We start from the raw sequence: 55,083 nt of genomic DNA on the forward strand, positions 1-55,083 counted from the left end.
GATACCTTCGCGGAACATTCGAGCGATGACTTTTTCCTGGCGCTCGTTGAACTGATCCCGATGGCGCTCGTAGAATTTGGCCTTGGCGACGGAGAATTCGACACGAGCAAGCGTTACGCGCTGCGCTTCGAGGATCGTGTCGGCGAAATATAGCAGCCAGTCGGTAATCGCGTTGCTTTTGTTGCTGGCTTCCAGCCGGTCGTAATAAGCCTTGCGATGACGTTCGATCGTATAGGCCAACGCGATGAGACTCGGCTCGCCCAGATTTTGCGCCATCGCCTTTTCGCAAAGCGCGCGTCCTATGCGGCCGTTGCCGTCTTCGAACGGATGTATGCTCTCGAAATAAAGATGCGCGATACCGGCGCGCGTCAGCGCGGGAAGCGGAGTCTTACCCTTGGGCGCGGTATCGTTGAACCAGATGGTAAAGGCGTCCATCTCGGCTTTCACGCGCGATGAGGGCGGCGCCTCGAAATGCACTTTGGGTTTGTCCAGCCGGTTAGAGACGATCTGCATGGCATCGGCGTGCTGGCGATAGTTGCCGATCGTCTCGATGCGTCGCTCTCCGGACATCACCATCTTGTGCCAGGCATAGAGCGTGCGATGCGAGAGCGGCTTGGCAAAATGCAGATACACGTCGGCCATCATTTCGGCGATGCCCCGCTCGGCGGGCGGTATGCGCCTATTCTCGCCTCCGAGCCCAAGCTGCTGCCGCAAGGATGATTGCAGGCTTTCCCGGTTGAGATACTCACCCTCGATCTCGGATGTCTTCAAGGCCTCTTCGCTGATTAGATCGATGCGGATCTGGTCGCGGTCATCGGGGCCGACATGGCGAAACACGCCCAGGAACTCGCCCGATCGCAATAGGAACTCGCTTTCCAGCGGGTCCAATGCCATCTTGTCGTAGGTAAAATGCGGCCAGTCGGCCTGCTCCCAATTCCATGCCATGAGCTATAGAGCCCCTTTCTATAACTCATGATATCGAAAAAGGTGAGCTATAGCAATCTGATCTATGCCTCAGCCAGCACCCGTTAGACAGTCTCCGGCCGCCCCCGCAGAAAATTCGACATATTGACCGTGAAGAAACCACAGTCCCATGAGTAGAGTTGGGCCTTAGCCGGAGCCACAAGCTGCACCCGGCCGCGACCAGTGGTAAGTTGGCGCGGAATGGGCGTCTGACTCCACAGTGATCGGTCAAAGCCTAGCCCGAATACATGTCCGACTGCTTCCGTGGTGCTTCCGCGACGCACTTCCCGACCTCGTCTCGCGGGAAAAATACCTTGCTAACCACCTGTTTTGACAGTATAAAAATGGCGCACCCGGCAGGATTCGAACCTGCGACCTCTGCCTTCGGAGGGCAGCGCTCTATCCAGCTGAGCTACGGGTGCTTCCCGGAACCGGAAAACGAACCGGCCGGTGAGCCGGCCAGCCACGGCTTCTTAGCGGAAGCCGCTGCGGGCTTCAACCGGCAATTGGCGATTGGCGGGCTGGCGGGGTGATTGGCTGAGCGACGGGCTGTTGGATAGGGCGCTCCCCTCTCCGTCTCGGCTTCGCCGAGCCACCTCTCCCCCGCCTCTGGCGGGGGCGAGGAACCCAAGCTCCTCACCCCTCCGTCTGCACCTTCGCCGTCTTGCGCCGCACCGCCCGCGCGGTGTGCTTCTGCTTCTTCGCGCTGGCCAGCTCATGCATGGCATCCAGCTGCATCTGCTGCATCTCGGCCAGCCGCTGCCATTGGCGCGAGATGAGGTAGTCGAGCTTTTCGTGCAGGTGCCGCACTTCGAGCTCGGCCTTCAGGTTCACCCGGTAGTCGTTGAAGGAGCGCAGCCGGTCTTTGGCTTCCTGGCGCTTCTGGCTCATCATGATCACCGGCGCCTGGATGGCGGCGATGCAGGAGAGCAGAAGGTTGAGCAGGATGAACGGATAGGGATCGAAGGCCTTGGATTCGCCCTGGACGAGGTTGAGGCCGATCCAGATCAACAGCACCGCCGCGAACGAGATCAGGAACCACCAGCTGCCGCCGAACTCGGCCATGCCGTCGGAGACGCGGTCGGCGAAGGAGCGGTGCTCTTCGAACTCCTCTTCCGAGTTTTCCGAGATCGTGTCCTGCCTGGCGATCGATTCCACCACCTGGCGGTCGAGCTCGGAGAATTCGCCATGCTCCTGCTGCAGCAGCTCCTCCATGTAGCGCATGCGGTAGCGGCCGAGCTCCTCGCGGCTGATGCGGGCGCCGCGCGGCAGGTCGGGATGGTCGGAGCGGATGCGGTCGGCGAGGCTGGGCCTGAGGTCGTCGACGCGCACCAGGTCGCGCTTGCGGAATTTCCGCCCCGATATCGCCGAGGGCTTTTTCTTCGGCTTGACCCTGGCAGCGCCCGGAACATGCGGTTCGGCGTGCGGCTCGGAATCCGGCACTTCCGGCGCTTCGAGGATCTCGTCGGCGGCTGCTTGCGCATCCTCCGGCACGGTTTCCGCCTCGAGATACTCGCCGGCAATGTCGTTCTCGTCGTCGGGCTGCGCGGATGCCTTCGGGTCGCCTGCCATGCTCAGTGCTCCTGTTCGAGGCTTTGCGGGTACGATACGCCAAGCCGGCGCGGCATATCCATGGTCAGTATGAAAAGTGTGTGACGGAACAAGTTCTTGTGATTGGGCGGGCGTTGCTTTCTCCGCCGACCTTCGCGCTGCAATCGCACGTGGCGGCGCAGCCCCCTCTCCGTCTCGGGCTTCGCCCGATCCACCTCTCCCCCATTTCATGGGGGCGAGGAAACGCCAATCGACATTGCCGCGCCGTTCGCAATCCTGGGTTCCTCGTCCCAGCCGGAGGCGGGGGAGAGGTGGCTCGGGCGAAGCCGAGACGGAGAGGGGGAGCGCCGTCGGCAGTTTCTCACCACCCCTGGAGCAATCGTCTCCGCCGCCTGGCCTTGAGTGAGATCAACCTGGCCCCTGTGGCGGGCCTGATAGGCTGACTATATCGACATCAGGCCTGACCGTTCAGGCTCCCGCCACCTGGGGCGCGCAGCGCCCGCAAATGAGGGATCGCCGCCATGTACAAGAAAATCCTGATCGCCACCGACGGTTCGGAACTCGCCCAAAAGGGCGTCGTCCACGGGCTTGAGCTGGCCAAGGGACTCGGCGCCGCTGTCGCCTTCCTCACCGTCTCCGAGCCGTTCCCGACGCTGGCCTGGGGCGGCGCCATGGCCGGCTATGTCGCCGCCGACGAGCTCACCAATTACCAGGAAAGCGCGCGCAAATATGCCCGCGAGCTGCTCGACAAATGCAAGGCCGAGGCGGATGCGAAAGGCATCGGTGCGAAAACCCTGCACATCGAGAACCAGACGCCTGCCGAGGCGATCCTCGAGGTGGCTGCCGCGGAGGCCTGCGACCTGATAGTCATGGCCTCGCATGGCCGCCGCGGGCTGGGGCGCCTTGTGCTCGGCAGCCAGACGGCGGAGGTGGTGTCGCTGACGCAAATCCCGGTGCTGGTGGTCCGGTAGGCTCCGCCGATATTCAGGTGATGCCGGCCTACGAACGATGGTTTCCTGCGCTTCCGGTGCTCACGTACTTCAAGTACGCTCCGCTCCGGCCTTCGCCGGCCGAAGCCCTCATAAATGTCCCGTCCTATACAGGCTACGGCCGGCGTAGGCCGGTTCTCGGAAACCATCATTCTCCGCGCGGCCTGACCTGAATCTCGACAGACCCCGGGCCGTCGTCGCCATTTTGCCACTTGCCAAAAGGGGCCGTCCATACATGACGAAGTCGAAAGGCGCCGCTCTACTGCGCCGGCGGCAGCAGCGGTGAGCTGGGCGAGGCCAGGTCCGGCGACGGCAGATCGGACGCCGGCTGGCCCGGCAGCGTCGAGGCTGGCGTCGCTTGATTCGGCGTCGACAGTCCCGGCAAACCCGAGTCCGGCGGCGTCATGCCGGGCAGCGGCGAGGCCGGCTGTTGCCCGGAATACATCAGCCTGGGCTGGCCGGCATCGGCTATCGTCGGCCCGAGACTCCGCTGGATCAGCGCCTCGACATGGTTGTTGCGCTGGCGCGCGCTGTCGGCGCCCATCACCACCACGATCAGATGCCGCCCATCGGCATTGTAGGAGGTGACGATGTTGTAGCCGGAAGCTCTTATGTAGCCGGTCTTGATGCCGTCGACGCCGCGCACGCGGCCCAGCATGTCGTTATGGCCGCGCACCAGCCGGCCGCGGAACATGAAGTCGCTTTCGGAAAAATAGTGGAAGTGCTGCGGGAAGCGCTTTTCCAGCGCCATGCCCAGCACCGCCATGTCGCGCGCTGTCGTCACCTGACCGTCGTCGGGCAGGCCGCAGGCGTTGCGGAAATTGGTGCCGGTCATGCCGAGCGAGCGCGCCTTGGCGGTCATCATGGCGGCGAACTGGTCCTCTGAGCCGCCGCCCAGATATTCGCCCACCGCCACCGCCACGTCGTTTGCCGACTTCACCACCATGGCGCGGATGGCGGAATCGACGTCGATTGTCTCGCCGCGCCGGAAGCGCAGCTTCGTCGGCGGCTGCGAGGCGGCGTGGTCGGAAACCGGGATCTGCGTCTGCTTGGTGACGCGGCCGCTCTCCAGCGCCTCGAACAGCATGTAGAGCGTCATCATCTTGGTCAGCGAGGCGGGATAGCGCTGCGCCGTGGAATTGACCTCGAACAAGGTCTTGCCGGTCGAGGCGTCGACCACGATCGCCGCATATTTCTGCGGCTTCGCCGGCACGGCAAGCACGCTTTCAGGCGGCGCGGCCGTGGTGCAGCCGGCGACCAGCAGGAGCAGGGCCATCGCGGCGATGAGTTTCTGGAGGATGAGGAAGGGACGGGGCAAGACGGTTCTAAAGCTGTTGCTGAGATGCGGCGAAGCTAACGTAACGCATGTGCCGCGTCCAACGGGTTAACGGCGATAACAAGGCATTTGCCCAGGTTTTGGGAGGCGGAGCAGGGTTCTTTGCCTTCGACGCTGGCGCCGCCCCCTCATCCGGCCGCTACGCGGCCACCTTCTCCCCGTGGGGAGAAGAGGCTGGCGCCGACGCCGACAGTCTCCTCTCCCCTTGGGGAGAGGTCAGCCGAGCGAAGCGGAGGCTGGGTGAGGGGCCGTCCACGCCTGGCTCGCACCCCCGCTTTGCCTTCCGCCCCACCTTTCCGTTAATATGCGCGCGGCTTGGTTTGGGGGGATCGGCAATGTCGGAAATCGCCACGGGTACGACCTCGCTTCTGCGGGCATCGCTCAGCCGCACCGGCAAATGGGCGGCGAGCTTCGCCTTTATCAGCGGCGCGGTCGGTGACGTGCTTAACCCGCTCGGGCCGTTTGCCGCCTATATCGCGCTCGGCGCCGCGGTCGCGGCGTTGATCATCGCCATCGCCATGGTGCTGCGCCTGGTGTTGGCGGCTAAAGCCATGCCGGCGCTGATCTTCGCCACCAGCGCCGCAGCAATCGCCGGCGGCGTCTACGGCATCCAGCAGCAAACGAGCTCGCAGAACGGCGTGATCGCCAATCTCGTGCCGGCGGTGGCCGAGCTGCAGCAGTCGCTGGGCATCGTCTCGCAAAAGGTGGCTAAGATCGAAAAGACCGTCACCGAAACCCAGAAAACCGTCGAAGCGGTCAAGAAATCCACCGACACGGTGGCGAAGACGACCGAGGAGATCGCGCAGACCCAGACCAAGCAGACCGCGCAAGGCGCCGAGACGCAGAAGACCGTGGAGGCGGTCAAGCAGACCACCGACAGCTTGGCCGTTGGCCAGCAACAGCAGCAGGCGCAGGCGGACAAGCTGCAGGCGACGACCGAGCAGATCTCCGCTTCCATCGACACGATCGCCAAGGGCTTTGCGCAGCTTGCGGCGCAGGGCGGCGCGATCGCCGACCCGAAGCGCCCGGACGAGTTTTATCACAATGCCCGCGTCTACGAGCTGGCCGGCGACATGCTCAACGCCCGCCGTTCCTACCTCGCCTTTGCCGGCTTCGATGTCGACGCGATCGACCCCTACACGCGCTTCGCCACGCTGCTGAGGGTCCAGGACGGCAAGGCCGGCGCCCGCGAAGTGTTCGGAACGTTGGCGGAAAAGGCCAAGGCGCCGTCGATCAAGCTCGTCCATCTTTTGCAGTTCGACGACGCCCAGCGGCTTGACAAGCTCAACGCCTTCATCGCCGCCAACCCGGATTACGCGCCGGCTTACTTTCTCCTGGCGCAGGAATTCTCCGAGGATCGTCTCGGCAGCCAGACGCTCGCCGACAAGCGCAGCGAAGCGCAGGCGCTGACCAAGTTCGTTTCCTATGAGAAGGATGGCGGCCTGCTCAAATATTTCGTCGATCAGACGCAACTGGCCGACTGGCTCGACCGCAGCCGCACGCGTCTCGCGGCATTGGGCGACGTGCTCGACCCGTCGCGCTTCGTACCGACGCTGACGCCGACGCGCTCCAACGCCGGCTGGTCGATGACGATTTCGCTGCCGGAGCCGGCGACGGCGATTTCCTGGCGGCTCGGCGACAGCGGCCCGTTCACCGACACCGGCCTGATGGCGATGAACGACCAGCGCACCGGCAAGCCGATGCCCAATCCGAGCTTCGAGCTGCCGGACAGCACCGCCGCCGCCACCATCGCCATCAAATATCTGGACATCCGCGGCCGCGAGACCGGCCCGTTCGACATCCGCTTCGATCCGGATTCGGCGCTCCAGCAAGGCAACAAGCAGATCCTCGACCAGTTCTGGACGTCATGGATCGCCTTCGACGCCGGCGGCAATCGCGGCCTGGTCTATTTCACCCAGATGCTCTCCTTCCGCTGCGCCATCAAGGCGGTGCATTACAGCCTGAACGGCACCGCGCTCGACAAGGAGATCAAGATGCCGCCCTGCGACGACAAGGACCCCTACGCCATTCCGTCCGACTACCAGCCTTACTTCAAGGTCAAGGACGACGTGAAATCGATGGCGGTGCAGGTGACCTATACCGACGGCACGAAGTCGCCGGTCAGGGAGTATAAGAGGCAGTAGGGTTCGTTTTCAGCGTGGCGCTGTTCCCCTCTCTTGCGATTTTTTATCGCGCGTGAAGCGGCGACCTATCCTTCGTCATTCTAGGGTCTGCGCGCGTCGCTTCGCTCCTTGCTCCGCCCTAGAATGACGAAGGATAGGTTGGCGGGGGCGAAAACGCCTGATGCAAATTGCCAGCCATCACGCTTGCGTATCCGGTGCTGGACAGGCTTTGCTGCCGCGAGAAAAGATTCGGGAAGCATTCATGGACACGCTCACCATTGTCGCAAAGGGCATTTCCGTCTCGCTCGATCTCGCCGTCGGTCACATCAATGCCATGGAGGTCGAGGCCGAAGGCCGCGTTCTGAAGCCTCTGCATCGTGCGCCCTGGGTCGGCTCGGCGCGCGAGACATTGCCCGCGAACCTCCCCGAAGGCACGGTGCGGCTCTCCGGCGACTTCCTCTGCGCGCCTTTCTCCGCCAGCGACGTCGAGGCCGCACCCCTGCATGGCTGGCCGGCCAACAGCGAATGGGATGTCGTCGAAAGCGCCGCCATTGCCGGCGGCTGGCGGGCCGTCTTCCGGCTGCGCCGCAAGGTCACGGGCGCCACGGTCGACAAGGTCTTCACGCTGCGCGACGGCCAGCCCTTCCTCTACCAGGAGCACATCTTTTCCGGCGGCTCGGGCGCGATCTCCGTCGCCCATCATCCGATGACGGTCATGCAAGGCGGCGGCCGGTTGGCCTTCTCGCCGAAGCGCGTGGCGGTGACGCCCGCCACGCCGCTCGAGCCCGATCCGGCGCGCGGCCGCTTCATGCTCGCCTATCCGGCCCGCGCCAGCGACCTTGCGCGGTTCCCGCTGGCCGCCGGCGGCACCACCGATCTCACCGACTACCACACCGAGGACAAGCGCGAGGATTTCATCACCCTGGTGGAGGCGGATCACGGCGGGCCGGGCTGGACGGCGATTGCCCGCCGCGCCGAGCGGGATCTGGTTCTCGTGCTGAAGAATCCGGCCGAACTGCCGGTCACCATGCTGTGGTTCTCGAATGGCGGCCGCGATTACGCGCCCTGGAGCGGCCGTCACGTCGGCGTGCTCGGCATCGAGGACGGCCGCACGGCCGTCGGCCATGCCGCTTCACTCGGCGACAACTGGCTGAAGCATGAAGGCGTGGCGACGGCCTTTGCGCTGAACGAGGGTCGGTCGGTGTCGTTCCGCCATGTCATCGGCGCGGTGCCGTTCGCGGACACCGAACCACCAAGCGCCCTGGAAACCGCGCCTGACCGCTTGCGTGTCCTCGCTGCCGGCGGGGCAGCACGGGAGGTGCCGTTCGACGGCGGGTTCCTGCGCATTGGGCGTACGGTTCCGGCCTGAGGTCACATGGCGAAGCTAAGGATGGGACGATTAAGAAAGTTACTGCGACGCCGCGTTCCGTCACACCCCCCTCTGTCCTGCCAGCATTTCGGATTCTGCACCGCAGCGGCGGCATGCGGCTGCCAACTCGCCGCCTGGGTTTGAAATTTCCATCCACACCCGCCAAAATGCCTGTCGAATCTTACCGAAGAGCCGCCGATGTCCGAGATCGCTCATATCACAGCCGCCATCTTCAAGCGCGCCGGCAAGGCCAAGCGCTTCGTCGTCGCCATCGCCGGCCCGCCCGGCGCCGGCAAGTCGACACTGTCCGCGTCATTGCATGAGCTTTTGCCGGAGGGCAGCTCGGAAATCGTGCCGATGGACGGCTTCCATTATGACGACATCATTCTCAACCGCCGCGGCCTGCGCCCGCGCAAGGGCGCGCCGGAAACCTTCGATTTCGCCGGCTTCGAGACGCTGCTGAAGCGCATCCGCTCGGGCGAGCCCGACATCGCCATTCCGGTGTTCGATCGCAGCATCGAACTGTCGCGCGCGGCGGCCGAGATCGTCAGCGCCGACACCAAGTTCATCCTGGTCGAAGGCAACTATCTGCTGCTCGACGAGGAGCCCTGGTCGCGGCTGGCGCCTTTGTTCGATTTCACCATCTTCGTCGACGTGCCGCGGGCTGAGCTCGAGCGCCGGCTGATGGAGCGCTGGCGCGAACACGGCAAATCCGACGAGGACGCCCGCGCCTGGATCGCCTCCAACGACATGCCCAACATCGAGCGTGTGCTGGCGCGGCGCCGGCCTGCCGATATGGTCGTTGGTTCCTTGGTTATTGGTTAACCTGCTCAATTTTCAATAGTTTTGGGCGGGAACCTTAAGGTTTTCGCGCCGTTATGACCCTATCCCGAATTGTCCGGCGCCGGAGCAATTCCAGGAAGGCGGGCGAACGCTTTCCCTCCGAAACTGCGAACCGAGAATGCAGGAGCCGTCAGATGGCAACGAACAGCAGAAAAACCGCGCCCAAGAAGGCCAGGACCAGCCAATCCAGAACGACGCAAGCCCAAGCCGGTGCCGGCCCCGCGGCGGCCGAGCGATCGAAGGACGCCAAGCCGGCCTTCGGTAAGGCAGCGCCGAAGAAAGTGACGCCCGGCGCGGCCCACAAGGTCGCAGCCAAAGCGCAGAAGCCGCACAAGCCAGCTGCAAGCAAATCGGGTCCGATACGCACGGTCGCAAGCGTTGCGACTGGCGCGGTGGTGGCGACTGCAAGATTGGCCGCATCCATGCTTGGCAGGGGAACCAGTGCCAAGTCGAAATAGGCGCCCTAGCCTTTTGCTGGAATGGCGAGGCCCCGCTTCACCGCCGGCCGCGCCAGGCCGCGCTCCAGCCATTCGGCAACGGTCGGGAAATCGTCGAAGCCGACCAGGTCGCGCGCTTCGTAGAAGCCGATCAGGTTGCGCACCCAGCCCAGCATCGAGACATCGGCGATTGTGTAGTCGTCGTCCATGATCCACTTGCGGCCTTTCAGGCGCGTTTCGAGCACGCCGATCAGCCGCCGCGACTCGTCGCGGTAGCGCTCCAGCGGCCGCTTGTCGGCAATTTCGCGTCCGGCGAATTTGTGGAAGAAGCCGACCTGCCCGAAGATCGGACCGATCGCCGCCATCTGGAAGAACACCCATTGGATCGCTTCGTAGCGGCGCGCCGGATCGGCGGGAATGAGCTTGCCGGTCTTGTCGGCCAGGTAGAGCAGGATGGCGCCGGACTCGAACAGGCCGATCGGCTTGCCGCCCGGACCGTCCGGGTCGATGATCGCCGGTATCTTGCCGTTCGGATTGAGCGACAGGAATTCCGGCGTCCAGCTCTCGTTCTTGCCGATATCGACATAATGCGGCTCATAGGCAAGGCCGATCTCCTCCAGCGCGATCGAGACCTTCACGCCGTTGGGCGTCGTGGCGGAATAGAGCTGCAGGCGCTCGGGCTGCTTGGCCGGCCAGCGCTTGGCGATCGGAAAGGCGGACAGATCGGTCATCGCAAACTCCGGACGAGGATTGGCGCCGCGCGGCGCTTATGGCGGGTCAGGGAGAATTAGGACCCCGGCCGGCCGGGATCAATACGCCGCCAGATCAGGATGACGTTTCGTTGAATCGCCATCCTGATCTAACTCTTTGTTGGAGCATGATCTTCTCCGAGAACCGGTTCCCACTTTCGGGATCATGCTCCCACCAGCTTGCGGTGCACACACAGTCAACCGGGCGGCTTCGGCCGGTCAGACCGCCTTGAAGGCCAGCACCGCATTGGTTCCGCCGAAGGCGAAACTGTTGCTGAGCGCCGCGCGCACCTTGCGCTCGCGTGCCGTGTTCGGCGTCACGTCGAGGTCGCATTCCGGGTCCGGCTGGCGGTAGTTGGCGGTCGGCGGCACGATGCCGTCGCGGATCGCCATCACGCAGGCGATCATCTCCAGTCCGCCCGAAGCGCCGAGGCAATGCGCATGCATCGACTTTGTCGACGACACCGAAAGCGAACGGGCATGGTCGCCGAAGACGCGCTTGATCGCCGCGGTCTCGATCTGGTCATTGGCCTTGGTGCCGGTGCCGTGCGCGTTGAGATAGTCGACATCTTCCGGATTGAGCCCGGCATCCGCCAGGCAGAAACGCATGGCCGCTTCCGGTCCCTCGACGGTCGGCGCGACGATGTCGGAGGCATCGGCCGAAAGCCCGACGCCGGCGATCTCGGCCAGGATCGTGGCGCCGCGCGCCATAGCGTGATCATGGCTTTCCAGCACCGCCATGCCGGCGCCTTCGCCGAGCACAAGGCCGGCACGGTCGGCCGAGAACGGCCGGCAGGTGTCGGGCGAAAGCACCCTGAGCGCCTCCCAGCCCTTCAGCACGCCCCACACCAGCGGCGCTTCGGTGCCGCCGGCGACCATCACATCGGCGCGGCCGAGCCTGATCTGGTCGACGGCCGAGGAAACCGCATGGTTGGCGGACGAGCAGGCCGAAGTGGCGCCGAAAACGGGACCGCGCAGCCCGAGATTCATGCTGACCTGGCCGGCGGCCGCGCCCGGCATCACTTTCGGCACGGTGAAGATGGCGGCGCGGTTGCGCCCTTCGACCAGGATCGCGCGGTAATTCTCCTCGATGGTCTCGAAGCCCGCGACGCCGACGCCGACGACTGCGCCCATCCGGTAGGTGTTGTCGGCATGGGCGGTCAAGCCCGATTGTCGCATCGCTTCCCGCGCCGCGATCACTGCCAGCAGGCTGAAGCGGTCCATCGACACCACCTGCTTGCGGTCGATGCCATGGTCCGGCAATTGCTTGATTTCGCAACCGGTCTTGACCTTGAGGTCATGCAGCGACGGATTGTCGATGGGGCCGATGGCCGAGCGGCCGGCGCGCATGGCGTCCCAGATCGCCGCCGCATCGTTGCCGAGCCCGCAAATCCCGCCGATACCGGTGATGACGACGCGTTTTTGCATGCAGTCAGGCTTTTTTCGCGATCAGTTCGCGAACCGCCTCGACCATGTCGCCGACGTTCTTGAGATTGCTCCAGGCATCGACCGTGTTCATTTCGATCTCGATGCCGTATTTTTCCTCGAGATCGAAGATGATCTCGGTCAACTCCAGCGAATGGATACCGAGCGTTCCGAGATCGGTGCTGGCGGTGATTTCCTCGCCGCCGGTATCGGCATGCGCTTTGATCTTTTCGATGATCTCGGTCGTCAGTTGGTCAGCCATTCGGTTCCTTCCCTGTCGTTTCCCGACGCCAACTGATCAGCGCCTTTTTTTATCCCCGGATCCAACAAACGCCGTTGCCCCTACCTCGCCAGACACCGCGCGGCCGCTCCAGGGTGGCTTCCCTCTATAGAAACCGAAACGATGTCAAGCAACAAGCGATATATCGACAAAGCCGCCGGAGTGCTTAACCTGGGATCGTGGACACGATCGAGAACACCCTGACGTCCCGGCCCGCCTTGCCGCCGGCCGCCGCTCCTTTGCCTGCCGCGCAGCGTGTTGCCGGGCGAGCCAGGCTTTTCTGCGGCAAGAGCGATGGCCGCACGCGCCTACAGCGCCTCTACCAGGACGGATCGGCCAAGATCCGCCTGCCGGCGGTGCAAGGCGATCCGCTCGAGGCGGTGCTCATCAACACGGCTGGCGGGCTGACCGGCGGCGACCGCCTCGGCTGGACGGTCGAGGTTGGCACCGATGCCTCGGCCTCCATCACCACCCAGGCCTGCGAGAAGGTCTATCGCGCCGCCGCCGACAGGGCCGAGATAAGCGTCGGCCTGCGGGTCGGTCCGGGCGGCCGCCTCGCCTGGCTGCCGCAGGAAACCATCGTCTTCGACCGCGCCGCCTTCGTCCGCACGCTGGATGTCGAGCTTGGCGACGATGCCGAGGCATTGATGCTCGAAGCCACGCTGTTCGGCCGGCTTGCGATGGGCGAGCGGATGGTTCAAGGCAGTTTCCATGACCGCTGGCGGGTTCGCCAGGGCGGTGCGCTCGTCCATGCGGAGGATTTCCGGCTCGGCCCGGACATCGCCGCAACGCTCCAGCGGCGGGCGGCGACCGGCGGCGCGCTTGCCGTCGCCACGGTGCTGCTCGTTTCGCCGCAAGCGGAAGATCTGCTGGACAAGGTCCGGGCCATCATCGGCGATCCCGGCATCGGCGGCTGGGGCGGCTGGGGCGGCGCCAGCTTCTGGAGCGTCGGCCGATCTGGCAAGCTTCTTGCGAGGCTCTGTGCCGGCGACGGCTACCAGCTCCGCAAGCGGCTGGTTCCGCTCGTCGAACTGCTCAATGGGCGGGCGGGCCTGCCCAAATTGTGGTCACTCTGATCTGAAATACCGGGACATTGCATGAATCTTACGCCGCGTGAAAAAGATAAGCTGCTTATCGCCATGGCGGCGATGGTGGCGCGCAAGCGCCTGGAGCGCGGCGTCAAGCTCAACCATCCCGAAGCCATCGCCCTGATCACGGACTTCGTCGTCGAAGGCGCGCGCGATGGCCGCCCGGTCGCGGAACTGATGGAGGCGGGCGCCCATGTCGTCACCCGCGCCCAGGTCATGGACGGCATCGCCGAGATGATCCACGACGTCCAGGTCGAAGCGACGTTCCCCGACGGCACCAAGCTGGTGACCGTGCACGAACCGATCCGGTGAGGAGGAAGACCGATGCTGGAGCTCAGGCCCAATTGCGAATGCTGCGACAAGGATCTGCCGCCGGAGGCGACCGATGCGCTGATCTGCACCTTCGAATGCACCTTCTGCGCCGACTGCGTGGACAATGTTCTGGGCGGCGTCTGCCCCAATTGCGGCGGCAATTTCGCGCCGCGGCCGATCCGGCCGGCCGGCAAGCTGACGAAATATCCGCCATCGACCAAACGCGTGCTCAAGGCCGAAGGCTGCGGCCCGCGCAAAGTCGCCTAACCGGGTCAATTGGAAGGGCAGAAAGATGATCCCCGCTTCGACGAAACGAACCACACTTGCCGCGATCCTTTTCCTGGCAGCGGCCATGCCGGCCTACGCCCATGTCGGCGCAGGCTCCACCTCGTCCTTCGCCGCCGGCTTCGCGCACCCGCTGTCCGGCCTCGACCATATGACCGTGATGATCGCCGTCGGCCTGTGGGCGGCGCTGAAGGGCGGCAAGGCGGTTCTTGCCTGGCCGCTCGCCTTTGTCGGCGTGATGCTGGTTGGCGCAGCACTTGGCATGCTGCATGTGCCGGTGCCCTTCGTCGAGCCGGGCATCCTCGCCTCCGTCGTGGCGCTCGGTCTGCTGGTGGCGCTGGCGATCGACCTGCCGGTCTCCGCCGGTGTCGCCATCATCGGCCTGTTCGCCTTGTTCCACGGCCACGCGCACGGCACGGAGGTGCCGGAAAATGCCGTCGGGCTGGAATACATGGCGGGTTTCGCGGTGGCCACGGCGCTGCTGCACGGCATCGGCATCGCCGCGGCTCTCGGCCTCGGCCTGCGTTTCCGCGGCCTGGTGCGCGCCGCCGGCGCCGCGTGTGCTGCGGTCGGCGTCGGCCTCGCCTTCGGCGTGCTGTGAGGGGCGCGATGATCCCCGGCGAAGTCATCACGGCCAGAGGCGACATCGAGCTCAACAAAGGGTTGCCGGCAGTGACGCTCAAGGTCGCCAACACCGGCGACCGGCCGATCCAGGTCGGCAGCCACTATCATTTCTACGAGACCAATGAGGGCCTGAAATTCGACCGCGAGCGTGCGCGCGGCATGCGGCTCGATATCGCCGCCGGCACGGCCATGCGCTTCGAGCCGGGACAGGAGCGCGACGTCACCCTGGTGCCGCTGGGCGGCAAGCGCGAGGTCTATGGTTTCCAGCAGAAGGTGATGGGAAAGCTGTGAGATCCGGCGCGCTCACATCACTTCGGCGGCTTGGCGGCGGCATAGATGACGACCTTCCCCGGATTGTCGAACTCCACGGCGAGCACGTCCTCGGCCTGCACGCGTCGCGAATCGATCGCGTTGAAGAGCAAGGCGTTCGCCTCGATCTCCTGGCGCAATTCGGCGACATCCTCCTGATGCTGCTTCACCTTGTTCTCGATAGCGGGCGGCGGCCCGCCTTCGCTGCGCGCCGCGTCGGTCAGGAAGACGATGTCGACCGTATCGAGCTTGGTGATCTTGCGCACCGCGCCGATATTCTCGCGGGTGCGGTCGATGGCAGTGATGACCTTTCCGGCCTCCGTCGTGGAGAGCGCCTCTTCCTGCCGGACATCGGAATCGACGATTGCCGCGGCAGGCCGGCCGTTGTCCAGCGGCTGCGCCGCGGACGCCGCATGGGCGGCGATCATGAAAAGCGTGGCGGCAGCCACGGGACTCCATTTTGCAAAAGGCGGGGCAATCGCCATCGCTCGCTCCTGACTGAACTCGTGGCGGGGCGAAAACAGCAAAACGGTCCTGTCTGGCCGCAGGTTCCCTTCAAAGGCCGGCAGGCGGACCGCAAGGCGGCCCGCCAAGGCACGCAATCAGCTCGCTTTCTTGGTGATCAGCGTCAGCGCGCCATTGGGCTGCATGCTGGCGGCGATCACCTGCGCCGAGCTCATGCCCTTGGCTTCGAGCGCGGATTTCACCTTGGGCGTGGCGTCGATCGACTTGCGCAATGTCTGCAGGCCGGCATCGCCGCGCTGCGCCACGATCTGATTGACCTGCGTCTGCGCGTCCTTGGGCAATTCAGTGATGTCGACGATGTTGACGCTCTGGATCGTCGGCGCAGCGGGCTGTCCCTTCGGCGCGGCCGGTGCGCTCGGCGCGGGGCTGGGCTGCGGCGTCGGCTGCTGCTGGGCGATCGCGGCACCCGCCATCATCAGGGTGGCGGTCGCGGCGAGAAGAATCGTGTTGCGCATGGATATTCCTTCCATCGATTGGGCAAACGGTCGTTTTGGGCTGACCGGGGCACCTCAACCGCCAAATGGGCGCGCAAAGTGTCGTCGAGCGGGTCATTGCGTGACCATTGGATGGCGACAATGTGGACCCCGCGCTCAATCAACCGGAATTTCGGGAGCAATCGCTGATGGCCAGGATAAGCCGCGCCGCCTATGCGCAGATGTACGGACCGACTGTCGGCGACAAGGTGCGGCTTGCCGACACCGAGCTCTTCGTCGAGGTGGAGAAGGACCTCACCGTTTACGGCGAGGAAGTGAAATTCGGCGGCGGCAAGGTCATCCGCGACGGCATGGGCCAAAGCCAGGTCACGCGGGCCGGCGGCGCTGTCGATACCGTCATCACCAATGCGCTGGTCGTCGACGCGCTCACCGGCATCGTCAAGGCCGATATCGGCCTGAAGGATGGCCGCATCGCCGCGATCGGCAAGGCCGGCAATCCGGACACGCAAGCTGGCGTCACCATCACCATCGGCCCCGGCACCGAGATCATCGCCGGCGAGGGCAAGATCCTCACGGCCGGCGGCTTCGACGCGCATATCCATTTCATCTGCCCGCAGCAGATCGAGGAAGCGCTGATGAGCGGCATCACGACGATGCTGGGCGGCGGCACGGGCCCCGCGCATGGCACCTTGGCCACCACCTGCACGCCCGGTCCCTGGCACATGGCGCGCATGATCCAGTCCTTCGACGCTTTCCCGATGAATATCGGCCTGTCGGGCAAGGGCAATGCCTCGAAGCCGGCGGCGCTGGAAGAGATGGTGCTGGCCGGCGCCTGTTCGCTGAAGCTGCACGAGGATTGGGGCACGACCCCGGCCGCCATCGATTGCTGCCTGTCGGTTGCCGACGCCCACGACGTGCAGGTGATGATCCATACCGATACGCTGAACGAATCCGGCTTTGTCGAGAACACGGTGGCGGCCATCAGGGGCCGCACCATCCATGCCTTCCATACCGAGGGCGCCGGCGGCGGCCATGCGCCCGACATCATCAAGGTCTGCGGCCTGCCCAACGTCATCCCGTCCTCGACCAATCCGACCAGGCCCTACACGGTCAACACCTTGGCCGAGCATCTCGACATGCTGATGGTCTGCCATCATCTGTCGCCGTCGATCCCCGAGGACATCGCGTTTGCCGAGAGCCGCATCCGCAAGGAGACGATCGCGGCGGAGGACATACTGCACGACATCGGCGCCTTCTCGATCATCTCCTCCGACAGCCAGGCCATGGGCCGTGTCGGCGAGGTGGCGATCCGCTGCTGGCAGACCGCCGACAAGATGAAGCGCCAGCGCGGCGCGTTGCCGGACGAAACCGGCGACAACGATAATTTCCGCGTCCGTCGCTACATCGCCAAATACACGATCAATCCGGCCATCGCGCACGGCCTGTCGAAGGAGATCGGCTCGGTCACGGTCGGCAAGCGGGCGGATCTCGTGCTGTGGAACCCGGCCTTCTTCGGCGTCAAGCCGGAGATGGTGCTGGTCGGCGGCTCGATCGCCGCTGCCCCGATGGGCGATCCGAACGCCTCGATACCGACGCCGCAGCCCATGCACTACCGGCCGATGTTCGGCGCCTATGGCAAGGCCCTGACCAACTCCTCGGTAACCTTCGTCTCGAAGGCGGCGTTCGAGGCCGGCCTACAGGGCAGGCTGGGCGTCGACAAGGCGATGATCGCGGTCGAGAACACCCGCGGCGGCATCGGCAAGCATTCCATGGTGCTCAACGACGCCACCCCGCATGTCGAGGTCGATCCCGAAACCTACGAAGTGCGCGCCGACGGCGAGCTTTTGACCTGCGAGCCGGCGACCGTGCTGCCGATGGCGCAACGGTATTTCCTGTTTTGATAGCGGCGGCTGATCGGCGAATGGGCAAATATCGTTGCGGCTCGCGCGCGCAGACCGCAATATGCGGCAAAGCAGCAGCCGCATTGTGATTACGCATGCCCACCGAAATCGCCTCCCCGCACGACATCTTCCCGCATATCCGCATCGTCATGGGCATGGTGATCGGCCTTGGCGTCACGCGGCTGCTTTCGGGAACGGCCCGCATCGTCCAGCATCCGGGCCAGTACCGGATCTACGCGGTGCATCTCGCCTGGGTCGCCTCGGTGCTGCTGATGCTGGTGCATTTCTGGTGGTGGGAGTTCGGGCTCTACGCCATCGAGAACTGGACCTTCGGAAAATACCTTTTCATCATCTTCTATGCCATCACGCTGTTCCTGCTCTGCGCGTTGCTGTTTCCGGATTCGATGCTCGACTACACCTCCTACGAGGACTATTTCTACTCGCGCCGCGCCTGGTTTTTCGGCCTGCTTGGCGCGACCTATCTGCTCGACGTTATCGACACGCTGCTCAAGGGTCCGGAGCATTTCGCCCGCTTCGGCAATGAATATCTGTTCCGCACACCGGTCTTCGTCGCGCTCTGCGTCGCCGCGATCCTGGTCCGCGACCGTCGCTTCCACATCGCTTTCGTCGCGGCGACGCTGATCTACCAGATATCGTTCATCCTGCGGCTGTTCGACACCATCGTCTGAGCGTTCGCGATGCGGTAGGGTTCTCTGAAAGGCAAGAGTTCAACCATGTACAAGGCCGTCGGATCGCGCGGCTCCCGGGTCAGCCGGGTGCTCTGGATGCTCGAGGAGCTCGGGCAGCCCTATGAATTCGTCGAGGTCAAATTGCGCTCGCCGGAAGCCTATGCGCTCAACCCTTCCGGCAAGGTGCCGATCCTCATCGACGGCGACCTGAAAATCACAGATTCGGCGGCGATCTGCGTCTATCTGGCGGACAAGCATGCCGACAAAGGCATGGGCGCCAATCCGGGTGTCGCCGGGCGCGCCGAGATGGACTCCTGGATGCATTTCGCCCAGAGCGAATTGGAAGCGCCGCTGTGGAACAAGCTGCGTCACCGGTTCCTGTTGCCCAAGGACGTCCGCGTCGATGTTGGTCCGGCCGCGGCTTATGATTTCGCATCCGAAATAAAAGCGCTGGATCGCCGGCTTGGCGACAAGCCCTTCGCTTTGGGCGACCGCTTCTCGGCCGTTGACGTATTGCTGGGCGATATGGGGGGCTGGGCCCGTGCAGGCCGTTTCCCGATCGGGTCGGACCGGGTAAACGCCTATTTCGATCGTGTCCTTCAGCGCCCCGCCCGTGCAAGGGCGCAAGCCAATGGCGGAGCCATGAAATGAAGCTCAACATTAACACCGATTTCACCAAATTCCCGCGTGCCGTTTCGATGCTTGCCGCCGGCGACCCGGCTTTGACCGCACCCTACGACAAAGCCGTGCTGCCGCATGACGAGCGGCATCTGCGCCGCCGCGCCATCGAGACCGCGGCCGGCGAAAAGGTGCTGGTCGATCTGCCCGAGCCGGTGGCGCTGAACAATGGCGACCGGCTGGTGCTAGAAGACGGCCGCCAGCTCGAAATCGTCGCGGCACCCGAGGAGGTCTACGACATCCGCGCCCGCGACGCGGTTCATCTCACCGAGCTTGCTTGGCACATCGGCAACCGTCATCTTGCCGCGGCGATCGAGGCGGACCGCATCCTCATCCTGCGCGATCACGTCATCAAGGCGATGCTCGAAGGTCTCGGCGCCACGGTGAGCGAGGTCTCGCAGCCGTTCAGCCCGGTGCGTGGGGCCTATTCCGGACATGGCCGCGACCACGGCCATTCGAATGATCACGATCATGACCACCACGGCCATGATCACGATCACCACGATCATGGGCACGACCATCACCACGGCCACCACCATCATCATGACTGAGGAGCTTTCCAGCGTCGCGCTGCTGCGGCTGATGGCCTGGCTGTCGCCGTCCTTTCCGGTCGGTGGCTTCTCTTACAGCCACGGCCTCGAACGCGCCGTGCAGGACGGGCTGATCGCCGATCGCGACGATCTTGCGGGCTGGCTCGAAACGCTGGTCGAGATCGGCTCGGGCTGGAACGATGCCGTGCTCTTCGCCGAAAGCTGGCGCCGCGGACGGGACGGTGGCGATCTCAGCGAGGTTGCCGCGCTGGCCGAGGCGCTCGCCGGGTCGCGGGAGCGTCATCTCGAAACCATGCTGCAGGGCACGGCTTTTCTCCAGGCGGCGTCCGCCTGGTCGTCTCCGGTGCTGCAGCGCCTGCCGGCCGATTGCCCCTATTGCGTTGCAGTCGGTGCCGTTGCAGGCAGCAGCGGCATCGGCCTTTCGGATGCGCTTTCCGCCTTCCTGCAGGCTTTCTTCTCCAATCTCGTGCAGGCGGCAATCAGGTTGGGCGTCGTCGGCCAGGTCGATGCCGTCGCATTGTTAGCCGGCTTCGAATCACTGGCGCTGGCGACTGCGTCGCGCGCCGCCGCTTCCAGCCTGAACGATCTGGGCGGCGCGGCCTTCATGTCCGACATAGCGGCGATGCAGCACGAAACCCAATATTCGCGGCTGTTCCGCTCATGATCGTGCTTGCCGTCATCCTCTCCTTCGTCCTGCTCCTGGTCACCACGCTGCATGTCTACTGGGGTATAGGCGGCATCTGGCCGGGCATGGACCAGGCATCCTGCGCCCGCGCCGTCGTCGGCTTCCGCGGCGTCGATGAGATGCCGTCGTCATTCGCGAGTTTTGCTGTCGCGGCCTGCCTGGCATTGGCGACGCTCTGGCCGCTGGCGCTCGCTGGCGTGTTCGCAACGCCCTTTCCGCGGGGAGGGTTGGCCGCCACGGCGTTGATGATCGGCTTCGTCTTCTTCGGCCGCGGTATTGCCGGCTTCACGCCCTGGTGGCGCCGGCTTGCGCCCGAACAGCCTTTCGCGCGGCTTGACCAAAGCCTTTATTCGCCGCTTTGCCTCTTGATCGGGGCAGGCTTCGCAATCCTTGCCATCACGGAGTTTCCGGCATGACATCGAAAAACGGTCCTCTTCGCATCGGCATCGGCGGCCCGGTCGGCTCCGGCAAGACGACGCTCACCGAAAAGCTCTGCAAGGCGCTGCGCGACGATTTCTCGATCGCCGTCGTCACCAACGACATCTACACCAAGGAAGATGCGATGATGCTCGCGCGGCTACAGGCATTGCCCGAGGAGCGTATCGTTGGCGTCGAGACCGGCGGCTGCCCGCATACGGCCATTCGCGAGGATGCCTCGATCAATTTGCGCGCCATTGCCGAGCTGAACAAGAAATTCCCCGACCTCGACATCATCTTCATCGAATCCGGCGGCGACAACCTCGCCGCCACCTTCTCGCCGGACCTTGCCGACTTGACGCTTTACGTCATCTCGGTCTGCCAGGGCGAGGAGATCCCGCGCAAGGGCGGCCCGGCCATCACCCGCTCGGATTTCCTGATCATCAACAAGAGCGATCTGGCGCCCTATGTGAACGTCAATCTCGACGTTATGGAGAGCGACGCCGGCCGCATGCGCGGCAAAAGGCCGTTCGGCTTCACCGACCTGTCGCGTGGCAAGGGTTTGCAGGAAGTGATCGACTTCATCGTCGAGCAGGGCGGGCTGCAGTCGGCGCGCCCGGCGGCTTGATCCGCTGAGCCAGCGTTTATCGGTTGCTGGCAGCCGCCATGCGCGGCATTCTCGGAACACAAACCCGAGCGGAGGATTTTCGATGAGCCTTGCCCGCCTGCACAAGGAACCGCTGAGCAACCTGCCTTACTATGAGGAGCGGGTCGATCTTGCCGCCGCCTTCCGCTGGACGGCGCGGCTCAACATGCATGAGGCGGTGGCAAACCACTTCTCGCTGTCCGTCAACGAGGATGGCACGAAGTTCCTTATGAACCCCAACCAGGTGCATTTCTCGCGCATCAAGGCGAGCGACCTGCTCCTGATCGACGCCAACGATCCCGACACGCTGTCCGGCCCCAACGCGCCTGACCCGACCGCGTGGGGTCTGCATGGCGCCATCCACCGCAACGTTCCGCATGCGCGCTGCGTCATGCATGTCCATTCGATCCACGCCACCGTGCTTGCCTCACTGGCCGATTCGACGTTGCCGCCGGTCGACCAGAACTCGGCCATGTTCTTCAACCGCCATGTCGTCGACGCCAATTATGGCGGGCTGGCCTTCGAGGAAGAGGGCGAGCGCTGCTCGCAGCTTCTGACCGACCCGAAGGTCAAGGTGATGGTCATGGGCAATCACGGCGTGATGGTCATCGGCGACACCGTCGCCGACACCTTCAACCGCATGTTCTATTTCGAGCGCGCCGCCGAGACCTACATCAAGGCGCTGTGGACCGGCCGCCCGCTGCGCACGCTCTCCGACGAGATCGCCGAGAAGACCGCGCGCGAAATGGACGATTACCCGGGCCAGGCCGAGCGCCATCTGGCCGAGCTGAAGGCGATCCTCGACGAGGAAGAGCCGGTCTACCGGAATTGATCTTCCTTCTCCCCGTTCACGGGGAGAAGGTGCCGGCAGGCGGATGAGGGGCAGCGCTGACGCGGGGGCTCAGCCCCAATTGCGCTCGCAATTCCTCGGCGCTGTTGATGATGATCGCTCCGGCCGGACCTTCCATCGGCGCTTCCGGCCAGAAGATCGTCCTCATGCCGGCCGCCAGTCCGGCCATGGCGCCCGTGAGACTATCGTCGACGGCGAATGCGTCTGTCGGCTCGACCCCGGCCAGATAGGCGGCGCGCAGGAAGGGCTCGGGCAGCGGCTTGCCGTCGATCACATCGTTGCGGCTGACCGTCAGCATACCGGGATAGGTCAGGCCGACAGCGCGAAGATTGGCATCGACGATCAACCGGTCGGAGTTGGACACCACCGCCTGCTCGACGCCGAGTGCGCGCAATTCGTTGAACACTTCGATCGCGCCGGGACGTGGCTTCAGCGTTGCCGCCAGCGGCAGATAGTGATCGTATTTGCGCACGATCCAGTCGTCGAAGGGCAGGGCGAGGCCGAACTCGTCGCGCAGCATCTCGTAGACCGGCCATGCCGCGATGCCCAGCAGGCGCTCATGCAGGTCGGGCGGCGGAGCGATGCCGACGCTGCGCAGGGCCGCCGCGAGTGCCGCCTCGTGCAGCGGCTCGCTGTCGACCAGCGTTCCGTCCATATCCCAGAAAACGGCTTTCGGCGTCATGCGTGGCTCCTTTCGTCGATCCCCTTAGTCGGTTTCCCGGTGGAGATAAACCTCCCGCAGGCAAATGGTCGGAAGCACGACGAGTTGATCCTTCGACAGCCTACGAGGCGCCCAAGCAATTGCTCTTTCGATAGACAATTGCGCGCTGAAATATTCGCGGTAAGCTATGGCGCCCGTTTCAGCATTCTTGCGGGCGGGGAGGCGAGACGTGAATTCGCGACAGGAAACCGGCAGCACCAGGTTGGACGACGCCGCACGCGCCGGCTGGCTCTATTATGTTGCCGGCAACACGCAGGACCAGATCGCCGCCAAGCTCGGCATCTCCAGGCAAACGGCGCAGCGGCTGGTATCGCTCGCCATGTCGGAGGGCCTGATCAAGGTGCGGGTCGATCATCCGATCGCCAACTGCCTGGACCTAGCCGCGCGGCTGAAGTCGCGCTTCGCGCTCGACCTTGTCGAAGTGGTGCCGAGCGACCCGACCTCGAGCTCGACGACGATCGGCATCGCCGAGGCGGCCGCGGCCGAGATCGAACGCCGGCTGCGCTCGGAGAGCCCCATCGTCATGGCGATCGGCACCGGGCGCACGCTGAAGGCGGCGATCGAGCAGCTGCCGCCGATGGACTGCTCGCAGCACAAGGTCGTGTCCTTGACCGGCAACATCTCGCCGGACGGCTCGGCCGCCTTCTACAACGTCATCTTCACCATGGCCGACCGCGTCAAGGCGCGCTCCTTCCCGATGCCGCTGCCGGTCATCGCCTCCTCGCCGGAAGAGCGCGAGATGCTGCTCAACCAACCGATGATCCAGCCGACGCTGGCGCTGGCCGCGGAAGCCGACGTCACCTTCGTCGGCATCGGCGATCTCGGGCCCAAGGCGCCGCTCTACGAGGACGGCTTCATTTCCGAAAGCGAGCTGAAGGCGCTGCAGAAGGCCGGCGGCATCGCCGAGATCGTCGGCTGGGTCTTCGACCGCGAAGGCCGCATGATCGAGGGCATCACCAACGACCGCGTGTCCTCCGCCGCGCTGCCGTCGCGGGAGAGGTCCCTGGTCATCGCCTTGGCCATGGGCGAGCGCAAGCTGCCTGGCATCCTCGCCGCCGTCAACCGTCGGCTGGTCAATGGCCTCATCACCGACGAACGGACGGCCGAAGCTCTGCTTGCCGGCTGACTGCCCATAAAAAGAGCCGGCTATTGTGAGCGGCCTCGCGGGTCGTTGCCGTCGAGAAATCCCATGTCCCGCTGAAGATGCTCGGAAAATTCCCGGACATCGAGATAACCGCGCCTGCGGCCCGCAAATCTTGCAAATCCCCGCACAAGCGTGAAAAACAAGCCCCGCGCCGGGATCGAAACGAGTTTTTCCTGAACCGTGACCATGATCGTCAGCCTTCGCAATGCTTGAACTGGATTGATCGTCGACCCCAAATATCGGTCTGGCCGGTTCGTGCTTCCAATTAAACCTCGATCATGACCCATAAGGAGGCCTTATGCCCGATCTGAGCTCTCCGCAGCTTGCGCCGCTGCCGCCGCTGCAGGCGATCCGGGTGTTCGAAGCGGTGGCAAGGCACCTGTCCTTCACCAAGGCGGCGCAGGAGCTGGGCATGACCCAGGCGGCTGCGAGCTACCAGATCAAGCTGCTGGAGGAACGCATCGGCGGGCCGCTGTTCCTGCGCCGTCCACGGCAGATCGAGTTGACCGAGGCCGGCCAGCGCCTGGCGCCCGCCGTCAGCGAGGCCTTTTCCATCTTGGGCCAGGCCTATGCGGCGGCGCGCGGCGGCGCCGACGGCCTGCTTTGCGTCACCACCGTGCTGACCTTCGCGTCGAACTGGCTGGCGCAGCATCTGGGCTCGTTCCAGCTTGCCCATCCCGCACTTGCCGTGCGGCTCGACACGTCCAGCCGCTTGACCGATTTCGCGCGCGAGGATGTCGATCTCGCCATCCGCTCCGGCGGCGGCAAATGGCCGGGCCTCGAGGCGCACAAGCTGCTCGACGCCGATTTCACGCCGATGCTGAGCCCCAAGCTCGCGGCGAGCATAGGCGGCGTGAAGGAGCCGGCAGACCTGTTGCGCCTGCCGATCCTCGATCCCGGCGACATCTGGTGGTCGCAATGGTTCGAGGCCGCCGGCGTGACCGGGCATGATCTCGCCAAGCGGCCGGGCTCCAGCATGGGCGCGCAGGCCTATGAGGCGAACGCGGCGATGGCCGGCCATGGCGTGGCCATCCTGACCAGAGCCCTGTTCAAGAACGAGATCGCCGACGGCCGCCTGATCCAGCCCTTCGACCTCGTCGGCGATGACGGCCATGCCTATTGGCTGGTTTATCCGACGGCGCGCCGCAACGTGCCGAAGATCCGCGCCTTCCGCGACTGGATCCTGGCCGAGATCGCCTGCCCGTAAGCCGACCGCCGTAGCGCCCTTCGCCAAGAGGCCGGCGCGTAGCCGGATCGGGTCACGTTGCGTCAGTTCTGCTGCGCTGCAGCATAGATTCCGGCTTGACATAAATCACAGCAAGTGAGTAATTGCTCATAACCAAGGCAAATGCTCATCTTGGTTTATGGGAGGAATTTGATGAAACTTCGCACGCTCACCCTGGGCCTGTTGTCGGCCAGCGCCCTCGCTTTCGCCGCGCATGCCGAATCCATCACCATCGCCACTGTCAACAATGGCGACATGGTCCGCATGCAGAAGCTGACGGACGACTTCACCAAGGCCAACCCCGACATCCAGCTCAACTGGGTCACGCTTGAAGAGAACGTGCTGCGCGAGCGCGTCACCACCGACATCGCCACCAAGGGCGGCCAGTACGACGTCATGACCATCGGCACCTACGAGGTTCCGATCTGGGCGAAGCAGAGCTGGCTCCTGCCGCTCGACAAGCTCGGCGACGACTACGACGTCAAGGACATCATCCCGGCCATCGCCGGCGGCCTTTCCGTCGACGGCAAGCTCTATGCTGCGCCCTTCTACGGCGAGAGCTCCTTCGTCATGTACCGCAAGGACCTGATGGAGAAGGCGGGCCTGAAGATGCCCGACGCGCCGACCTGGGACTTCATCAAGCAGGCCGCCGACAAGATGACGGACCGCGCCAATGGCGTGAACGGCGTGTGCCTGCGCGGCAAGGCCGGCTGGGGCGAGAACATGGCTTTCCTCACCGCCATGTCGAATTCCTTCGGCGCCCGCTGGTTCGACGAGAACTGGAAGCCGCAATTCGATCAGCCCGAGTGGAAGAAGACGCTGCAGTTTTACGTCGACCTGATGAAAGCCGACGGTCCGGAAGGCGCTTCCTCCAATGGCTTCAACGAGAACCTGGCGCTCTTCCAGCAGGGCAAGTGCGGCATGTGGATCGACGCCACCGTCGCGGCGTCCTTCGTCTCCGATCCGAAGGCCTCGAAGGTCGCGGACAAAGTCGGCTATGCGCTGGCGCCCGACAACGGCCTCGGCAAGCGCGGCAACTGGCTGTGGGCATGGTCGCTCGCCATCCCCGCCGGCACCCAGAAGGCCGACGCCGCCGAGAAATTCGTCTCATGGGCGACCTCGAAGCACTATCTCGAGCTCGTCGCCTCGAAGGAAGGCTGGGCCAACGTTCCTCCTGGAACGCGCTCCTCGCTCTACGCCAATCCGGAGTACCAGAAGGCGGCGCCCTTCGCGAAGATGACGCTGGACTCCATCAATGCCGCCGACCCAACGCATCCGACCGTCAAGCCGGTGCCCTATGTCGGCGTGCAGTTCGTCGCCATCCCTGAATTCCAGGGCCTCGGCACCACCGTCGGCCAGCTCTTCTCGGCAGCCCTTGCCGGCCAGTCGAGCGTCGATGACGCGCTGAAGCAGGCTCAGGACGCTGCCACCGCGGCGATGACCGAAGGCGGCTACATCAAGTAAGGCTCCTCCCGGTGCCGAACGCCGGTAGCGCATCATGACCGGCAAGGGGCCGCCCGAAACCCAGTTCGGGCGGCCACCCTTCAAAATCGGGAAAATTCTGGCACGACTCTGAAAATCCGGCTGACCTTGGGAGGGTGACCGTCATGGCTACTCAGCAAACCCGTTCGCTTGCCCGTTTCATGATGGCGCCATCGGTGATCCTGCTGTTCGTCTGGATGATCGTGCCGCTGCTGTTCACGCTGTGGTTCTCGTTCCAGCAATACAATCCGCTGAACCCGATCCGTAACGGCTTTGTCGGCTTCTCGAACTACGCGCTGTTCTATTCCAACCCGGCCTTCCTCTCCTCGATCCTCAACACGCTCATCATCGTCGTCAGCGTGCTGGTCATCACGGTCGTCGGGGGCATCCTTTTGGCGTTGTTGCTCGACCAGCCGATCTGGGGCCAGGGCATCGTGCGCATCCTGGTCATCTCGCCGTTCTTCGTCATGCCGCCGGTGGCAGCGCTGGTCTGGAAGAACATGATCATGCATCCGCAATACGGCGTCTTTGCCGATATAGCGCGCTTCTTCGGCGCCGAGCCGATCGACTGGTTCGGCCAGCATCCGCTGATCGCCATCATCCTCATCGTCGCCTGGCAGTGGCTGCCCTTTGCCACGCTGATCCTGCTGACTTCCCTCCAATCGCTCGACGGCGAGCAGAAGGAAGCGGCCGAGATGGACGGCGCCGGCTTCCTCAGCCGGTTCATCTATCTGACGCTGCCGCATATGTCGCGCGCCATCACCGTCGTCATCCTGATCCAGACGATCTTCCTGCTGTCGGTCTATGCCGAGATCCTGGTCACCACCAATGGCGGCCCGGGCTATGCCTCCACCAACCTGCCCTTCCTCGTCTACCAGAAGGCGCTCCTGGAGTTCAAAATCGGTCAGGCGTCCGCCGGCGGTGTGATCGCCGTCATTCTCGCCAACATCGTTGCCTTCTTCGCCATGCGCGCCGTCGGCAAGAACCTGGACAAATAAGGGAGGATAAGATGGCACGCGCAGTCACCACCCAGCACAAGACCATCGCCACGGCCGCGGCCTGGGTCGTCGCCTTGCTGATCTTCTTTCCGATCCTCTACACGATCATCACCTCGTTCAAGTCCGAGCAGGAGGCGATCCAGGGCTTTGCACTGATCCCATCCGGCACCATGGAGAGCTATGCCGAGGTGCAGGCGCAGAGCGGCTATTTCAAGTTCTTCCTGAACTCGGTGATCCTGTCGGTCGGCTCGACGCTGCTTGCGATCCTGATTGCGGTTCCGGCAGCCTGGTCGATGGCGTTCTCACCGACCAAGCGCACCAAGGACGTCCTGATGTGGATGCTGTCCACCAAGATGATGCCGGCCGTCGCGGTGCTGTTCCCGATCTACCTGATCTTCCGCGACACCGGCCTGCTCGACAGCCGCATCGGCCTAACCGTCATGCTGATGCTGATCAACCTGCCGATCGTGGTCTGGATGCTCTACACCTATTTCCGCGAGATTCCGGGCGAGATCCTGGAAGCGGCGCGCATGGACGGCGCCTCGCTGTGGAACGAGATCATCTATGTGCTGACGCCGATGGCGGTTCCCGGCATCGCCTCGACCATGCTCTTGAATATCATCTTGGCCTGGAACGAGGCATTCTGGACCATCCGGCTCACCACCACCAACGCGGCGCCGCTGACGGCCTTCATCAGCTCTTTCTCCAGTCCGCAAGGCCTGTTCTGGGCAAAGCTGTCGGCTGCCTCGACGCTGGCGATCGCGCCGATCCTCATCATGGGCTGGTTCAGCCAGAAGCAGCTGGTGCGCGGCCTCACCTTTGGCGCCGTGAAGTAACAACGCCCAGGCGGCGGACGACGAAGACCATCCCCGGGGAGGAAACCATGGGAAACATCGCGCTCAAGAACGTCTCCAAGTCCTTCGGGTCGACGACGATCATTCCGAACATCGACCTCAACATCGAGGACGGCGAGTTCGTGGTTTTCGTCGGCCCCTCGGGTTGCGGCAAGTCCACGCTGCTCAGGCTGATCGCCGGGCTAGAGGACACCAGCGGCGGCACCATCAGCATCGATGGCCGCGACGTCACTCGCGAGGCGCCGGCCAAGCGCAAGCTTGCCATGGTGTTCCAGTCCTACGCGCTCTATCCGCACATGACGGTCGCCAAGAACATCGCCTTCCCGCTGAAGATGGCCGGCGAGGACCAGGCGACCATCGACAAGAAGGTGAAGGACGCCGCACGCGTCTTGAACCTCACCAATTATCTCGAGCGCCGCCCGGGCCAACTGTCCGGCGGCCAGCGCCAGCGCGTCGCCATCGGCCGCGCCATCGTGCGCCAGCCCTCGGCCTTCCTGTTCGACGAGCCGCTGTCCAACCTCGACGCCGCGCTTCGCGGCACCATGCGGCTCGAGATCAGCGAGCTGCATCATCAGCTCAAGACGACGATGGTCTATGTCACCCACGACCAGGTCGAAGCCATGACCATGGCCGACAAGATCGTCGTGCTCAATGCCGGCAACATCGAGCAGGTCGGCTCGCCGATGGAACTCTACAAGACGCCGAAGAACCTCTTCGTCGCCGGCTTCATCGGCTCGCCCAAGATGAACATGATCGAAGGCGCGCCGGCCGAGAAATACGGCGCCAAGACCATCGGCATAAGGCCCGAGCATCTCAACATCTCGACCTCGGCCGGCGACTGGAAGGCGACGGTCGGCGTTGCCGAGCATCTCGGCTCCGACACCTTCCTGCACGTCCAGGCGGACGGCATCGGCACCGTCAATGTCCGCGCCGACGGCGAGGTCGCGGTCAAGCATGGCGACACCGTCTATCTGACCCCCGACAAGACCAAGCTCCACCGCTTCGGCACCGACGGCAAGGCGCTGGTGCAGTGAGGTTGAAAGGCAAATCGGCGCTGATCACCGGATCGGCGCGCGGCATCGGCAGGGCCTTCGCCGAGGCCTATGCGCGCGAAGGCGCGACAGTCGCGATTGCCGATATCGACCTGGAAGCGGCGGAAGCGACGGCGAAAGCGATCGGTTCCGCCGCCTACGCAGTCAGGCTCGACGTCACGGACCAGTCCTCGATCGAGGCTGCGGTGAAAGCGGTCGAGGTCAGGACCGGTGGGCTCGACGTGCTGATCAACAACGCGGCGATCTTCGACCTCGCGCCGATTGTCGAGATAACGAGGGCGAGCTACGAAAAACTGTTCTCGGTCAATGTCGCCGGCACGCTGTTCATGCTGCAGGCGGCGGCCCGCTCGATGATCGCGCGTGGCAAGGGCGGCAGGATCATCAACATGGCAAGCCAGGCCGGTCGCCGCGGCGAGCCGCTGGTCGCGGTCTATTGCGCCACCAAGGCCGCCGTCATCTCGCTGACGCAGTCGGCCGGGCTCGACCTCATCAAGCACCGCATCAACGTCAACGGTATCGCGCCGGGCGTTGTCGACAGCGACATGTGGGACCAGGTCGATGCGCTCTTCGCCAAGTACGAGAACCGGCCCAAGGGCGAGAAGAAGCGGCTGGTCGGCGAAGGCGTGCCTTACGGCCGCATGGGCAAGCCTGAGGATCTCGCCGGCATGGCCGTTTTCCTCGCCAGCGACGAGGCCGAATACATTGTCGCCCAGACCTACAATGTCGATGGCGGTCAATGGATGAGCTGACGGGATGAGTTGAGGGGGAAGGCGCTTCTCTCTTTCCTCCGGAGAGGGCGCCGCGGGGCAGGTGAGGGGCAGCATACTGGAACACAGGATGTTGCCCCTCATCCTCGCTCCTCCCGAAGGAGGGGTAATCAGTCGGGCTGCAGATCGGCCAAAGGGTAAATGAGATGACCGTGAAACTCTCTTCCTCGAACCTCGCCAGGCTGCCGGCCAAGGTCGCCGGCCCTAAATACGACCGCTCCGCTCTGAAGGCCGGTATCGTCCATTTCGGCGTCGGCAATTTCCACCGCTCGCATCAGGCGGTCTATCTCGACGATCTGTTCGCCACCGGCGAGGGCCATGACTGGGCACTGATCGGCGCCGGCGTGTTCGAAGGCGAGAAGATCGGCCGCTCCAAGCTCGAGGAGCAGGATTGGCTGACCACGGTGGTCGAGCAGGATCAGGGCCATATGAGCGCCCGCGTCACCGGCGCGATGATCGATTTCCTGACGCCCGGCGATGCGGCCGCCACCATCGAGCGGCTTGCCGATCCGGCGATCAAGATCGTCTCGCTGACCATCACCGAAGGCGGCTATTTCATCGACCCGGCCTCCGGCAAGTTCAACCCGGCCCATCCCGACATCGTCGCCGACGCGCAGCCGGGTGCTGTGCCCAAGACCGTGTTCGGCATCATCCTGGCCGGCCTGCTGCGCCGGCGCGCCGACGGCATCGTGCCGTTCACCGTCATGTCCTGCGACAACATCCCTCATAACGGCCACGTCAGCTCCGACGGCGTCATCGGCCTTGCCCGGTTGATCGACGAGGACCTCGCCAAATGGGTCGGCGATCATGTCGCCTTCCCGAATGGCATGGTTGATCGCATCACGCCGGCCACGACCGATCGCGAGCGCAAGATCCTCGCCGACGATTTTGACCTGGAGGACAATTGGCCGGTGTTCTGCGAGCCGTTCAAGCAATGGGTGCTGGAGGACCATTTCACCGCCGGCCGCCCGGCGCTGGAAAAGATCGGCGTGCAATTCGTCAAGGATGTCTCGCCTTACGAGCTGATGAAGATCCGCATCCTCAATGGCGGCCACGCCACCATCGCTTATCCGGCCGGCCTGATGGACATCCATTTCGTGCATGAAGGCATGCAGGAGCCGCTGGTGCGCGCCTTCCTGTCGAAGCTCGAGCATGACGAGATCATCCCGACCGTGCCGCCGGTACCGGATACGGATCTGGAGGACTACTACCAGCTCATCGAGCGGCGCTTCTCCAATCCCAAGATCGGCGACACCATTCGCCGGCTTTGCCTCGACGGCTCCAACCGCCAGCCGAAATTCATCATCCCGACGATCGCCGACCGGCTGAAGGCGGGCGAGGGCGTCGCCGGCCTCGCGCTGGAATCGGCGCTGTGGTGCCGCTATTGCTTCGGCACCACCGATAGCGGCGCCATCATCGAGCCGAACGACCCGAACTGGGACCGCGTGCAGGCGACCGCGAAGGCGGCGAAGGACAATCCGCAGGCCTGGCTGGCGATGGAAGACATTTACGGCGATGTCGGCCGTTCGCCCGTCTTCGCCGAGGCCTTCGCCCATGCGTTGAAGGCGCTGTGGGCGAACGGCGCGCGCGAAACCCTGACGCGCTATCTCGCCGGCAAGCTCTGAGGCGCCGCCGGAAGCCGCCTCGATGACGCCTGAGCTGGTCATCTTCGACTGTGACGGCGTGCTGGTCGACAGTGAGGCGCTTTCGGTCTCGGCGCTGCTCGGCATGATCGAGCTCGCCGGCGGCACGGTGAGCGAGGACGCCGCCTACGAGCATTTCCTCGGCAAGAGCATGAAGAGCGTGCGCGAGATCCTCGGCCAAGAGTTCGGGCTCGATATCAGCGACCGGCATCTGACCGCCATGCGCGTCGACCTGATGCGCAAATTCCGCGAGGAATTGAAGCCGATCCCAGGCGTCAAGGAGGTGCTGCCGAAGCTCGGCCGGCCATGCTGCGTCGCCTCGTCCGGCACGCTGGAGCGCATTCGTTATGCGCTCGACGTCACCGGCCTGCTCCCCTTGCTGGAGCCGCATCTGTTCAGCGCCACCATGGTCGAGCGCGGCAAGCCGGCGCCCGACCTTTTTCTCCACGCCGCCGCCAGCATGCGGGCGCATCCGCGCGATTGCCTGGTGATCGAGGACAGCCCCGCCGGCATCGCCGCCGCCCGCGCGGCGGAGATGCGCGTCTTTGCCTTCACCGGCGGCTCGCATGCATCCAATCCCGCCCTCAAGGCGCGGCTTGCGTCGACGGAACCGGACTTTATATTCGCTGACATGCTGCAATTGCCCGATCTGATTGCAGGCCTGGGAGCGAGAGAAAAAGCATCTTGACGAACAGTTTCGTTTGCGCGGTCGACGTCGGCACCGGGAGCGCCCGCGCGGGCATTCTCGACGCGCGCGGCAACCTGCTCGGCCGCGCCGATCATCCGATCGCCATGCACCAGCCCAAGCCCGATCATGCCGAGCATGATTCGGAAGACATCTGGTCGGCGGTGTGCAAATCCGTGCGGTCCGCGCTCCAAAAATCCGGCGTCGCCGCCGGCGATATCGCCGGCATCTCTTTCGACGCGACCTGCTCGCTGGTCGCGCGCGACAGGCAGGGCGGTCAGATCAGCGTCTCGGTCACCGGCGAGAAGCGCTGGGACACGATGGTCTGGCTCGACCATCGCGCCATCGCCGAGGCCGATGAATGCACGACGAGCGGCCACACCGTTCTCGACTACATCGGCGGTGTGATGTCGCCGGAGATGGAAACGCCGAAGCTGATGTGGCTGAAGCGTCACCTGCCGAAGACATGGAACGAAGCCGGCTATCTATTCGACCTTGCCGATTTCCTGACCTGGAAGGCATCGGGCTCGCTCGCCCGCTCGCAATGCACGCTGACGGCGAAATGGACCTATCTCGCGCATGAGGAAAAGAGCTGGCGGCGCGATTTCTTCGAGCTTGTCGGGCTCGGCGACCTGTTCGAGCACGGCAATCTGCCGGAAAAGGCAAGCCCGGTCGGCGCCGATATCGGTCCGCTGACGGCTAAGGCCGCCGCCGAGCTCGGCCTCACCGAGAAATGCCGGGTCGGCGCGGGCGTCATCGATGCCTATGCCGGTGCGCTGGGCGTTCTCGGCGGCTTTGCCGGCGACGAGAAGAACATCAGCCGGCACCTGGCGCTGATTGCCGGCACATCGTCCTGCGTCATGGCGATGTCGCCCGACCCGCAGCCCTTTGCCGGTGTCTGGGGCCCTTATTACGGCGCGGCATTGCCGAGGCTGTGGCTGTCGGAAGGCGGCCAGTCGGCCACCGGCGCGCTGCTCGATCACATCATCCGCTGGCATGGCGCCGGCGGCGAGCCGGACGCGGCCATGCACATGAAGATCGCCAGGCGCGTCGCCGAGCTGCGCGCCGAGGATGGCGACGCGCTGGCGGCAAGGCTGCATGTACTGCCGGATTTCCACGGCAACCGTTCGCCGCTCGCCGACCCGCATGCCGTCGGCGTCATCAGCGGCCTGACGCTCGATTCCTCCTTCGACAGCCTGTGCAAGCTCTACTGGCGCACCGCCGTCGCCATCGCGCTCGGCGTGCGCCATGTGCTCGAGGCGCTGAACGAGAACGGCTACCTGATCGACACGCTGCATGTCACCGGCGGCCACACCAAGAACCCGCTTTTGATGGATCTCTACGCCGACGCCACCGGTTGCACGGTGGTCGAGCCGCTGGCCGACGAGGCGGTGCTGCTCGGCACCGGCATGGTGGCGGCGACCGCCGCAGGCCTCTACCCTGACCTCAACGCGGCCTGCGTCGCCATGCAGCAAGGCGGCAGGACGCGCGCCCCCAACAAGGAAGCCGGCGCCCGTTTCGACCGCGACTACCGCATCTTCCTCGAAATGCACCGCCAGCGGCAGATGCTCGACGCAATTGGATAGTCGTCTTACTGCCTGCGCAGCGACTTGCCGGTCTCCGCATCGAACAGATGGATGCTCTCTTCGTCGAACATGTAGTGCACGGGCGCGCGCAGCTCCGGGCATTCGCGGGCAGGCACCAGCGCGCTGATCTCCTTGCCGCCCGAGCCGAATGTCACCAGCGCGTCATTGCCGTGGAACTCGATGAGATCGGCAGTGCCTTGCAACAGGTTTGCTCTGCCGGCTTGCGCCGTCTTCAGATCCGGAGGCCGGACGCCGAGCACCACGCGATCGCCGTGCCGCAGGTCGAAGTCGCCGCCTTGCAGCGACAGCACCGTCCCGGCGCCGGTCAGCGTCCAGCCGTCCCCCTTCCGGCCGACCATGGCCTCGATGAAATTCATGTTCGGCGTGCCGATGAAGCCGGCTACGAACAGATTACCGGGACGCCGATAGATTTCCGCCGGCGAGCCGATCTGCTCGATCACGCCATCCTTCAAGAGCACGATGCGGTCGGCCAGCGTCATTGCTTCGAGCTGGTCATGCGTGACATAGACGGTGGTGGTCTTCAGCGACTGGTGCAGCCTGGCGATCTCGACGCGCATATGGTTGCGCAGCTTGGCGTCGAGATTGGAGAGCGGCTCGTCGAACAGGAACACTTTCGGCGTCTTGATCATGGCGCGCGCGATCGCCACGCGCTGCTGCTGTCCGCCGGAAAGCTCTGTCGGCTTGCGGCCGAGATAGGGTTCGAGGCCAAGCGTCCGGGAGACCGCCTCGACGCGCTTCTTGATCTCGGCTGCCGGCACCTTCTGCCGCTTCAGCCCGAAGGCGATGTTGTCGAAGATCGTCATATGCGGATAGAGCGCATAATTCTGGAACACCATGGCGATGCCGCGGTCGCCCGGCTCGAGATCGTTCACCACCTTGCCGCCGATCGACACCTCGCCGCCGCTGATATCCTCCAGCCCCGCCAGCATCCTGAGCAAGGTCGACTTGCCGCACCCGGACGGACCGAGGAACACCACGAACTCATGCTCCTCGATCGCGAGGTTGAGATCGCGGATGACGGTCGTGGCGCCATAGGCCTTGTCGACATGGGAGCAAACGATCGCGGACATCCCTTATCCCTCTTCGCCGGTCAGCAGGATCTGCAGCTTGACGTCCTCCGGCCTGCCTTGCGCCGCGCGCTCGAACGCCTTGATGCTTTCGGAGAAATCATAGGTGCCGGTGATCAGCGGCTTGAGATCGACCTTGCCGGAGGCGATGAGCTGCAGGGCGCGGTCGAAGATGTTGGCGTAGCGGAACACGGTCTCGATGCGCACTTCCTTGGAAATCGCCGCCGGCACGTTGAGCTCGACCGTCTCCACAGGAAGCCCGACCAGCACCACCGCGCCGCCCGGCCGCACCACGTCGAACAGGTTTGCGAAGGCCTTCGGGCTGCCGCTCGCCTCGAACACGATATCGGCGCCCCAATTGTCGGTCGCAGCCCGCACCGCGTCGACCAGCGACTGCTTGCCGATATCGACCGGCACGATGCCGGGATACTGGGCGGCTATCTCCAGCTTCGGCGCGGAAAAGTCCGAGACCAGCACTTTGGAGCAGCCGCCCGCCAGCGCGGCGAGCGCGATCATGATGCCGATCGGGCCGCAACCGACGACGACGGCGACATCGCCGGGCACGATGCGGGCGCGCGCCGCAGCCTGCATGCCGATGGCGAAGGGCTCGACCATCGCGCCCTCGGCGAAGGAGACATTGTCCGGCAGCTTGTAGGTGAAGGCCGCCGGATGAACGGCTTGAGGAGCAAGCACGCCATGCACCGGCGGCGTTGCCCAGAAGCGGACGTCCGGGTCGACATTGTAGATGCCGAGCTTCGTCGCGCGCGAGGCAAGGTTCGGCACGCCCGGCTCCATGCAGACGCGGTCGCCGACCTTCAGGCTCGTGACATTGGCGCCGACCTCGATGATCGTGCCTGACGCTTCATGGCCGAGCACCATGGGCTCGCGCACGATATAGCTGCCGATCGCGCCATGCGTGTAATAATGCACGTCGCTGCCGCAGACGCCGACCGTGTGGATGGCGATCCTGACGTCGTCCGGTCCGACGTCTTGCGGCAGCGCGATCTCGCGCAGCGACAGTTCGCCTTTTTTCTCAAGCACCAGTGCCCGCATCGGGTATCCTCACTTCAACTTTTCTTTTGCCGGAAAACGGAATTCAGGAAGCCGCTCAGCACGCCGAGGAAGAGCAGCGGCGGCAGCGACAAAAGCACGACCGAGGCATTGAGGATGCCCCACGGCACGTTCATGCCTTGCTGCGACAGCTCGGAAGCCACGATCGGCAGGGTCTTGGCGTTGGAGCTCGACAGCATCAGCGCGATCAGGAATTCGTTCCAGACCAGCACGAAGCTGAAGGCGATGGCGCCGATCAGCGAGCGCGCCGCCACCGGAAGCGCGATCCGCCAGAAGACGGCATAAGCGCCGTAACCGTCGACGAAGGCCGCCTCCTCGATCTCCTTCGGCACGCCCTGGAAGGCCGGGATGGCCAGCCACATGATCACCGAGATGGTCAGCAGCGAATATGTGACGATCAGCGCCGGCAAAGTGTCGTAGAGCCCGAACTGCAGCCAGATCACCATCAGCGGGATCGCCACCGCCACCGGCGGCAGGAAACGCAGCGACAACACGAAGAACTGGATGTCGCCGGCGAAGCGATTGGGATAGCGCGCCACCGCATAGGCCGCCGGCAGGCCGAGCACGATGCCGATCAGCACCGCCGCGCCGCAGGCGACCGCGGAGTTGTAGAGGCCGGCCAGCACGCTGTCGCGGCCGAGGATGTAGCTGATATTGGCGAGCGTCGGCGTGAAGAACACCTTCGGCACGCGGGTGATGATGTCGACATTGTTCTTCAGCGCGTTGAGCGCCGTCCACAAAAGCGGAAACACGGCCAGGAATCCGGCCAGCGTCAGGACGGCCTTGGCGACCAGGCGGCCCGGTCTTATCGGATGTGGCTTCATGCCTGCACCCGCTTCCACAGCATGGTGAAGGTGATGACCGTCGCGATCATCATCAGCACCGCCATCGCCGAGGCGTAGGAGACCTTGCCGGATTCGATGAAGCCCTGCGAGAAGGCGTACATGTCGAGCGTCTCGGTCGCGACGCCGGGCCCGCCGCGCGTCATCACATAGATCAGGTCGAAGGAGCGCAGCGACTCGATCATCTTGACGAACATCAGGCTGATCAGCGGCGCCTTCAGCATCGGCAAGGTGACATAGGCATGGATCTGCCAGCGCCTGGCGTGGTCGAGCCTGGCCGCCTCGATCGGCTGCGGCGGCAAGGTTTCGAGCAGCTTCAGCACGATGACGGCGAAGAACAGCCCCCATTGCCAGACATCCACCGAAGCGACCGCGAACAACGCCGTGCCGGGCTTGGACAGCGGATCGAAGATCAACCCGCCGGTGATCAGCCGGTAGGGATAGGTGGCGATGCCGTAGAGCGGGTGATAGGCGAACTTCCAGACGAAGGCTGCCGAGACGCGCGGCAAAAGCACCGGGATGATGAACAGGAGGCAGTAGAAATTGCGCAGGCGTGGGCCGGCGACCTCGAACATCAAGACGCCCAGCCCGATCGCCACCACCATCGTCGCGACGACGGTGACGATCTCCCATTTCACCGAAACCCAGACGGCGTTGAGGAAGCGGCGGTCGAGGAAGAGATCGGCGAAGTTCGAGAACCAGACCCAGGAATAACCGGTCGTGCTCAGCTCGCGGTTCTGCAAGGCGATGACGATGGCGTAGAGCGTCGGCACCATCGACAGCACCAGAAGGATGGCTAAAGTCGGAACCAGAAATGTGACCGGCAGGGAAGAGCGTCGGCGCATTACTATCCTCGGATTTACTGCTGTCTGGCGAAGGTCCGGCGGCGCACGGGTCCCGGCATTCCTTCGAATGCCGCGGACCGCGCGCCACGGGCGGGAGGATTACTTCTTCTTCACCAGCTCGTTGGCATAAGCCTCGAGCTCGTTGAGGCCGCCCTTGATGTCGGTGCGCGTGCCGGTGACCAGCTCTTCCAGGATGATGCCCCAGCGGTCGCCGAGATCAGGCCAGCGCGGATCCTGCCAGAAGTTCACCGCCGTCACCTTGCCGGTGTCGGCCAGCGCCTTGCCGAGATCGGCACCGTAGATGTCGGCGAATTCCTTGCTGGAGAGGATGCTGGTGCGGTTCAGCTCGCCGAACTGGTGCGCGTCGAGCCGGCGCTTCTCATTCTCCTTCGAGGTCGCCCAGGCGATGAACAGGCCGGCGCATTTCTTCGCGGCGTCATCCGCGTTGGCCTTGGTGCCGATGGCAAGCCCGTGGCCGTAGCCGCCGCCCGGCAGCGGCGCGGGCGGCGGCAGGAAGCCGACCTTGCCGACCACCTGCGAGGTCTTCGGGTCCACCGCCATGCCCGACAGCGGCGTTGATTCGACGAGGATGGCGACCTGGCCGGAGAGGAAGGCGCCCGTCGATTCATCCCAGCTGCCGGTCTGCGTGCCGGGGGCCGAGTCCTTGAACAGCTTCAAATAGGCCTCAGTCGCCTTCACGGCGGGGTCCGAATTGAAAGCCGGCTTGTCGCCGTCGAACCACTTGCCGCCATAAGCCTTGAAGAACGGCATCCAGCGCCAGACATTGGCGCCCGAGCCGCGCGCGCCGCGCAGCGCGATACCGTACATTCCCTTGTCGGCATTGGTCAGTTTCGGCACGTCGGCGATCAGCTCGTCCAGCGTCTTCGGCGGCTGGATGCCGGCGGCCTCCAGCACGTCCTTGCGATAGACCATCAGGTCGCCGCCCCCGGTCAGCGGCGCGAACCAGACCTTGCCGTCATAGGTGGCGACCTTCTGGCGGCCCGGATCGAAATCGGCATAGTCGTATTCAGCCGGGTAGTAATCGGTCAGCGGCGCGATCCAGCCCGAGGAAGCGAACAGCGCCACATTGGCCTCGTCGACATAGTAGACGTTGTAGTTGCCGACGGTCGAAGCGTCGGCGCGCGACTTGGCGCGGCGGTCGTTCTCGTTGAGGTAATCGATCTGGAACGAGGCGCCGGAGAGTTTTTTGAACTCGTCCTTGGAGTCCTCCAGAAGCGTCAGCCCGTCGCGCGGCTGCGCCAGCACCTTGACCGGCGCCGAGCAGACCGGCGCCTGGGCAAGTGCTGCGGTTGAGACGGAAGCGGTAAACACGAACGCTGCACCGAGGCTGGCAGCAAGCCGGTTTGAATTCATTGGTTTTTCTCCTCCAGGAACACTCGCGAAAAGCGGCAGGTCCTCGGACTAAGCGACCCTCACCGTCGCCCGTCGAACCTTCCACCCGTCGCCAAAATGAGCAGTTGGAGAGAGCGAGGCTAGAAGCCCCGTTGCAGTAGACCTGTACTTTTATGCATTGTGCGGCGCAAAAAATGGCGCCGGCAGAGTCTGCTCGTCACACGAGTATCAGTACGATCAGAGGTGGCGAAATCAGGCCCGTAGGGTCAGCCGCTGCCGCGACAGTTTGCGATAGGATGACGGCGTCATCTTGTGCTTGCGCAGAAAGGCACGGTTGAAGTTCGAGATGTTCATGTAGCCGACCTGGAAGCAGATGTCGGTGATCGGGATATCGGTGTCGGCGAGCAGCTTGCAGGCCTGCCAGAGCCTGAGCTTGGCGACGTGGTCGCTGAACGAATTGCCGGTGTTCTTCTGGAAGAAGCGGGAAAAACTGCTTTCGCTCATGCCGGCCAATGCCGCTACGTCCGGCAGCTTCAGATCCTCGGCGAAATGCTGGAACAGGTAGGTCAGCGAGCGCTGAACGATATCCAGCGACTCCGCGTCGAGAAGGGGGGAGAAGTCCGGCGACGACAAAAGCGCGTATTCGTCGGTGGTGGCCAGAAGGTCGAGCAGTTCGAGGAACATGCGGAACCTAGCCAGCCCATGCACCTCGCCCATTCGTTCCATCAGCCCGGCGCCGTCGAGCGCGGTCTGGCCATGAAAGACCATGCCGCGCAGCGAGCGTTCCAGGAACGGCTCCAGCTCGCGCAGCTCCGGCAACAGCCCCGAAGAGCCGCGCAGCCGCTCGGGATCGAACTGCAGCACGATATCGCGGCCTTCGATCAGCTCGCCGGGCTGCACCGCCGTCACCCAGTCATGCGGCAGCCCGCCGCCGACGATGGTCAGATAGCCCGGCCCGAACTCGCCGATATGGTCGCCGACCAGCACGACGCCGGACGATTTCCTGAGCAGATGGATTTCGTATTCGGGATGGAAGTTCCAGACATTGCGCTCCCACGGATAGTCGTCCAGCCGCCACAGGAAGCTCTCGCTCGCCTCCGTTACGATGTGCTCGAAGGCGGGCGCCGTGCGTGGAATCGCGGCCGTGTTCTTTCTGCGCCTGAACGGCATCATTCCTCCCGGCATGGCGCGCCGGCTGCACATGCCAAGGGCATCCGTAGCAGCCCACGGCCAGCAAATGAAAGAGGCATCGCGGAATCTGGATCAATCGCTAGCCGGGCCGCGTCCCTTGCCAACATGTCGCATTTCGTTCACAAGGCGACGCAAATGGCGCCATTTTGCGCCGTTGTTGTACGGCTTCCGGCCCCTTGGCCGACGCGCCGTGTTCTGAAAGAGCGGAACAATGTCTGCGATCGAAGCCGGCGCTCGCGCGCCGGAAAACCTTTGGCGTCAGGAAATCAGGGCGACGATCGCGCTCGCTTGGCCGATGGTGCTGACCAATCTCGGCCAGACCGCCATGACCGCGACCGACGTCATGATGATGGGCCGCCTCGGGCCCGATACGCTCGCCGCCGGCGCGCTCGGCTCCAACCTCTATTTCATGCCGCTGATCTTCGGCCTCGGCCTGATGCTGGCGACCTCGCCGATGATGGCGACCGAGCTCGGCCGTCGTCGCCATTCGGTGCGCGATCTGCGCCGCACCGTGCGCCAGGGGCTTTGGCTGGCGATCCTGATCTCGATCCCGATCTGGATCTTTCTCTCGCACGGCGAAGAGGTGCTTCTGGCCATGGGCCAGAAGCCGGAGCTCGCGCATGAGGCCGGCATCTATCTGCACTGGCTGCAATGGGCGGTGCTGCCCTTCTATGGCTATATCGTGCTGCGCTCCTTCATCTCGGCGCTGGAGCGGCCGGGCTGGGCGCTGATCATCGTTTTCGTCGCAGTCGCCTGCAATGCTTTCTTCAACTGGGTATTCATGTTCGGCAATCTCGGCGTCAAGTCGATGGGCATTGCCGGCTCCGGGCTCGCCACCACTCTGTCAAGCATGCTGATGTTCATTGGCCTGGCGGCGGTGGTGATCAAGGAGAAGAAGTTCCGCCGCTACCGTCTGTTCGGCCGCTTCTGGCGCGCCGACTGGCCGCGTTTCCGCGGCCTGCTGAGGCTCGGCCTGCCGATCGCGGGCATCCTTGCCTTCGAGGTGACGATCTTCAATGCGGCGGCCCTGCTCATGGGGCTGATCGATGCGGATTCGCTCGCCGCCCACGCGATCGCCATCCAGATCGCCTCGATCTCCTTCATGGTGCCGCTCGGCCTCAACCAGGCGGTCACGGTCCGGGTCGGCTTGGCGCATGGCGCCGGCAATCCGGAAGGCGTTTCGCGTGCCGGCTGGACAGCCTTCGTCATCGGCGTCTCCTTCATGGCGCTGATGGGGCTGGTGATGATTCTCTGGCCGCATGCGCTGATCAGCGCCTTCATCGATCTCACCGATCCCAAAAACGCCAGGGTGATCACGCTTGCCGTCTCGTTCCTGGTCTTTGCTGCGCTGTTCCAGATTTTCGACGGCGCCCAGGCGGTCGCCGCCGGCATGCTGCGCGGCCTGCACGACACCAAGGTGCCGATGATCTATGCCGCGATCGGCTATTGGGGCGTCGGCCTGCCGCTCGGCGTGCTCCTCGCCTTCCATTTCGGCCTGAACGGCGTCGGCATCTGGATCGGCCTGGCCTCGGGACTGGCCGTGGTGGCGGCGCTGCTCCTGGCGCGCTGGCTCAGGCGCGACCGCATCGCGCCGGCACTGTCCTTCGGGCATTGACGAACAGAGGCTGCGGGTCCGGTCGGCAGTCTTTCGTCGGCTCAGCGCGCCCCTGCGCGCTGTTCCAGCCGCCGCGCGTACTGCGTCAGCGGGAAGCACATGACGAAAAAGATCAGCGCCACCAGCCCGTAGACCTTGAACGGCTCGAAAGTCGCGTTGTTGATGGCGTTGGAGGTCCTGACCAGCTCCTCGAAGCCGATGATCGAGGTCAGTGCCGTCGATTTGATGAGCTGCACCAGGAAGCCGACGGTCGGCGCGCGGGTGATGGCGAAGGCCTGCGGCAGGATGATCAGCCTGAGCTCCTGCAGATAGTGCAGCCCGAGGCTGGCGCCGGCGTCCCACTGGCCGCGCGGCAGCGCGTCGACGCCGCTGCGCCAGATCTCGGCCAGATAGGCGCTGGCGAAGAAGGTGAGGCCGAGCGCCGCTGCCGTCCACGGTTCGATGCGCAGCCCCAGCATCGGCAGGCCGAAGAACATCAAAAAGAGCTGCATCAAGAGCGGCGTGCCTTGGAAGAGCGCGATATAACCGGACGCGATCCGCTTCACCCAGCTGTTCTTGGCGATGCGGAAGAACAGCACCACCAGCCCGACCAGCGCGCCGCCGATGAAGGCGGCGAGCGACAACAGCACCGTCCAACGGGCGGCGAGCAGCAGGTTGCGCACGATGTCCCAGAAGGTGAACTCGATCATGACACGCCCGCCCCCAGAACACGGCGGCCGCCGCCGACCAGCAGCCGGCGCAGCCCCATAGACAGGCCGAGATAGACCATCGTCACCACGAAATAGGTCTCGAAGGCGCGAAAAGTGCGCGCCTGCAGCATGTCGGCCTCATAGGTCAGCTCGCGCACCGCGATCTGCGACACCACGGCGGATTCAAGCATCATGATGACGATCTGGCTGGTCAGCGCCGGGTAGATCACTTTCAGCGCTTGCGGCAGGACGATCTTGACGAATACCTGGCGGGGCCTGAGGCCGAGCGCCAGCGCGGCTTCCGTCTGCCCGCGCGGCACGGCGTCGAGCCCGGCGCCGACGATCTCGATCGTATAGGCTGCCATATTGAGCGTCATCGCCAACACCGCGGCCAGGATCGGGTCCAGCCTGATCCCGAGCGTGGGCAGCCCGAAGAAGATGAAGAATAGCTGCACCAGGAACGGCGTGTTGCGCATCACCTCGACATAGATGCCGATCGCCAGCTGAAGCGGCTTCGGGCCGTTTCTTTTGCCGGCGGCGCCCAGGATGCTGAGGAAGGTGCCGGCGAGCGTCGTGACGGCGATCAGAAGCAGCGTCATCGCCGCGCCGCGCGCGATCACGCCCGCCGCACCCGCAAGCCAGCCGAAGTCGAGGCTGTAGCCCATGGCGATTGACCTTGTTGAAGGCGCCCGGCCTAGAGCAATTCCAGGAAAAGTGTGAAGCGGTTTTCCGTCCGGAATTGCGTGAAAACAAAGAGGGAGAGAAGGTTCGGCGCCTGTTACGGCGCCGAACCGATCGGCATCAATCCTTGAGATTGTCGGGGTTGAGCGGCGTCTTCAGCCAGGCCTTGGAGCTTTCGTCGAGCTTGCCGTCGGCCAGCATCTTGGCGACGGCGTCGTTGACAGCCTTCTTCAGCCGGTCCTCATTCTTGTTGAGGCCGATATGCGAGGGCGAGGTCAAGAGCTGGAATTTCTGCTCCGGCTGCAGCGCGTCCTGCTTGGCCAGCACCTGTGCGCCGACGTCGTTGCCGACCACCATCAACTGCGTCTGGCCGGAGATAAAGGCCTGGATGACGGAATTGTAGTTGTCGAAGCGGCGGATGTCGGCGGACGATGGCGCCGCCTCGGTCAGCGAGGTATCCTCCAGCGTGCCGCGGTTGACGGCGATGGACTTGTCGGCGAGGTCTTCCTTGCCCTTCACGGCCGTTGCTTTCGGGCCGATGACGGCGATGTAGTAGGGCGCGTAGGCGGCGGCGAAATCGATCACCTGCTCGCGTTCCTTGGAGTAGCCGACGCTCATCAGGATATCGACGCGCTTGTCGGTGAGATAAGGAATGCGGTTCTGGCCGGTGACGCTGACCAGGTTGAGCTTAACCTTCAAGGCGTCGGCGATGGCCTGCGCCACGTCGATGTCGTAGCCCTTGATGCTCATATCGGCGCTGGCCGAGGAGAAGGGCGGGAAGTCGGAAAAGATGCCGACATTGATGGCGCCGGCCTTGGTGATGTCATCGACGGCGTCGGCCTTGGCCTGGGTGGCGAGGCCGGCGGCGCCGAGCATCATGGCTGCCGCGATGGCGGATTTCAGTGCATTGCGAAGAGTCATTCTTATTCCCCTGCTGGAAGCTTGTTGTTGAAACCGGCCGCCGGCTCCAGCGCGGCGGCCGTGTTGGGAGAGCAATTCCAGAAGACGCGGTTTAGGTTTGGCGACTTCGCCATAGCTTCCGTCTGGAATTGCGTGAAGCATCAGCCCTTCTTGATCGCCGGACTGAACACCATCAGGCTGAGAATCTCGAACAGGACCTGGGCGCCGACATGGGCGGTGTTGGTGGTCGCGTCATATTGCGGCGCCACCTCGACGACGTCGCCGCCGACGATGTTGAGGCCCTTCAGCCCGCGCAGCAGTTCGAGCACCTCGCGCGTCGTCAGCCCGCCGACTTCCGGCGTGCCGGTGCCGGGCGCGAAGGCCGGATCGATGCTGTCGACGTCGAAGGAGACGTAGGTCGGGCCGTCGCCGACGATTTTGCGCGCCTTCTCGATGATGGCGGGGATGCCGAGGCCGGTCACCTCCTCGGCATGCACGACGGTCATGCCGGACTCGTAGGTGAACTCCCACAGATATTCGGCCGAGCCGCGGATGCCGATCTGGATCGTGCGCGAGGGATCGAGCACGCCGTCCAGCACCGCGTTGCGGAACGGTCCGCCATGGTGGAACTTGGTCATGTCGAACAGCCCGCTGGTATCGCAATGGGCGTCGATATGGATCATGCCGACCGGCGCCTTTTTGCCGACCGCCTTCAGGATCGGACGGCTGATCGAATGGTCGCCGCCGACCGAGAGCGGCAGCACGCCGGCGTCGACGATCTGGTTGGTGCGCTTTTCGATGTCCTCATGGCTGATCTCCAGCCGGTAGCGGCTGCGGAACGGCGTGTCGCCGATATCGGCGACGCGAAGCTCATGCGTCGGCGCGCATTCCAGCACATGGTTGTACGGGCCGATGCGCTCGATGGCGCGCAACGCGCGCGGCCCGAAGCGCGAGCCGGGACGGTTGGTGACGCCGAGGTCCATCGGCACGCCGATCATCGCCACCTGCAGGTCGCCGAAATCCGGGTTCTCGGCGGCGATTTCGCGGTAGGGCGCGGCGAGGAAAGTCGGGATGCCGGAATAGGGGGCGAGCCGGGTGCCCGACTTGTTGAAGATCTTGTCGGCGACCTTGCGGAATTTCGGGTCGAACATCTCGCCGCCATGGCTCTCGCCATATTTGCGGCGCAACGCTTCGAGCTTGCCGCGATCGTAACCCATGTCCGGTCTCCTCTGCTTACTGCCCGCACGGGAGATTTGCCAAGCCAGCCAGTTGCCAGGCTGGATCGTTGCCCGCTGTCCCCGGCGGATTTCACGTCTCTTGAAAGCTGTTCCGGGCAAAAGTGTCGGGCAGCCGCATTGAAAAATCAATTGATATTGTTAGGGTCTTTGTTGTGAGAAAATCTCACAGAGTTGGAGCTCTCCATGGCCAAGCGCCTGCCGCCGCTGAACCCCTTGCGCGCCTTCGAAGCCGCGGCGCGGCACGCCTCGCTGACCAAGGCGGCGGGTGAGCTCAATGTCACGCACGGCGCTGTCAGCCACCAGATCAAGGCGCTTGAGCAATCGCTCGGCGTAAAACTGTTCGAGCGCAGCGGCCAGCGCGTGAAGCTGACGCCGCATGGCGCGGAGTTCCTGCCGGCGGTCTCGGCCGCCTTTGAGGGCATCGCCGCCGCCACGCAGCGCATGACTAGGCCGGCAAGTGCCGGCGCGCTCTCGGTCTCCTGCGTGCCGGCGCTGTTGTTGCTCTGGATGACGCCGCGGCTCGGCTCCTTCACGGCGCAATATCCGGACATCCAGCTGACGCTGATCCCGTCCAACGATCCCAAGGACATCCGCGCCGCGGACATCGACGTCTGCGTGCATTATGGCGACGGCAGCTGGAGCGACTGCTGGATACGCAAATGGTCCGGCCTGGAGCTGTTTCCGGTGGTCAGTCCGACGCTGATCAACAACCGCCCGATCCGCAGCGTCCGCGACCTCGCCGACCATGTCTTCCTGCATGGCGACGATGGCCGTGAATGGCACACCTGGCTGGCCGCCGCCGACGCGCTCGATCTGGAGCGCGGTCGCCGCCATCGTCTGGGCGATGCGCGCATGGCGACGGAGGCCGCCGTGCACGGCCATGGCGTGGCGCTCGGCGATTCCGTCACCGCGCGCGCCTTGCTCGCCAGGGGCATGCTCGTCGCGCCCTTCACCTTGTCGGTGCCGGCGGTCGACGATTTCTATGTCGTCTGCCGCAACGAGATGCGCTCGGCACCGATCGTGCAGCTCTTCATCGACTGGCTGTTCGCCGAGAAGGAGCAGGACGAGGCCCGCGCCGACGCGCCGGTGGCCGGCCGCGTGCCGAGCCGCAGGAAACGTCCGTCCCTCAAGGTCATAGGCGTCAGGACCGCATCCTGATGGCTGGACTTGCATAGCTGCTTTTTGTCGGGCCAGCTTGCAAAGCAGCAAGCGCGTTCGGAAATACGGTGCTAAGAGGCAGTTGGCTAAAGCAATTCCGTGCAACGGGGTTGCGTCCGGAATTGATCGAACAAGGATTTGAAGCGTGACGCCCGCGTTTCCGTGCGTTGTGCTTTATGGATGAGCGAGCATGGCAAAGACCGATATAGCGCGGCGCGTCTACAACCACACCTGGAAGCTCGACCCGATCGTCCGCAGCCTGCTGGACACCGACTTCTACAAGCTTCTGATGCTGCAGATGATCTGGGGCATGTACCCCAAGGTTGACGCCACCTTCTCGCTGATCAACCGCACCACGTCGGTGCGGCTGGCCGATGAGATCGACGAGGGCGAGTTGCGCGAACAGCTCGACCACGCCCGCACCTTGCGCTTCTCGAAGAAGGAAATGATCTGGCTGGGCGGCAACACTTTTTACGGCCGCAAGCAGATATTCGAGCCGGAATTCCTCGCCTGGCTGGAGAATTTCCGCCTGCCCGAATACGAGCTTTCCAGGCGCGACGGCCAGTTCGAGCTCTCCTTCGCCGGGCCCTGGATGTACACGACGCTCTGGGAAATCCCGGCACTCGCGATCATCAACGAGCTGCGCTCGCGAGCGGCGATGCGCTCATTCGGCCCGTTCGCCCTCGACGTGCTCTACGCCCGCGCCAAAGCCAAGATGTGGGACAAGACCGAGCGGCTGAAGGCGCTGCCCGGCATCCGCATTTCCGATTTCGGCACGCGCCGCCGGCATTCCTTCCTGTGGCAGCGCTGGTGCGTCGAGGCGCTGAAGGAAGGCATCGGCGATGCTTTCACCGGCACCTCAAACGTGCTTCTCGCCATGGACAACGACCTCGAAGCTTTGGGCACCAACGCGCATGAATTGCCGATGGTCTTCGCCGCCCTTGCCAATTCCGAAGAGGAGCTGAGGCAGTCACCCTACAAGGTGCTGCAGGACTGGCAGCGCTACTATGGCGGCAATCTGCTGATCGTGCTCCCCGACACTTTCGGCACCGCCGCGTTCCTGCGCGATGCGCCGGACTGGATCGCCGACTGGACCGGCTTCCGGCCGGACAGCGCGCCGCCGATCGAAGGCGGCGAGAAGATCATCGACTGGTGGCGCAAGAAGGGCAAGGATCCCAAGCAGAAGCTGCTCATCTTCTCCGACGGCCTGGAAGTCGAGACCATCGAGGAGACCTACAAGCATTTCCGCGGCAAGGTGCGCATGTCCTTCGGCTGGGGCACCAACCTCACCAATGATTTCGAGGGTTGCGCGCCGACCGAAACCAAGAGCCTCGACGCCATCTCGCTCGTCTGCAAGGTCAGCGAAGCCAATGGCCGGCCGGCGGTGAAGCTGTCGGACAACCCCGCCAAGGCGACCGGGGATGAGAAGGAGATCAAAAGGTATCTCAGGATATTTGGCGAGAAGGGACGCGTGGAGCAGCTGGTGAAGGTGTGAGGCTTAAGGCCCGGACGAATGGAATTCCTGGATAAGCCGAGTTCCTTCGCGCCCCCCTCTGTCCTGCCGGACATCTCCCCCTCTAGGGGGGAGATTACGCTGTCATCTCCGCTTTCGCCAATCTCTGACGTTGCAGGAGGAGAGCCGGCGCCGAAACTGCTAATCTCCCCCCAAGAGGGGGAGATGCCCGGCAGGGCAGAGGGGGGCGCCGTAGAGTGCCAGCTTTCCGGGTTGGCTTTCCTAGCCGCCGCCCTCGCCACTCTCCCCACCCCCGCCTTCGCCCACGCTTCCGACCGCGGCCACGTCCTGCTTCTCCCGACCGGTTACTACATCGCAGGTGGCGCGCTGGCGGTGGCCGTCAGCTTCCTCGTTCTGGCGCTGCTGCCGCCTGCCGCCCTCGACCATTTCTGGCGTCGGCGCCTACCTCTATTTGCCTTCAGCGACACCCTGCGCACCACTATCAGCCTGATTTCCTTTGCCGGCTTCGCGCTTCTCATCGCCGCCGGGCTTTCCGGCAGCCGCGACCCGCTTTCCAACCCTCTCCCACTCGTGATCTGGACGCTGCTCTGGGCCGGCTTCACCCTGTTGCAGGGCGTCTTCGGCGACTTCTGGTCGTGGCTCAACCCATGGTACGGCCCGTGGCGCGTCGCCTCTCGCGTTTTCAGCATTCAGGCCGGCGACGCAAAGCCATCGCGCCTGCTCAACTGGCTCGGCTACTGGCCGGCCTTCGCGCTGTTCTTCGCCTTCGCCTGGTTCGAGCTGATCGATCCGGCGCCCGACGATCCGGCCCGCCTGGCCTTTGCCGCCGGTATCTATTGGCTGGCGAGCTTTGTCGCGATGCTCGTCTTCGGCTACGACGCCTGGAGCCGGCGCGGCGAATTCCTCACTGTCTTCTTTGCCATGGTCGCCCGCTTCGCGCCTGTCGAGCGCCTCGATGGCCGGCTCTCGCTCTGCTGGCCCGGCGCCAAGCTGCTTGCGGCCGCGCCGCTGCCGCTGAGCGGCACGGCCTTTCTTCTCCTCGCCCTGTCCTCAGTATCTTTCGACGGCCTGTCGAAAACCTTCTTCTGGCTCGGTCTGTTCGGCGTCAATCCGCTGGAATATCCAGGCCGCACCGCTTTGATCGGCATCGGCAGCTTCGGCCTTGTGCTCACCTTCGTCCTGCTCGCGGCCGTGTTCGCGTCGGCCGTTTTTCTTGGACAGCGCCTTGCCGGCGACGATCATTCATTGAGGGCGCCTTCGGGCCTGCTGGTCTGGTCGATCGTGCCGATCGCGCTCGCCTACCACATTGCGCATTACCTCACCGTTCTGCTCGTCGACGGCCAGTACGCGCTGGTCGCGCTCTCCGATCCTTTCGCGCTCGGCTGGAACCTGTTCGGCACCGCTGGCAGGATGGTCGAGGCGGGCGTCGTCGCCGGCGCCCAGTCGGCCTGGTGGCTATGGAATGTCCAGGCCGGCGTCATTATCGCCGGCCATGTGCTGGCGGTTCTGGTCGCGCATGGCCTTGCCTGGCGCCTCCACCCTCAGCCTTCGCGTGCGGCGCTCAGCCAGCTTCCGCTCACATTTCTGATGATCGCCTACACGATCTTCGGCCTCTGGCTGCTTGCCACGCCGACCGCCGGATGACACAAGGGCGCGCCTCCGATGCCGTCGGGTAAAGCTCGCTTGCCAGGCCAGAGCTTTGGTGATTTAGTTTGTACACATGCAATTTTCGCGTCCTCCGAGCGAGGAGGATCGAGCCGCCTTATCGCTGGTCAAAACTGAAAAAACAGGGGAACCGACATGGCTGACAAGAACGGATTTTTCGACCTCTCCAAGACGACGCTGTCGCGCCGCACCGCGCTGAAAGGCATAGCCGCCGGGGCCGGCCTGGCGCTGGCGCCGGGCTTCGTTCGTTACAGCCAGGCGCAGAGCTCGGCACCGATCAGAATAGGCTTCCAGTCGCACCGAACCGGTATCGGCGCCGCCTATGGCCGCTGGTACGAGAAGACCAGCGCCGCCGCCGTCAAGGCGATCAACGACGCCGGCGGCATCAGCGGCCGCAAGGTCGAGCTGGTCATCGAGGACGACGGCACCGATCCGGCGCGCGGCGCCGAGGTGGTCAACAAATTCGCCAAGCAGCACAAGACCGACATCGTCTTCGGCACCTTGTTCTCGCATGTCGTAATCGGCTCAGCGCCCGCCGCCGGCGAAAACAAGATCCCCTATTTCGTAGTCAGCGAAGGCCATCACGTCGCCTCCACCAAGCTCAACCGCTACGTCTTCCAGCCCGGCATTACCGACGTGAAGAGCCAGATTCAGTCGATGGCGCCGTGGATCGCGGCGAATGCCGGAAAGAAGGTGACGCAGATCTTCCCCGACTTCGCCTTCGGCTACGACCACCGCGACTACCTGCCGCCGGCGCTGAAGGCGCAGGGCGCCGACGTGATCGCCCAGATCGCCATCCCGCCGACGGAGAGCTCCTTCACCAAGTACTTCCCGCAGATCCCGGCCGAGACCGAGGTGATCTACCACGTCATGGTCGGCCCGGCCGTGCTTACCTTCGTCAAGGAGCTCGGCGAATTCTACGGTTCGCAACGGCCGCAGCTCTTCGGCTTCATCGACTCGCTCGAAGCCGTCGACATCAACAGCCCCGGCCTCGAATTCCTCGACGGCAGCCATTTCTGGGAAGGCTCGCCCCGCTATGCGCAGCCCGATGACTCGGCGGCGCAGAAAGCCTACCGCGCCGCGGTCGGCATCGACGACAACGGCGCCGCCGTCGGGGACCCCAAGGACGTCTCCACCGCCGCCCACATGTTCGGTTGCTGGGAAACGCTCTATGTCGTCAAGAAGGCGATGGAGGATGCCGGTTACAAAGGCCCGGAGGATCGCGCCAAGCTGGTCGAGGCGACCGAGGCGCTGAAGGAATTCGCCGAGGGGCCGGAGCATCCGCAGGGTCCGAAAACCTTCAACGGCAAGATCCACCAGTGCTTCGGCATCCAGAACATCTCCAAGGTCGAAGGCGGCAAGCTCAAGGTCGTCCACAAGACCAAAATCGAGGACGGTCTCTACGAGCCGGAAGGGGATTATACGAAGCAGGCGCTGTGAGCTTGTCTCATAGCATATGCACTTCGGCCCCCATCTCCTCCTCGCGGCCCTCGAAGGTCTCGTCACCTCTGCCGTGCTGGCGCTGACGGCGCTTGGCCTGTCGCTGGTGTTCGGCGTCATGCGCGTCGTCAATGTCGCGCATGGCGAGTTCTTCATGCTGGGCGCGGTGCTCGCGTGGGCGGTCTCGACGGCGATTTCCGGCCACCCGGCGGTCGGCTTCGTCGCCGCGCTGGTGATCGCGCCCTTGCTGGTCGGGCTGGTCGCGCTGGTTGCCGAACGCCTGGTGCTGCGCCGGCTGAATTACAATCCCGAAGGCACCATCGTCGCCACCATCGGCATGCTCTACATCATCCAGCAGCTGGCGCTGACCTTCTATGGTCCCGAAGCGCGCCCGGTCGAGCCGCCCTTCAGCTACCGCATCCTTTTGCCGTGGTTCGGCTATTCCGGTTACAAGCTGTCGGTGGTCGCCGCGTCCGCCGTTCTGCTGGTGATTACCTGGCTGGTGCTGACGCGCACCAGGATCGGCCTGATCATGCGCGCCACCCAGTATGACCGCGAGACGGCGCAGGCCTTCGGCATCCCGGTCGAGCGCGTCTATGCCGGCGTCTTCGCCGTCGGCGCCATGCTGGCGGCGATCGCGGCGGTGCTGATCGTGCCGATCAGCCAGGCGCATTATCTGATGGGGCAGGACCCGCTGCTCTTGTCCTTCATCGTCGTCATCATCGGCGGCCTGGGATCGCTCCGCGGCACCGTGGTCGCCGCCATCCTGATCGGCCTCTCCGACGGCATCATCTCGATGTTCTTCTCGCCGACCCTGGCGAAGATCATCGCCACGCTGGTCGTCGCCATGGTGCTGGTGTTCCGGCCGCAAGGCCTGTTCGGGGCGACGTCCAGATGAGGGATGCTTCACCGGCAAAGACCTACGCCCTGCATATCGGCGTCATCGCGCTTCTGTTCGCGCTGAACTTGGTCCTGCCGGACTACCACCAGAGCCTGTTCGCCCGCATCATGGCGCTGGCCGTCTTCGCCATGGGCTACAACCTGCTCTTCGGCTATGTCGGCTTGCTCAGCCTCGGCCATGCCATGTTCTTCTCGGCCGGCCTCTACGGTGCGGGCTTGACCGTCTATCATCTCGGCTGGGGCGTGCCGGAAGCTTTTGTCGCCGGTGTCGCCTGTGGCGCGCTGCTCGCCTTGGTCATCGGCCTGCTGGCGCTGCGCACGTCCGGTGTCGCGTTCATGATCGTCACGATGATGTTCGCCCAGGTTTTCTATCTGCTTATCCTCTATTTCGCCGCCTGGACCGGCGGCGACCAGGGCCTTGTCATCCAGCAGGCGTCGCGGGTGATCGCGATCGGCGGCGCATCCTTCGACCTGACCGATCCGACCGTGCGCTACATGAGCGCGCTGGCGCTGTTCTCGATCATTCTGCTCGTCACCTTAGCCGTCGTCCGCTCCCGCTTCGGCCGCGTGCTGGTCGCCATTCGCGAGAATGAGGAGCGCACCAAGATGCTCGGCTACAACACGGTCGCCAACAAGCTCGCCGCAGTCGTCGCCGCCGGCGCCATCTGCGCGGCCTCCGGCGCGGCCTATGCCTTGCTCTTCGGCTATGTCGGCTCGGGCTTCGCTTCCGTGCAATATTCCATCCTGCCGCTGCTCTGGGTGCTGCTCGGGGGTGCCGCAACCACGCTCGGGCCGCTCATCGGCACGCTGTTCATGTACTATGTCACCGACATCACCAGCGGCTTCACCTCCGCCTATCTGCTGATCGTCGGCGTGGCGCTCATCCTGTTGGTGCTGTTCTTCCCGAAAGGCATCCTGGGCAGCATCCGCGAGCGCTGGCTGCGGTGGCTGCCATGACGCCGCTTCTCACCACCAAGGGCCTGTCGCGCCATTTCGGCGGCCTGCGCGCCGTCGACGGCGTCGACTTCACGCTGATGCCGGGCGAGATCCGCGCCATCATCGGTCCCAACGGCGCCGGCAAGACCACCTTCGTCAGCCTGCTCTCAGGCCGCATCCGGCCGTCCTCCGGCATGGTCGTCTTCGACGGCGCCGACATCACCGCCATGCCGGCTTACAAAAGGGTTCGCCTCGGCGTTGCCTACACCTTCCAGATCACCAGCGTCTTCGCCAACCTCACGGCCTTCGACAATGTCGCGCTGCCGGTGCAGCGCACGCTGACCGACGGCCGCACGAAGGGCCAGGTGAGAAGCGGCGTCATGGCGGCGCTGGAGCGCACCGGCCTTGCCGATCGCGGGGGCACGCTAGCCGGGCAACTCTCCTACGGCCATCAGCGACTGCTCGAAGTGGCGATGGGCCTGGCGCTGAAGCCGCGTCTGCTGATCCTCGACGAGCCGACGCAGGGTCTCGCCGACAGCGAGATCGACAATTTCATCATGCTGGTGCGCGAGATCGCCAGGGACGCTACGGTGCTTTTGATCGAGCACAACATGCCGGTGGTCATGCAGCTTGCCGACCGCATCACCGTCTTCAATTCGGGAAAGATCCTCGCCGAAGGAACGCCGGGTGAGATCCGCGCCAACGCCGAGGTGCAGGACGCCTATCTCGGAGCAACCCATGGCTGACTCGGTTGGAACCAATGGCGGATTGCTCACCATTTCCGGCCTCAATTGCTTCTACGGCGAGGTGCAGGTGCTCTACGGCCTCGACCTCACGCTGAACAAGGGCGAGGTGCTTTGCTTGTTCGGCCGCAACGGCGCCGGCAAGACGACGACGCTGAAGGCGATCATGGGTCTGGTGCCGGCGGCTGCCGGCTCTATCACGCTGGACGGCAAGGAACTGACCGGGCTCCCTGCGCATGACGTGCCGAAGGCCGGCGTCGCCTATGTGCCGCAGGGCAGGCGATTGTTCGCCGAGATGACGGTGGCGGAAAACATCGAGATCGGCCTGATGGCGCGCGGCAAGGGCAAGCAAACCCGCGAGAACGTGCTCGATCTCTTCCCGTTGCTCAGGGAGCGGCTGAGACAACGCTCAGGCACCCTCTCCGGCGGCGAGCAGCAGATGCTGGCGATGGCCCGCGCGCTCTGCCTCGAGCCGCAAGTACTGCTGCTGGACGAGCCGACCGAAGGGCTGATGCCGTCGATGATCGCCAAAATCCGCGAGACGGTGGCGAAGCTGCGCGAACTCGGTGTCTCGACCATCCTGGTCGAGCAGCGCGTCGACGCCGTGCTCTCGGTCGCCGACCGAGTCGCATTCATCGAGAACGGCCGCAACCGCGAGACGGTCGATGTCGAGGCGCTGCGCACCGATCCGTCGGCGGTGCGCAGGTATGTGGGCGTGGGATAACATTACCCTTCCCCTTGTGGGGAGGGTCGCTGCGAAGCAGCAGGGCGGGGGCAACGCCGACCCCCAGCCGAACCTACGGTCCGACCTCCCACAAGGGGGAGGTAAGGCGCCGTCTCACTCGAAAAACAGATACCCTGCGATCAAAAATGTCGGGATCAGCACCGCTCCCGACCACGCCATATAGCCGAAGAAGCCGGGCATCTTCACGCCGCGATGCCGGGCGATGGCATAGACCATGAAGTTCGGCGCATTGCCGATATAGGTGTTGGCGCCCATGAACACGGCGCCCGCCGAGATCGCGGCCAATGTCGAGG

The 55,083-nt window shown here is 64.4% G+C and carries 57 protein-coding genes, 1 tRNA gene and 1 pseudogene (2 of these 59 running past the window's edge); 36 read left to right on the forward strand and 23 right to left on the reverse strand.

Annotated features, from left to right (window positions below):
- The 3 genes from LB565_RS17105 to LB565_RS17115 form a co-directional block, all read right to left on the reverse strand.
- Positions 1–945: the 5' portion of a Fic family protein gene (locus LB565_RS17105; RefSeq protein WP_224546577.1), read on the reverse strand. Its footprint begins 171 nt before the window's first position; the window shows 945 of its 1,116 coding nt (coding positions 1–945); its start codon is at positions 943–945; its stop codon lies off the left edge, out of view.
- 363 nt (positions 946–1,308) lie between these two features.
- Positions 1,309–1,385, reverse strand: a tRNA-Arg gene (locus LB565_RS17110).
- 214 nt (positions 1,386–1,599) lie between these two features.
- Positions 1,600–2,535: a DUF1003 domain-containing protein gene (locus tag LB565_RS17115; RefSeq protein WP_224585959.1), complete on the reverse strand. Its 936-nt coding sequence runs from the start codon at positions 2,533–2,535 to the stop codon at positions 1,600–1,602.
- Positions 2,536–3,035: 500 nt separating this feature from the next.
- On the opposite strand from LB565_RS17115, the gene LB565_RS17120 reads away from it, so the two are divergent.
- Complete coding sequence (locus LB565_RS17120; protein ID WP_224585961.1) at positions 3,036–3,485, forward strand: universal stress protein; 450 nt, start codon at positions 3,036–3,038, stop codon at positions 3,483–3,485.
- Between the two features lie 445 nt (positions 3,486–3,930).
- Here the strand turns inward: LB565_RS17120 and LB565_RS17125 are convergent.
- Positions 3,931–4,779, reverse strand: a pseudogene (locus LB565_RS17125) (D-alanyl-D-alanine carboxypeptidase family protein); the annotation flags it as partial.
- Positions 4,780–5,174: 395 nt separating this feature from the next.
- Between LB565_RS17125 and LB565_RS17130 the strand changes: the two are divergent.
- The 3 genes from LB565_RS17130 (at position 5,175) to LB565_RS17140 (ending at position 9,156) form a co-directional block, all read left to right on the forward strand.
- Positions 5,175–6,983: a methyl-accepting chemotaxis protein gene (locus LB565_RS17130; RefSeq protein ID WP_224585963.1), complete on the forward strand. Its 1,809-nt coding sequence runs from the start codon at positions 5,175–5,177 to the stop codon at positions 6,981–6,983.
- A 241-nt stretch (positions 6,984–7,224) separates the two neighbouring features.
- The gene (locus LB565_RS17135) at positions 7,225–8,331 is read left to right on the forward strand and encodes a hypothetical protein (RefSeq protein WP_224585965.1); all 1,107 of its coding nucleotides are present in this window, start codon (positions 7,225–7,227) and stop codon (positions 8,329–8,331) included.
- A gap of 198 nt (positions 8,332–8,529) precedes the next feature.
- Positions 8,530–9,156, forward strand: coding sequence for a nucleoside triphosphate hydrolase (locus LB565_RS17140; RefSeq protein WP_224585966.1), 627 nt, complete (start codon positions 8,530–8,532; stop codon positions 9,154–9,156).
- 148 nt (positions 9,157–9,304) lie between these two features.
- Here the strand turns inward: LB565_RS17140 and LB565_RS17145 are convergent, their stop codons facing one another.
- From LB565_RS17145 to LB565_RS17160, 4 genes are all read right to left on the reverse strand, one after another.
- Positions 9,305–9,598: a hypothetical protein gene (locus LB565_RS17145; RefSeq protein WP_224585969.1), complete on the reverse strand. Its 294-nt coding sequence runs from the start codon at positions 9,596–9,598 to the stop codon at positions 9,305–9,307.
- Between the two features lie 39 nt (positions 9,599–9,637).
- Positions 9,638–10,342 carry a glutathione S-transferase family protein gene (locus LB565_RS17150; RefSeq protein WP_224585971.1) on the reverse strand — a complete coding sequence of 235 codons (705 nt, stop codon included), beginning with the start codon at positions 10,340–10,342 and terminating at the stop codon, positions 9,638–9,640.
- A 237-nt stretch (positions 10,343–10,579) separates the two neighbouring features.
- A complete protein-coding gene (locus LB565_RS17155; RefSeq protein ID WP_224585974.1) occupies positions 10,580–11,788 on the reverse strand; it encodes a beta-ketoacyl-[acyl-carrier-protein] synthase family protein in 1,209 nt (402 codons plus the stop codon).
- Positions 11,789–11,792: 4 nt separating this feature from the next.
- Positions 11,793–12,047 (reverse strand): acyl carrier protein, encoded by a 255-nt coding sequence (locus LB565_RS17160; RefSeq protein WP_041003067.1) that lies wholly within the window; start codon positions 12,045–12,047, stop codon positions 11,793–11,795.
- A gap of 236 nt (positions 12,048–12,283) precedes the next feature.
- Between LB565_RS17160 and LB565_RS17165 the strand changes: the two genes are divergently transcribed.
- Genes LB565_RS17165 through LB565_RS17185 form a run of 5 tightly spaced genes read left to right on the forward strand, consistent with a single transcriptional unit; the run spans position 12,284 to position 14,665 of the window.
- The gene (locus LB565_RS17165) at positions 12,284–13,141 is read left to right on the forward strand and encodes an urease accessory protein UreD (protein ID WP_411970659.1); all 858 of its coding nucleotides are present in this window, start codon (positions 12,284–12,286) and stop codon (positions 13,139–13,141) included.
- Positions 13,142–13,162: 21 nt separating this feature from the next.
- Complete coding sequence (locus LB565_RS17170) at positions 13,163–13,465, forward strand: urease subunit gamma (protein ID WP_041003069.1); 303 nt, start codon at positions 13,163–13,165, stop codon at positions 13,463–13,465.
- Positions 13,466–13,477: 12 nt separating this feature from the next.
- The gene (locus LB565_RS17175) at positions 13,478–13,732 is read left to right on the forward strand and encodes a DUF1272 domain-containing protein (RefSeq protein ID WP_224585975.1); all 255 of its coding nucleotides are present in this window, start codon (positions 13,478–13,480) and stop codon (positions 13,730–13,732) included.
- Between the two features lie 25 nt (positions 13,733–13,757).
- The gene (locus tag LB565_RS17180) at positions 13,758–14,351 is read left to right on the forward strand and encodes a HupE/UreJ family protein (protein WP_224585978.1); all 594 of its coding nucleotides are present in this window, start codon (positions 13,758–13,760) and stop codon (positions 14,349–14,351) included.
- Positions 14,352–14,359: 8 nt separating this feature from the next.
- Positions 14,360–14,665 (forward strand): urease subunit beta, encoded by a 306-nt coding sequence (locus LB565_RS17185; protein WP_224585980.1) that lies wholly within the window; start codon positions 14,360–14,362, stop codon positions 14,663–14,665.
- Between the two features lie 17 nt (positions 14,666–14,682).
- On the opposite strand, the gene LB565_RS17190 is transcribed toward LB565_RS17185, so the two are convergent.
- Together LB565_RS17190 and LB565_RS17195 are read right to left on the reverse strand one after the other, a co-directional pair.
- Positions 14,683–15,168, reverse strand: a complete 486-nt coding sequence (locus LB565_RS17190; RefSeq protein WP_224585982.1) for a hypothetical protein — start codon at positions 15,166–15,168, stop codon at positions 14,683–14,685.
- Between the two features lie 117 nt (positions 15,169–15,285).
- The gene (locus tag LB565_RS17195; RefSeq protein ID WP_224585984.1) at positions 15,286–15,663 is read right to left on the reverse strand and encodes a hypothetical protein; all 378 of its coding nucleotides are present in this window, start codon (positions 15,661–15,663) and stop codon (positions 15,286–15,288) included.
- A 167-nt stretch (positions 15,664–15,830) separates the two neighbouring features.
- On the opposite strand from LB565_RS17195, the gene ureC reads away from it, so the two are divergent.
- The 8 genes from ureC to LB565_RS17235 all read left to right on the forward strand — a co-directional run bounded on the left by ureC (position 15,831) and on the right by LB565_RS17235 (position 22,041).
- Positions 15,831–17,543: an urease subunit alpha gene (gene ureC / locus LB565_RS17200; protein WP_411970658.1), complete on the forward strand. Its 1,713-nt coding sequence runs from the start codon at positions 15,831–15,833 to the stop codon at positions 17,541–17,543.
- Between the two features lie 95 nt (positions 17,544–17,638).
- Complete coding sequence (locus LB565_RS17205; protein ID WP_224585987.1) at positions 17,639–18,232, forward strand: hypothetical protein; 594 nt, start codon at positions 17,639–17,641, stop codon at positions 18,230–18,232.
- A gap of 45 nt (positions 18,233–18,277) precedes the next feature.
- Positions 18,278–18,883: a glutathione S-transferase family protein gene (locus tag LB565_RS17210; RefSeq protein WP_224585989.1), complete on the forward strand. Its 606-nt coding sequence runs from the start codon at positions 18,278–18,280 to the stop codon at positions 18,881–18,883.
- Positions 18,880–19,461 carry an urease accessory protein UreE gene (gene ureE, locus LB565_RS17215; RefSeq protein ID WP_224585991.1) on the forward strand — a complete coding sequence of 194 codons (582 nt, stop codon included), beginning with the start codon at positions 18,880–18,882 and terminating at the stop codon, positions 19,459–19,461. The genes LB565_RS17210 and ureE overlap by 4 nt, the downstream gene beginning before the upstream one ends.
- A complete protein-coding gene (locus tag LB565_RS17220) occupies positions 19,418–20,125 on the forward strand; it encodes an urease accessory protein UreF (protein WP_411970660.1) in 708 nt (235 codons plus the stop codon). The genes ureE and LB565_RS17220 overlap by 44 nt, the downstream gene beginning before the upstream one ends.
- Positions 20,122–20,562, forward strand: a complete 441-nt coding sequence (locus LB565_RS17225; protein ID WP_224585993.1) for a DUF3995 domain-containing protein — start codon at positions 20,122–20,124, stop codon at positions 20,560–20,562. The genes LB565_RS17220 and LB565_RS17225 overlap by 4 nt, the downstream gene beginning before the upstream one ends.
- Positions 20,559–21,191: an urease accessory protein UreG gene (gene ureG / locus LB565_RS17230; RefSeq protein ID WP_140628301.1), complete on the forward strand. Its 633-nt coding sequence runs from the start codon at positions 20,559–20,561 to the stop codon at positions 21,189–21,191. The genes LB565_RS17225 and ureG overlap by 4 nt, the downstream gene beginning before the upstream one ends.
- Positions 21,192–21,273: 82 nt before the next feature.
- On the forward strand, positions 21,274–22,041 hold the full coding sequence (locus LB565_RS17235; protein WP_224585995.1) for a class II aldolase and adducin N-terminal domain-containing protein: 768 nt from the start codon (positions 21,274–21,276) through the stop codon (positions 22,039–22,041).
- A 16-nt stretch (positions 22,042–22,057) separates the two neighbouring features.
- Here the strand turns inward: LB565_RS17235 and LB565_RS17240 are convergent, their stop codons facing one another.
- Positions 22,058–22,741 carry an HAD family hydrolase gene (locus LB565_RS17240; RefSeq protein WP_224585997.1) on the reverse strand — a complete coding sequence of 228 codons (684 nt, stop codon included), beginning with the start codon at positions 22,739–22,741 and terminating at the stop codon, positions 22,058–22,060.
- A gap of 208 nt (positions 22,742–22,949) precedes the next feature.
- Between LB565_RS17240 and LB565_RS17245 the strand changes: the two genes are divergently transcribed.
- Positions 22,950–23,906 (forward strand): sugar-binding transcriptional regulator, encoded by a 957-nt coding sequence (locus tag LB565_RS17245; protein ID WP_224586000.1) that lies wholly within the window; start codon positions 22,950–22,952, stop codon positions 23,904–23,906.
- 20 nt (positions 23,907–23,926) lie between these two features.
- Here LB565_RS17245 and LB565_RS17250 read toward each other — a convergent pair whose 3' ends face one another.
- Complete coding sequence (locus tag LB565_RS17250; protein WP_224586002.1) at positions 23,927–24,112, reverse strand: hypothetical protein; 186 nt, start codon at positions 24,110–24,112, stop codon at positions 23,927–23,929.
- A gap of 110 nt (positions 24,113–24,222) precedes the next feature.
- Between LB565_RS17250 and gcvA (LB565_RS17255) the strand changes: the two genes are divergently transcribed.
- The 9 genes from gcvA (LB565_RS17255) to LB565_RS17295 all read left to right on the forward strand — a co-directional run bounded on the left by gcvA (LB565_RS17255) (position 24,223) and on the right by LB565_RS17295 (position 34,216).
- Positions 24,223–25,131, forward strand: a complete 909-nt coding sequence (gene gcvA / locus LB565_RS17255) for a transcriptional regulator GcvA (RefSeq protein WP_224586004.1) — start codon at positions 24,223–24,225, stop codon at positions 25,129–25,131.
- A 171-nt stretch (positions 25,132–25,302) separates the two neighbouring features.
- On the forward strand, positions 25,303–26,613 hold the full coding sequence (locus tag LB565_RS17260) for an ABC transporter substrate-binding protein (RefSeq protein ID WP_224586006.1): 1,311 nt from the start codon (positions 25,303–25,305) through the stop codon (positions 26,611–26,613).
- Positions 26,614–26,756: 143 nt separating this feature from the next.
- Positions 26,757–27,629, forward strand: a complete 873-nt coding sequence (locus tag LB565_RS17265) for a carbohydrate ABC transporter permease (protein ID WP_224586017.1) — start codon at positions 26,757–26,759, stop codon at positions 27,627–27,629.
- An 11-nt stretch (positions 27,630–27,640) separates the two neighbouring features.
- Positions 27,641–28,465 carry a carbohydrate ABC transporter permease gene (locus tag LB565_RS17270; protein ID WP_224586020.1) on the forward strand — a complete coding sequence of 275 codons (825 nt, stop codon included), beginning with the start codon at positions 27,641–27,643 and terminating at the stop codon, positions 28,463–28,465.
- Between the two features lie 47 nt (positions 28,466–28,512).
- A complete protein-coding gene (locus LB565_RS17275) occupies positions 28,513–29,517 on the forward strand; it encodes an ABC transporter ATP-binding protein (RefSeq protein ID WP_224586022.1) in 1,005 nt (334 codons plus the stop codon).
- Positions 29,514–30,284 carry an L-iditol 2-dehydrogenase gene (locus LB565_RS17280; protein WP_224586024.1) on the forward strand — a complete coding sequence of 257 codons (771 nt, stop codon included), beginning with the start codon at positions 29,514–29,516 and terminating at the stop codon, positions 30,282–30,284. The genes LB565_RS17275 and LB565_RS17280 overlap by 4 nt, the downstream gene beginning before the upstream one ends.
- 164 nt (positions 30,285–30,448) lie before the next feature.
- Complete coding sequence (locus LB565_RS17285; RefSeq protein WP_224586026.1) at positions 30,449–31,927, forward strand: mannitol dehydrogenase family protein; 1,479 nt, start codon at positions 30,449–30,451, stop codon at positions 31,925–31,927.
- 22 nt (positions 31,928–31,949) lie between these two features.
- Positions 31,950–32,633: an HAD family hydrolase gene (locus tag LB565_RS17290; RefSeq protein WP_224586028.1), complete on the forward strand. Its 684-nt coding sequence runs from the start codon at positions 31,950–31,952 to the stop codon at positions 32,631–32,633.
- A complete protein-coding gene (locus LB565_RS17295) occupies positions 32,630–34,216 on the forward strand; it encodes an FGGY-family carbohydrate kinase (protein ID WP_224586030.1) in 1,587 nt (528 codons plus the stop codon). The genes LB565_RS17290 and LB565_RS17295 overlap by 4 nt, the downstream gene beginning before the upstream one ends.
- Positions 34,217–34,221: 5 nt before the next feature.
- On the opposite strand, the gene LB565_RS17300 is transcribed toward LB565_RS17295, so the two are convergent.
- The 6 genes from LB565_RS17300 to LB565_RS17325 form a co-directional block, all read right to left on the reverse strand.
- The gene (locus LB565_RS17300) at positions 34,222–35,307 is read right to left on the reverse strand and encodes an ABC transporter ATP-binding protein (RefSeq protein WP_224586032.1); all 1,086 of its coding nucleotides are present in this window, start codon (positions 35,305–35,307) and stop codon (positions 34,222–34,224) included.
- Positions 35,308–35,310: 3 nt separating this feature from the next.
- Positions 35,311–36,357, reverse strand: coding sequence for an NAD(P)-dependent alcohol dehydrogenase (locus tag LB565_RS17305; protein ID WP_224586034.1), 1,047 nt, complete (start codon positions 36,355–36,357; stop codon positions 35,311–35,313).
- Positions 36,358–36,371: 14 nt separating this feature from the next.
- Complete coding sequence (locus LB565_RS17310) at positions 36,372–37,199, reverse strand: carbohydrate ABC transporter permease (protein WP_224586035.1); 828 nt, start codon at positions 37,197–37,199, stop codon at positions 36,372–36,374.
- Positions 37,196–38,062 (reverse strand): carbohydrate ABC transporter permease, encoded by an 867-nt coding sequence (locus tag LB565_RS17315; protein WP_095768113.1) that lies wholly within the window; start codon positions 38,060–38,062, stop codon positions 37,196–37,198. The genes LB565_RS17310 and LB565_RS17315 overlap by 4 nt, the downstream gene beginning before the upstream one ends.
- 99 nt (positions 38,063–38,161) lie before the next feature.
- Positions 38,162–39,436, reverse strand: a complete 1,275-nt coding sequence (locus LB565_RS17320) for an ABC transporter substrate-binding protein (RefSeq protein ID WP_224586037.1) — start codon at positions 39,434–39,436, stop codon at positions 38,162–38,164.
- 231 nt (positions 39,437–39,667) lie between these two features.
- The gene (locus LB565_RS17325) at positions 39,668–40,585 is read right to left on the reverse strand and encodes an AraC family transcriptional regulator (protein WP_224586039.1); all 918 of its coding nucleotides are present in this window, start codon (positions 40,583–40,585) and stop codon (positions 39,668–39,670) included.
- Between the two features lie 232 nt (positions 40,586–40,817).
- On the opposite strand from LB565_RS17325, the gene LB565_RS17330 reads away from it, so the two are divergent.
- Positions 40,818–42,221 carry an MATE family efflux transporter gene (locus tag LB565_RS17330; RefSeq protein ID WP_224586041.1) on the forward strand — a complete coding sequence of 468 codons (1,404 nt, stop codon included), beginning with the start codon at positions 40,818–40,820 and terminating at the stop codon, positions 42,219–42,221.
- Between the two features lie 41 nt (positions 42,222–42,262).
- On the opposite strand, the gene LB565_RS17335 is transcribed toward LB565_RS17330, so the two are convergent.
- The 4 genes from LB565_RS17335 to speB form a co-directional block, all read right to left on the reverse strand.
- On the reverse strand, positions 42,263–42,910 hold the full coding sequence (locus LB565_RS17335) for an amino acid ABC transporter permease (RefSeq protein ID WP_224586044.1): 648 nt from the start codon (positions 42,908–42,910) through the stop codon (positions 42,263–42,265).
- Entirely contained in the window at positions 42,907–43,575 is a 669-nt protein-coding gene (locus LB565_RS17340; RefSeq protein WP_224586046.1) for an amino acid ABC transporter permease, read from the reverse strand. The genes LB565_RS17335 and LB565_RS17340 overlap by 4 nt, the downstream gene beginning before the upstream one ends.
- A gap of 136 nt (positions 43,576–43,711) precedes the next feature.
- The gene (locus LB565_RS17345) at positions 43,712–44,512 is read right to left on the reverse strand and encodes a transporter substrate-binding domain-containing protein (RefSeq protein ID WP_127859513.1); all 801 of its coding nucleotides are present in this window, start codon (positions 44,510–44,512) and stop codon (positions 43,712–43,714) included.
- A gap of 140 nt (positions 44,513–44,652) precedes the next feature.
- On the reverse strand, positions 44,653–45,708 hold the full coding sequence (speB, locus tag LB565_RS17350; protein ID WP_224586048.1) for an agmatinase: 1,056 nt from the start codon (positions 45,706–45,708) through the stop codon (positions 44,653–44,655).
- Positions 45,709–45,912: 204 nt separating this feature from the next.
- Between speB and gcvA (LB565_RS17355) the strand changes: the two genes are divergently transcribed.
- From gcvA (LB565_RS17355) to LB565_RS17395, 8 genes are all read left to right on the forward strand, one after another.
- The gene (gcvA, locus tag LB565_RS17355; RefSeq protein ID WP_224586050.1) at positions 45,913–46,887 is read left to right on the forward strand and encodes a transcriptional regulator GcvA; all 975 of its coding nucleotides are present in this window, start codon (positions 45,913–45,915) and stop codon (positions 46,885–46,887) included.
- 190 nt (positions 46,888–47,077) lie between these two features.
- Entirely contained in the window at positions 47,078–48,382 is a 1,305-nt protein-coding gene (pncB, locus tag LB565_RS17360) for a nicotinate phosphoribosyltransferase (RefSeq protein ID WP_224586055.1), read from the forward strand.
- Between the two features lie 183 nt (positions 48,383–48,565).
- On the forward strand, positions 48,566–50,005 hold the full coding sequence (locus tag LB565_RS17370) for a hypothetical protein (protein WP_224586056.1): 1,440 nt from the start codon (positions 48,566–48,568) through the stop codon (positions 50,003–50,005).
- A gap of 156 nt (positions 50,006–50,161) precedes the next feature.
- A complete protein-coding gene (locus LB565_RS17375) occupies positions 50,162–51,466 on the forward strand; it encodes an ABC transporter substrate-binding protein (protein WP_224586057.1) in 1,305 nt (434 codons plus the stop codon).
- A 16-nt stretch (positions 51,467–51,482) separates the two neighbouring features.
- Positions 51,483–52,364, forward strand: coding sequence for a branched-chain amino acid ABC transporter permease (locus LB565_RS17380; RefSeq protein WP_224586058.1), 882 nt, complete (start codon positions 51,483–51,485; stop codon positions 52,362–52,364).
- Positions 52,361–53,323, forward strand: a complete 963-nt coding sequence (locus LB565_RS17385) for a branched-chain amino acid ABC transporter permease (RefSeq protein ID WP_224586060.1) — start codon at positions 52,361–52,363, stop codon at positions 53,321–53,323. Before LB565_RS17380 ends, LB565_RS17385 begins: the two co-directional genes overlap by 4 nt.
- Positions 53,320–54,048 carry an ABC transporter ATP-binding protein gene (locus LB565_RS17390; protein ID WP_224586062.1) on the forward strand — a complete coding sequence of 243 codons (729 nt, stop codon included), beginning with the start codon at positions 53,320–53,322 and terminating at the stop codon, positions 54,046–54,048. The genes LB565_RS17385 and LB565_RS17390 overlap by 4 nt, the downstream gene beginning before the upstream one ends.
- The gene (locus tag LB565_RS17395) at positions 54,041–54,769 is read left to right on the forward strand and encodes an ABC transporter ATP-binding protein (protein WP_224586064.1); all 729 of its coding nucleotides are present in this window, start codon (positions 54,041–54,043) and stop codon (positions 54,767–54,769) included. The genes LB565_RS17390 and LB565_RS17395 overlap by 8 nt, the downstream gene beginning before the upstream one ends.
- A 114-nt stretch (positions 54,770–54,883) precedes the next feature.
- Here LB565_RS17395 and LB565_RS17400 read toward each other — a convergent pair whose 3' ends face one another.
- Positions 54,884–55,083, reverse strand: the end of a protein-coding gene (locus LB565_RS17400; protein WP_224586065.1) for a sodium:proton antiporter. 1,189 nt of this gene lie beyond the right edge of the window; only the last 200 of its 1,389 coding nucleotides appear in the window; its start codon lies off the right edge, out of view; its stop codon occupies positions 54,884–54,886.

Origin of the sequence: Mesorhizobium sp. CA14 (assembly GCF_020165195.1) — a bacterium.
In the GTDB taxonomy this organism is placed as follows: domain Bacteria; phylum Pseudomonadota; class Alphaproteobacteria; order Rhizobiales; family Rhizobiaceae; genus Mesorhizobium.

Bases quoted from the DNA above. Each gene is read 5' to 3' on its own strand.
- LB565_RS17115 (WP_224585959.1), bottom strand. From the start codon at position 2,535: ATGGCAGGCGACCCGAAGGCATCCGCGCAGCCCGACGACGAGAACGAC.
- LB565_RS17120 (WP_224585961.1), top strand. From the start codon at position 3,036: ATGTACAAGAAAATCCTGATCGCCACCGACGGTTCGGAACTCGCCCAA.
- LB565_RS17130 (WP_224585963.1), top strand. From the start codon at position 5,175: ATGTCGGAAATCGCCACGGGTACGACCTCGCTTCTGCGGGCATCGCTC.
- LB565_RS17135 (WP_224585965.1), top strand. From the start codon at position 7,225: ATGGACACGCTCACCATTGTCGCAAAGGGCATTTCCGTCTCGCTCGAT.
- LB565_RS17140 (WP_224585966.1), top strand. From the start codon at position 8,530: ATGTCCGAGATCGCTCATATCACAGCCGCCATCTTCAAGCGCGCCGGC.
- LB565_RS17145 (WP_224585969.1), bottom strand. From the start codon at position 9,598: ATGGATGCGGCCAATCTTGCAGTCGCCACCACCGCGCCAGTCGCAACG.
- LB565_RS17150 (WP_224585971.1), bottom strand. From the start codon at position 10,342: ATGACCGATCTGTCCGCCTTTCCGATCGCCAAGCGCTGGCCGGCCAAG.
- LB565_RS17155 (WP_224585974.1), bottom strand. From the start codon at position 11,788: ATGCAAAAACGCGTCGTCATCACCGGTATCGGCGGGATTTGCGGGCTC.
- LB565_RS17160 (WP_041003067.1), bottom strand. From the start codon at position 12,047: ATGGCTGACCAACTGACGACCGAGATCATCGAAAAGATCAAAGCGCAT.
- LB565_RS17170 (WP_041003069.1), top strand. From the start codon at position 13,163: ATGAATCTTACGCCGCGTGAAAAAGATAAGCTGCTTATCGCCATGGCG.
- LB565_RS17175 (WP_224585975.1), top strand. From the start codon at position 13,478: ATGCTGGAGCTCAGGCCCAATTGCGAATGCTGCGACAAGGATCTGCCG.
- LB565_RS17180 (WP_224585978.1), top strand. From the start codon at position 13,758: ATGATCCCCGCTTCGACGAAACGAACCACACTTGCCGCGATCCTTTTC.
- LB565_RS17185 (WP_224585980.1), top strand. From the start codon at position 14,360: ATGATCCCCGGCGAAGTCATCACGGCCAGAGGCGACATCGAGCTCAAC.
- LB565_RS17190 (WP_224585982.1), bottom strand. From the start codon at position 15,168: ATGGCGATTGCCCCGCCTTTTGCAAAATGGAGTCCCGTGGCTGCCGCC.
- LB565_RS17195 (WP_224585984.1), bottom strand. From the start codon at position 15,663: ATGCGCAACACGATTCTTCTCGCCGCGACCGCCACCCTGATGATGGCG.
- ureC (WP_411970658.1), top strand. From the start codon at position 15,831: ATGGCCAGGATAAGCCGCGCCGCCTATGCGCAGATGTACGGACCGACT.
- LB565_RS17205 (WP_224585987.1), top strand. From the start codon at position 17,639: ATGCCCACCGAAATCGCCTCCCCGCACGACATCTTCCCGCATATCCGC.
- LB565_RS17210 (WP_224585989.1), top strand. From the start codon at position 18,278: ATGTACAAGGCCGTCGGATCGCGCGGCTCCCGGGTCAGCCGGGTGCTC.
- ureE (WP_224585991.1), top strand. From the start codon at position 18,880: ATGAAGCTCAACATTAACACCGATTTCACCAAATTCCCGCGTGCCGTT.
- LB565_RS17220 (WP_411970660.1), top strand. From the start codon at position 19,418: ATGGGCACGACCATCACCACGGCCACCACCATCATCATGACTGAGGAG.
- LB565_RS17225 (WP_224585993.1), top strand. From the start codon at position 20,122: ATGATCGTGCTTGCCGTCATCCTCTCCTTCGTCCTGCTCCTGGTCACC.
- ureG (WP_140628301.1), top strand. From the start codon at position 20,559: ATGACATCGAAAAACGGTCCTCTTCGCATCGGCATCGGCGGCCCGGTC.
- LB565_RS17235 (WP_224585995.1), top strand. From the start codon at position 21,274: ATGAGCCTTGCCCGCCTGCACAAGGAACCGCTGAGCAACCTGCCTTAC.
- LB565_RS17240 (WP_224585997.1), bottom strand. From the start codon at position 22,741: ATGACGCCGAAAGCCGTTTTCTGGGATATGGACGGAACGCTGGTCGAC.
- LB565_RS17250 (WP_224586002.1), bottom strand. From the start codon at position 24,112: ATGGTCACGGTTCAGGAAAAACTCGTTTCGATCCCGGCGCGGGGCTTG.
- gcvA (WP_224586004.1), top strand. From the start codon at position 24,223: ATGCCCGATCTGAGCTCTCCGCAGCTTGCGCCGCTGCCGCCGCTGCAG.
- LB565_RS17260 (WP_224586006.1), top strand. From the start codon at position 25,303: ATGAAACTTCGCACGCTCACCCTGGGCCTGTTGTCGGCCAGCGCCCTC.
- LB565_RS17265 (WP_224586017.1), top strand. From the start codon at position 26,757: ATGGCTACTCAGCAAACCCGTTCGCTTGCCCGTTTCATGATGGCGCCA.
- LB565_RS17270 (WP_224586020.1), top strand. From the start codon at position 27,641: ATGGCACGCGCAGTCACCACCCAGCACAAGACCATCGCCACGGCCGCG.
- LB565_RS17275 (WP_224586022.1), top strand. From the start codon at position 28,513: ATGGGAAACATCGCGCTCAAGAACGTCTCCAAGTCCTTCGGGTCGACG.
- LB565_RS17285 (WP_224586026.1), top strand. From the start codon at position 30,449: ATGACCGTGAAACTCTCTTCCTCGAACCTCGCCAGGCTGCCGGCCAAG.
- LB565_RS17290 (WP_224586028.1), top strand. From the start codon at position 31,950: ATGACGCCTGAGCTGGTCATCTTCGACTGTGACGGCGTGCTGGTCGAC.
- LB565_RS17300 (WP_224586032.1), bottom strand. From the start codon at position 35,307: ATGTCCGCGATCGTTTGCTCCCATGTCGACAAGGCCTATGGCGCCACG.
- LB565_RS17305 (WP_224586034.1), bottom strand. From the start codon at position 36,357: ATGCGGGCACTGGTGCTTGAGAAAAAAGGCGAACTGTCGCTGCGCGAG.
- LB565_RS17310 (WP_224586035.1), bottom strand. From the start codon at position 37,199: ATGAAGCCACATCCGATAAGACCGGGCCGCCTGGTCGCCAAGGCCGTC.
- LB565_RS17315 (WP_095768113.1), bottom strand. From the start codon at position 38,062: ATGCGCCGACGCTCTTCCCTGCCGGTCACATTTCTGGTTCCGACTTTA.
- LB565_RS17320 (WP_224586037.1), bottom strand. From the start codon at position 39,436: ATGAATTCAAACCGGCTTGCTGCCAGCCTCGGTGCAGCGTTCGTGTTT.
- LB565_RS17325 (WP_224586039.1), bottom strand. From the start codon at position 40,585: ATGCCGTTCAGGCGCAGAAAGAACACGGCCGCGATTCCACGCACGGCG.
- LB565_RS17330 (WP_224586041.1), top strand. From the start codon at position 40,818: ATGTCTGCGATCGAAGCCGGCGCTCGCGCGCCGGAAAACCTTTGGCGT.
- LB565_RS17335 (WP_224586044.1), bottom strand. From the start codon at position 42,910: ATGATCGAGTTCACCTTCTGGGACATCGTGCGCAACCTGCTGCTCGCC.
- LB565_RS17340 (WP_224586046.1), bottom strand. From the start codon at position 43,575: ATGGGCTACAGCCTCGACTTCGGCTGGCTTGCGGGTGCGGCGGGCGTG.
- LB565_RS17345 (WP_127859513.1), bottom strand. From the start codon at position 44,512: ATGACTCTTCGCAATGCACTGAAATCCGCCATCGCGGCAGCCATGATG.
- speB (WP_224586048.1), bottom strand. From the start codon at position 45,708: ATGGGTTACGATCGCGGCAAGCTCGAAGCGTTGCGCCGCAAATATGGC.
- gcvA (WP_224586050.1), top strand. From the start codon at position 45,913: ATGGCCAAGCGCCTGCCGCCGCTGAACCCCTTGCGCGCCTTCGAAGCC.
- pncB (WP_224586055.1), top strand. From the start codon at position 47,078: ATGGCAAAGACCGATATAGCGCGGCGCGTCTACAACCACACCTGGAAG.
- LB565_RS17370 (WP_224586056.1), top strand. From the start codon at position 48,566: ATGCCCGGCAGGGCAGAGGGGGGCGCCGTAGAGTGCCAGCTTTCCGGG.
- LB565_RS17375 (WP_224586057.1), top strand. From the start codon at position 50,162: ATGGCTGACAAGAACGGATTTTTCGACCTCTCCAAGACGACGCTGTCG.
- LB565_RS17380 (WP_224586058.1), top strand. From the start codon at position 51,483: ATGCACTTCGGCCCCCATCTCCTCCTCGCGGCCCTCGAAGGTCTCGTC.
- LB565_RS17385 (WP_224586060.1), top strand. From the start codon at position 52,361: ATGAGGGATGCTTCACCGGCAAAGACCTACGCCCTGCATATCGGCGTC.
- LB565_RS17390 (WP_224586062.1), top strand. From the start codon at position 53,320: ATGACGCCGCTTCTCACCACCAAGGGCCTGTCGCGCCATTTCGGCGGC.
- LB565_RS17395 (WP_224586064.1), top strand. From the start codon at position 54,041: ATGGCTGACTCGGTTGGAACCAATGGCGGATTGCTCACCATTTCCGGC.